The organism is Citrobacter sp. U14242 (assembly GCF_046555775.1).
GTDB lineage: Bacteria > Pseudomonadota > Gammaproteobacteria > Enterobacterales > Enterobacteriaceae > Citrobacter.
In genome coordinates, this window is sequence record NZ_JBKGLW010000013.1 from 1 (window position 1) to 57,671 (window position 57,671).

General features: G+C 53.1%; 53 protein-coding genes and 1 pseudogene (1 of these 54 running past the window's edge). 39 read left to right on the forward strand and 15 right to left on the reverse strand.

The annotated features are described in order from the left end of the window. Positions 1–561 precede the first annotated feature (561 nt). From ACLJXE_RS19905 to ACLJXE_RS19925, 5 genes are all read left to right on the forward strand, one after another. Entirely contained in the window at positions 562–2,193 is a 1,632-nt protein-coding gene (locus ACLJXE_RS19905) for a sensor histidine kinase (protein WP_410751870.1), read from the forward strand. Further along, positions 2,190–2,909, forward strand: coding sequence for a two-component system response regulator DcuR (gene dcuR / locus ACLJXE_RS19910; RefSeq protein WP_005132485.1), 720 nt, complete (start codon positions 2,190–2,192; stop codon positions 2,907–2,909). The genes ACLJXE_RS19905 and dcuR overlap by 4 nt, the downstream gene beginning before the upstream one ends. Positions 2,910–3,660: 751 nt before the next feature. Then, positions 3,661–5,001: an anaerobic C4-dicarboxylate transporter DcuB gene (gene dcuB, locus ACLJXE_RS19915; RefSeq protein WP_048213861.1), complete on the forward strand. Its 1,341-nt coding sequence runs from the start codon at positions 3,661–3,663 to the stop codon at positions 4,999–5,001. A 96-nt stretch (positions 5,002–5,097) separates the two neighbouring features. Beyond that, positions 5,098–6,744, forward strand: coding sequence for a class I fumarate hydratase FumA (gene fumA / locus ACLJXE_RS19920; RefSeq protein WP_061067059.1), 1,647 nt, complete (start codon positions 5,098–5,100; stop codon positions 6,742–6,744). 147 nt (positions 6,745–6,891) lie between these two features. Continuing rightward, entirely contained in the window at positions 6,892–7,524 is a 633-nt protein-coding gene (locus ACLJXE_RS19925) for a DUF2238 domain-containing protein (RefSeq protein WP_286627948.1), read from the forward strand. A 54-nt stretch (positions 7,525–7,578) separates the two neighbouring features. Here ACLJXE_RS19925 and ACLJXE_RS19930 read toward each other — a convergent pair whose 3' ends face one another. Next, a complete protein-coding gene (locus ACLJXE_RS19930) occupies positions 7,579–8,934 on the reverse strand; it encodes an alpha-glucosidase/alpha-galactosidase (protein WP_410751801.1) in 1,356 nt (451 codons plus the stop codon). Positions 8,935–9,202: 268 nt separating this feature from the next. Here ACLJXE_RS19930 and melR point away from each other — a divergent pair, with 268 nt between their 5' ends. The 7 genes from melR to pmrB all read left to right on the forward strand — a co-directional run bounded on the left by melR (position 9,203) and on the right by pmrB (position 18,756). Next, entirely contained in the window at positions 9,203–10,135 is a 933-nt protein-coding gene (gene melR / locus ACLJXE_RS19935; RefSeq protein WP_410751802.1) for a transcriptional regulator MelR, read from the forward strand. A gap of 275 nt (positions 10,136–10,410) precedes the next feature. Beyond that, positions 10,411–12,678 (forward strand): arginine decarboxylase, encoded by a 2,268-nt coding sequence (adiA, locus tag ACLJXE_RS19940; RefSeq protein WP_286627953.1) that lies wholly within the window; start codon positions 10,411–10,413, stop codon positions 12,676–12,678. A gap of 314 nt (positions 12,679–12,992) precedes the next feature. Further along, positions 12,993–13,754: an AraC family transcriptional regulator gene (locus tag ACLJXE_RS19945; protein WP_286627945.1), complete on the forward strand. Its 762-nt coding sequence runs from the start codon at positions 12,993–12,995 to the stop codon at positions 13,752–13,754. Between the two features lie 127 nt (positions 13,755–13,881). Further along, positions 13,882–15,219, forward strand: coding sequence for an arginine/agmatine antiporter (gene adiC / locus ACLJXE_RS19950; RefSeq protein WP_286627944.1), 1,338 nt, complete (start codon positions 13,882–13,884; stop codon positions 15,217–15,219). A gap of 143 nt (positions 15,220–15,362) precedes the next feature. After that, positions 15,363–17,000 carry a phosphoethanolamine transferase EptA gene (gene eptA, locus ACLJXE_RS19955; protein ID WP_410751803.1) on the forward strand — a complete coding sequence of 546 codons (1,638 nt, stop codon included), beginning with the start codon at positions 15,363–15,365 and terminating at the stop codon, positions 16,998–17,000. A 4-nt stretch (positions 17,001–17,004) separates the two neighbouring features. Then, a complete protein-coding gene (pmrA, locus tag ACLJXE_RS19960) occupies positions 17,005–17,673 on the forward strand; it encodes a two-component system response regulator PmrA (RefSeq protein ID WP_048213870.1) in 669 nt (222 codons plus the stop codon). Beyond that, positions 17,674–18,756, forward strand: coding sequence for a two-component system sensor histidine kinase PmrB (gene pmrB / locus ACLJXE_RS19965; RefSeq protein WP_410751804.1), 1,083 nt, complete (start codon positions 17,674–17,676; stop codon positions 18,754–18,756). On the opposite strand, the gene pmrR is transcribed toward pmrB, so the two are convergent. Together pmrR and proP are read right to left on the reverse strand one after the other, a co-directional pair. Further along, positions 18,750–18,839, reverse strand: coding sequence for an LpxT activity modulator PmrR (gene pmrR, locus ACLJXE_RS19970; protein WP_003826741.1), 90 nt, complete (start codon positions 18,837–18,839; stop codon positions 18,750–18,752). The genes pmrB and pmrR overlap by 7 nt on opposite strands. 127 nt (positions 18,840–18,966) lie before the next feature. After that, positions 18,967–20,469 (reverse strand): glycine betaine/L-proline transporter ProP, encoded by a 1,503-nt coding sequence (proP, locus tag ACLJXE_RS19975; protein ID WP_410751805.1) that lies wholly within the window; start codon positions 20,467–20,469, stop codon positions 18,967–18,969. Positions 20,470–21,170: 701 nt separating this feature from the next. Here proP and kdgT point away from each other — a divergent pair. Further along, complete coding sequence (gene kdgT, locus ACLJXE_RS19980) at positions 21,171–22,169, forward strand: 2-keto-3-deoxygluconate transporter (RefSeq protein WP_286627940.1); 999 nt, start codon at positions 21,171–21,173, stop codon at positions 22,167–22,169. 38 nt (positions 22,170–22,207) lie between these two features. Here kdgT and ACLJXE_RS19985 read toward each other — a convergent pair whose 3' ends face one another. Next, a complete protein-coding gene (locus ACLJXE_RS19985; RefSeq protein ID WP_410751806.1) occupies positions 22,208–23,092 on the reverse strand; it encodes a diguanylate cyclase regulator RdcB family protein in 885 nt (294 codons plus the stop codon). Then, complete coding sequence (crfC, locus tag ACLJXE_RS19990; RefSeq protein ID WP_410751807.1) at positions 23,089–25,446, reverse strand: clamp-binding protein CrfC; 2,358 nt, start codon at positions 25,444–25,446, stop codon at positions 23,089–23,091. The genes ACLJXE_RS19985 and crfC overlap by 4 nt, the downstream gene beginning before the upstream one ends. Before the next feature lie 542 nt (positions 25,447–25,988). Between crfC and ACLJXE_RS19995 the strand changes: the two genes are divergently transcribed. From ACLJXE_RS19995 to ACLJXE_RS20080, 18 genes are all read left to right on the forward strand, one after another. Continuing rightward, positions 25,989–26,324, forward strand: a complete 336-nt coding sequence (locus tag ACLJXE_RS19995; protein ID WP_003031835.1) for a zinc ribbon domain-containing protein YjdM — start codon at positions 25,989–25,991, stop codon at positions 26,322–26,324. Between the two features lie 92 nt (positions 26,325–26,416). Further along, entirely contained in the window at positions 26,417–26,866 is a 450-nt protein-coding gene (yjdN, locus tag ACLJXE_RS20000) for a VOC family metalloprotein YjdN (RefSeq protein ID WP_286627937.1), read from the forward strand. Between the two features lie 132 nt (positions 26,867–26,998). Then, positions 26,999–27,787, forward strand: coding sequence for a phosphonate ABC transporter ATP-binding protein (phnC, locus tag ACLJXE_RS20005; RefSeq protein WP_410751808.1), 789 nt, complete (start codon positions 26,999–27,001; stop codon positions 27,785–27,787). A 65-nt stretch (positions 27,788–27,852) separates the two neighbouring features. Further along, positions 27,853–28,869, forward strand: coding sequence for a phosphonate ABC transporter substrate-binding protein (gene phnD, locus ACLJXE_RS20010; RefSeq protein WP_286627935.1), 1,017 nt, complete (start codon positions 27,853–27,855; stop codon positions 28,867–28,869). 95 nt (positions 28,870–28,964) lie between these two features. Beyond that, the gene (phnE, locus tag ACLJXE_RS20015) at positions 28,965–29,744 is read left to right on the forward strand and encodes a phosphonate ABC transporter, permease protein PhnE (RefSeq protein WP_016155398.1); all 780 of its coding nucleotides are present in this window, start codon (positions 28,965–28,967) and stop codon (positions 29,742–29,744) included. Positions 29,745–29,764: 20 nt separating this feature from the next. Continuing rightward, positions 29,765–30,490: a phosphonate metabolism transcriptional regulator PhnF gene (gene phnF / locus ACLJXE_RS20020; RefSeq protein WP_410751809.1), complete on the forward strand. Its 726-nt coding sequence runs from the start codon at positions 29,765–29,767 to the stop codon at positions 30,488–30,490. Continuing rightward, positions 30,491–30,943, forward strand: a complete 453-nt coding sequence (gene phnG / locus ACLJXE_RS20025; protein WP_286627933.1) for a phosphonate C-P lyase system protein PhnG — start codon at positions 30,491–30,493, stop codon at positions 30,941–30,943. Next, positions 30,940–31,524, forward strand: a complete 585-nt coding sequence (phnH, locus tag ACLJXE_RS20030) for a phosphonate C-P lyase system protein PhnH (RefSeq protein ID WP_410751810.1) — start codon at positions 30,940–30,942, stop codon at positions 31,522–31,524. Before phnG ends, phnH begins: the two co-directional genes overlap by 4 nt. After that, positions 31,524–32,591, forward strand: coding sequence for a carbon-phosphorus lyase complex subunit PhnI (locus ACLJXE_RS20035; protein ID WP_286627931.1), 1,068 nt, complete (start codon positions 31,524–31,526; stop codon positions 32,589–32,591). The genes phnH and ACLJXE_RS20035 overlap by 1 nt, the downstream gene beginning before the upstream one ends. 46 nt (positions 32,592–32,637) lie before the next feature. Further along, on the forward strand, positions 32,638–33,429 hold the full coding sequence (gene phnJ / locus ACLJXE_RS20040) for an alpha-D-ribose 1-methylphosphonate 5-phosphate C-P-lyase PhnJ (RefSeq protein ID WP_410751871.1): 792 nt from the start codon (positions 32,638–32,640) through the stop codon (positions 33,427–33,429). Further along, on the forward strand, positions 33,426–34,184 hold the full coding sequence (gene phnK / locus ACLJXE_RS20045; RefSeq protein ID WP_410751811.1) for a phosphonate C-P lyase system protein PhnK: 759 nt from the start codon (positions 33,426–33,428) through the stop codon (positions 34,182–34,184). The genes phnJ and phnK overlap by 4 nt, the downstream gene beginning before the upstream one ends. Before the next feature lie 9 nt (positions 34,185–34,193). Next, positions 34,194–34,874: a phosphonate C-P lyase system protein PhnL gene (gene phnL / locus ACLJXE_RS20050; protein ID WP_410751812.1), complete on the forward strand. Its 681-nt coding sequence runs from the start codon at positions 34,194–34,196 to the stop codon at positions 34,872–34,874. Continuing rightward, the gene (phnM, locus tag ACLJXE_RS20055; RefSeq protein ID WP_410751813.1) at positions 34,871–36,007 is read left to right on the forward strand and encodes an alpha-D-ribose 1-methylphosphonate 5-triphosphate diphosphatase; all 1,137 of its coding nucleotides are present in this window, start codon (positions 34,871–34,873) and stop codon (positions 36,005–36,007) included. Before phnL ends, phnM begins: the two co-directional genes overlap by 4 nt. A 2-nt stretch (positions 36,008–36,009) precedes the next feature. Continuing rightward, positions 36,010–36,564, forward strand: coding sequence for a ribose 1,5-bisphosphokinase (phnN, locus tag ACLJXE_RS20060; RefSeq protein ID WP_410751814.1), 555 nt, complete (start codon positions 36,010–36,012; stop codon positions 36,562–36,564). Next, complete coding sequence (gene phnO / locus ACLJXE_RS20065) at positions 36,551–36,985, forward strand: aminoalkylphosphonate N-acetyltransferase (protein WP_137382893.1); 435 nt, start codon at positions 36,551–36,553, stop codon at positions 36,983–36,985. The genes phnN and phnO overlap by 14 nt, the downstream gene beginning before the upstream one ends. A gap of 9 nt (positions 36,986–36,994) precedes the next feature. Next, positions 36,995–37,753 (forward strand): phosphonate metabolism protein PhnP, encoded by a 759-nt coding sequence (gene phnP, locus ACLJXE_RS20070; protein WP_410751815.1) that lies wholly within the window; start codon positions 36,995–36,997, stop codon positions 37,751–37,753. 82 nt (positions 37,754–37,835) lie between these two features. Then, positions 37,836–38,087 (forward strand): type II toxin-antitoxin system Phd/YefM family antitoxin, encoded by a 252-nt coding sequence (locus ACLJXE_RS20075; protein WP_410751816.1) that lies wholly within the window; start codon positions 37,836–37,838, stop codon positions 38,085–38,087. Then, positions 38,084–38,371, forward strand: a complete 288-nt coding sequence (locus tag ACLJXE_RS20080) for a type II toxin-antitoxin system RelE family toxin (protein WP_410751817.1) — start codon at positions 38,084–38,086, stop codon at positions 38,369–38,371. The genes ACLJXE_RS20075 and ACLJXE_RS20080 overlap by 4 nt, the downstream gene beginning before the upstream one ends. Here ACLJXE_RS20080 and yjdP read toward each other — a convergent pair. Together yjdP and ACLJXE_RS20090 are read right to left on the reverse strand one after the other, a co-directional pair. After that, positions 38,368–38,697: a DDRRRQL repeat protein YjdP gene (gene yjdP, locus ACLJXE_RS20085; RefSeq protein ID WP_410751818.1), complete on the reverse strand. Its 330-nt coding sequence runs from the start codon at positions 38,695–38,697 to the stop codon at positions 38,368–38,370. The two genes, ACLJXE_RS20080 and yjdP, sit on opposite strands and share 4 nt — an antisense overlap. Positions 38,698–38,766: 69 nt before the next feature. Then, a complete protein-coding gene (locus ACLJXE_RS20090; RefSeq protein WP_410751819.1) occupies positions 38,767–41,031 on the reverse strand; it encodes an ATP-binding protein in 2,265 nt (754 codons plus the stop codon). 114 nt (positions 41,032–41,145) lie between these two features. Here ACLJXE_RS20090 and ACLJXE_RS20095 point away from each other — a divergent pair, with 114 nt between their 5' ends. From ACLJXE_RS20095 to ACLJXE_RS20120, 6 genes are all read left to right on the forward strand, one after another. Next, positions 41,146–42,669 (forward strand): sugar ABC transporter ATP-binding protein, encoded by a 1,524-nt coding sequence (locus tag ACLJXE_RS20095; RefSeq protein ID WP_410751820.1) that lies wholly within the window; start codon positions 41,146–41,148, stop codon positions 42,667–42,669. Then, the gene (locus ACLJXE_RS20100; protein ID WP_286627912.1) at positions 42,662–43,657 is read left to right on the forward strand and encodes an ABC transporter permease subunit; all 996 of its coding nucleotides are present in this window, start codon (positions 42,662–42,664) and stop codon (positions 43,655–43,657) included. The genes ACLJXE_RS20095 and ACLJXE_RS20100 overlap by 8 nt, the downstream gene beginning before the upstream one ends. A 32-nt stretch (positions 43,658–43,689) precedes the next feature. Next, on the forward strand, positions 43,690–44,631 hold the full coding sequence (locus ACLJXE_RS20105) for an ABC transporter substrate-binding protein (protein ID WP_410751821.1): 942 nt from the start codon (positions 43,690–43,692) through the stop codon (positions 44,629–44,631). Positions 44,632–44,699: 68 nt separating this feature from the next. Next, the gene (locus ACLJXE_RS20110; protein WP_410751822.1) at positions 44,700–45,383 is read left to right on the forward strand and encodes a D-lyxose/D-mannose family sugar isomerase; all 684 of its coding nucleotides are present in this window, start codon (positions 44,700–44,702) and stop codon (positions 45,381–45,383) included. A 14-nt stretch (positions 45,384–45,397) separates the two neighbouring features. Then, on the forward strand, positions 45,398–46,258 hold the full coding sequence (locus tag ACLJXE_RS20115) for a ketose 1,6-bisphosphate aldolase (RefSeq protein ID WP_410751823.1): 861 nt from the start codon (positions 45,398–45,400) through the stop codon (positions 46,256–46,258). Next, the gene (locus tag ACLJXE_RS20120; protein WP_410751872.1) at positions 46,255–47,259 is read left to right on the forward strand and encodes a carbohydrate kinase family protein; all 1,005 of its coding nucleotides are present in this window, start codon (positions 46,255–46,257) and stop codon (positions 47,257–47,259) included. Before ACLJXE_RS20115 ends, ACLJXE_RS20120 begins: the two co-directional genes overlap by 4 nt. Here the strand turns inward: ACLJXE_RS20120 and ACLJXE_RS20125 are convergent, their stop codons facing one another. Beyond that, a complete protein-coding gene (locus ACLJXE_RS20125) occupies positions 47,260–47,991 on the reverse strand; it encodes a response regulator (protein WP_410751824.1) in 732 nt (243 codons plus the stop codon). A 288-nt stretch (positions 47,992–48,279) separates the two neighbouring features. Between ACLJXE_RS20125 and fdhF the strand changes: the two genes are divergently transcribed. Beyond that, positions 48,280–50,427: a formate dehydrogenase subunit alpha gene (gene fdhF, locus ACLJXE_RS20130; RefSeq protein ID WP_286627907.1), complete on the forward strand. Its 2,148-nt coding sequence runs from the start codon at positions 48,280–48,282 to the stop codon at positions 50,425–50,427. 91 nt (positions 50,428–50,518) lie between these two features. Further along, positions 50,519–51,202, forward strand: a complete 684-nt coding sequence (gene yjcO / locus ACLJXE_RS20135) for a Sel1 family TPR-like repeat protein YjcO (RefSeq protein WP_410751825.1) — start codon at positions 50,519–50,521, stop codon at positions 51,200–51,202. A gap of 51 nt (positions 51,203–51,253) precedes the next feature. Here the strand turns inward: yjcO and gltP are convergent, their stop codons facing one another. From gltP to nrfB, 7 genes and pseudogenes are all read right to left on the reverse strand, one after another. Further along, complete coding sequence (gene gltP / locus ACLJXE_RS20140; RefSeq protein WP_286627905.1) at positions 51,254–52,564, reverse strand: glutamate/aspartate:proton symporter GltP; 1,311 nt, start codon at positions 52,562–52,564, stop codon at positions 51,254–51,256. 345 nt (positions 52,565–52,909) lie between these two features. Further along, the gene (nrfG, locus tag ACLJXE_RS20145) at positions 52,910–53,530 is read right to left on the reverse strand and encodes a heme lyase NrfEFG subunit NrfG (RefSeq protein WP_410751826.1); all 621 of its coding nucleotides are present in this window, start codon (positions 53,528–53,530) and stop codon (positions 52,910–52,912) included. Then, positions 53,527–53,901, reverse strand: a pseudogene (nrfF, locus tag ACLJXE_RS20150) (heme lyase NrfEFG subunit NrfF); the annotation flags it as partial. The pseudogene nrfF and the gene nrfG, both read right to left, overlap by 4 nt. Before the next feature lie 25 nt (positions 53,902–53,926). After that, on the reverse strand, positions 53,927–55,654 hold the full coding sequence (locus ACLJXE_RS20155; RefSeq protein WP_410751873.1) for a heme lyase CcmF/NrfE family subunit: 1,728 nt from the start codon (positions 55,652–55,654) through the stop codon (positions 53,927–53,929). 8 nt (positions 55,655–55,662) lie between these two features. Continuing rightward, entirely contained in the window at positions 55,663–56,619 is a 957-nt protein-coding gene (gene nrfD / locus ACLJXE_RS20160; RefSeq protein ID WP_410751827.1) for a cytochrome c nitrite reductase subunit NrfD, read from the reverse strand. Next, entirely contained in the window at positions 56,616–57,287 is a 672-nt protein-coding gene (nrfC, locus tag ACLJXE_RS20165) for a cytochrome c nitrite reductase Fe-S protein (protein WP_202037163.1), read from the reverse strand. The genes nrfD and nrfC overlap by 4 nt, the downstream gene beginning before the upstream one ends. After that, positions 57,284–57,671: the 3' portion of a cytochrome c nitrite reductase pentaheme subunit gene (gene nrfB, locus ACLJXE_RS20170; RefSeq protein ID WP_410751828.1), read on the reverse strand. It continues 179 nt past the right edge of the window; the window shows 388 of its 567 coding nt (coding positions 180–567); its start codon lies beyond the right edge, outside the window; it ends in the stop codon at positions 57,284–57,286. The genes nrfC and nrfB overlap by 4 nt, the downstream gene beginning before the upstream one ends.

Sequence of the window (57,671 nt, forward strand, 5' to 3'; positions counted from 1 at the left end):
AGACTTGGTATTCATTTTTCGTCTTGCGACGTTAAGAATCCGTATCTTCGAGTGCCCACACAGATTGTCTGATAAATTGTTAAAGAGCAGTTGCGACGCGCTTTAGCGCTCTGTCGCGAGGTGGCGTATATTACGCTTTCCTCTTTCAGAGTCAACCCTGAATTTCAGGATTTTTCTCTTCAACCGGACCGGCTGTTTGCGTGAAGTGATTCACATCCGCCGTGTCGATGGAGGCGCATTATAGGGAGTTTCCCTCAGCCCGCAACCCTTAAATGACAGAAAAATGACTGACTGCTGCATTCCACAGCAAAAGCCCGCTTTATACCCATTTACACACAGAGTTATCCACAAAGTCGCCAATATTTCCTGCATCACATCCCGGAAAAAGAAGAAACCAACATTGAATTCTCTTTTCTATATAGAAAGAAAATAACGGATGGCCGTTTTCTACTACATATATAAGAAGGGATGGCGGCGGGAACACCCGGATCCCCTACTACCTTTGAATTACGTACCTCATCAGGCGATAATACCCGTACAAATAGTGATTCCAGGACTGCGATGAGACACCCTCTGCAACGAACTGCTATACGCAAACGCCCGATGAAACTCGGCACAACCGTGATCCTCATGGTCAGCGCTGTCCTCTTCTCTGTGCTGCTCGTCGTTCATTTGATTTACTTCTCGCAAATCAGCAACACGACACGTGATGCATTAGCAGACAAAGCACTTGCGGTAGCGCGAACGTTGGCAAACTCTCCTGAAATCCGCGAGGGGCTCAAGAAAAAGCCTGAGGACAGTGGTATCCAGGCAATTGCTCAGGCGGTCAATAAGCGCAACGATTTTTTATTCATCGTTGTCACGGATATGAAAAGCATTCGTTATTCACACCCTGAAGCACAACGTATCGGCCAACCGTTTAAAGGCGACGACATCCTGTTGGCGTTACAGGGCAAAGAGAACGTTGCAATTAATCGCGGCTTTCTGGCTAAAGCGCTACGCGTTTTCACCCCCATTTATAACGAACATCACCAGCAGATTGGTGTTGTGTCGATTGGTCTCGAGTTAAGCAGGGTCACCGAACAGATCAATAACAGCCGCGGCAGTATCTTTTGGTCCATCTTATTTGGCGTTCTGGTTGGGTTACTAGGTACCTGGGTATTGGTGAAGGTTCTCAAACGCATTCTGTTTGGTCTGGAGCCTTATGAAATATCCAACCTGTTCGAACAGCGCCAGGCGATGCTGCACTCTATAAAGGAGGGGGTCATTGCCGTTGATGATAGTGGTGAAGTCACACTGATAAACCAGGCCGCTCAGGAGCTGCTGGATTACCGTAAGTCGCAAGATGATGCCCAGCTCTCCACACTCAGCCATGCGTGGTCTCAGGTAGTTGATCTTTCGCAGGTGCTACGTGATGGAACGCCACGCCGTGATGAGGAGATCACAGTGAAGGACCGACTGCTTTTAATCAACACCGTTCCAGTACTGAGCAATGGCAAAATCATCGGGGCAATTTCAACGTTCCGAGACAAGACAGAAGTCCGTAAACTCATGCAACGTCTGGATGGTATGGTCAACTATGCCGATGCACTTCGTGAACGATCCCACGAATTCATGAACAAGTTACACGTGATTCTGGGATTGTTGCACCTGAAAAGTTATAAGCAGTTGGAAACTTACATCATTAAGACGGCCAACAATTATCAGGAAGAGATTGGCTCACTGTTAGGCAAAATAAAATCACCGGTGATCGCAGGCTTTTTACTCAGTAAGATTAATCGCACATCTGATTTAGGTCATAGCCTGATCATTAGTAATGAAAGCCAGTTGCCGGAAAACAGTAATGAAGATCAGGTGGCGGTGTTGATCACCGTACTGGGTAATTTGATTGAGAACGCCCTGGAGGCGCTAGGTCAAGAACCGGGGGGAGAGATCAGCGTATCCTTACATTATCGACACGGCTGGTTGCATTGCGAAGTGAATGACGATGGTCCGGGGATCGCCCCCGAACACATCGACCACATCTTTGAGAAGGGCGTCTCGTCAAAAGGAACCGAACGAGGCGTCGGTTTAGCACTTGTGAAACAACAGGTTGAAAACGTTGGCGGCAATATATCCGTCGAATCCGAACCTGGGGTCTTCACCCAATTTTTTGTACAATTACCGTGGAATGGTGAGAGGGCCAGCAGATGATCAATGTCTTAATTGTCGATGACGATGCAATGGTAGCGGAGTTAAACCGCCGTTATGTCGCGCAGCTGTCTGGTTTTCATTGCTGCGGAACGGCCTCTACTCTCGAAAAAGCCAAAGAGATCATCTTTCATGGCGAACATCATATTGACCTAATTCTACTGGATATTTATATGCAGAAAGAAAATGGTCTGGACCTGCTACCCATTCTGCACAGTGAAGGCTGTAAATGTGATGTCATCGTCATCTCCTCCGCCGCCGATGCGACAACCATCAAAGACTCACTCCACTACGGTGTCGTTGACTATCTGATCAAACCGTTTCAGGCCTCACGCTTTGAAGAAGCCTTAACCAACTGGCTCCAAAAGAAAACGGATATGGAGAAGCACCAGTACTATGAACAGTCAGAGCTTGACCAACTGATTCATGGCAGCTCTTCCAGCGAGCAGGAAACGCGGCGCTTACCCAAAGGGTTGACACCACAGACGTTACGTACGCTGTGCCAGTGGATTGACGAGCACCAGGACCAGGAGTTCTCCACGGATGAGCTGGCTAACGAGGTTAATATCTCCCGGGTCTCATGCCGTAAATACCTTATCTGGCTCGTCAACTGCCATATCTTATTTACCAGCATCCACTATGGCGTTACTGGCCGACCGGTTTACCGCTACCGCGTTCAGGCAGAGCATTACTCATTACTTAAACAATACTGCCAATAAAATTCTCCCGGGGATTATTCGTTATATAAAAGTAACAATTATTAAAATAATGAAAAATCCCTTTTTCGCTCACAAAAACAGATAAACAATGAATTTGCGTTAGATCAAATATATTTGTATCGGACATGTTAAATTTATTATTTTATTATTGATAAATATCACACTGTTTTTAATTTCAAAATCGCTAACAAAAGTTAATTAAGTATTAACTAACTCACAGAGTGTGTATTTTTACTCCTAAAGGATTAGTCTGAATTTAATCAGACATAAAAATCTAGACTGGTAGCAATGGAGACCATGCTACGTACTATGGACACCGTACATTTTTGTGAGCAAATAAACGTATCCGTACGCCAGACTCATTACCACATGACATGGCGTGACCGCGATCACATAAAGAATACTCTCACCTGGTATACCGGTGTTTCACGTAATAGCGGACAACGTAGAACCGACGGTCAGCACCCGGAAAAATGGTGTAAGCCAGCCAAACTACAGCGTCAGCTGCAGCGCTTCATAACCAGCCCGACTTCCCATCGCCTGAGGATTCTCTCCTCTGATCAATGCCATAGAAAAAAGCTAAATATTTCCAAAAATTTATAAAAACATTCTAGCCAGACATTTAAACATTAATCGCAAATACGGACATATCGAATACTGACCATTTTTTGATGCTTATTCCGGCAAAAAAGAATGTGCCACAGATCCATTTTTCAAAAAATTGACTGGGTTTTTCGCGAGGGTAAATAAAATGTTATTTAGTATACAACTTCTCATAATATTAATATGTTTGTTTTATGGCGCCAGAAAGGGCGGTATCGCGCTGGGTTTGTTAGGCGGTATCGGCCTGGTTATTCTGGTTTTCGTGTTCCATCTCCAGCCGGGTAAACCCCCTGTCGATGTAATGCTGGTTATTATTGCCGTGGTAGCCGCATCTGCAACCTTGCAAGCTTCCGGCGGTCTTGACGTTATGCTGCAAATTGCTGAAAAGCTACTGCGTCGTAACCCAAAATACGTTTCTATCGTAGCTCCATTTGTTACCTGTACCCTGACTATCCTGTGCGGTACCGGCCACGTGGTGTATACCATTCTGCCGATCATTTATGACGTCGCCATTAAGAACAATATTCGCCCGGAACGCCCAATGGCGGCGAGTTCTATCGGTGCACAGATGGGGATTATCGCCAGCCCGGTTTCCGTAGCCGTTGTCTCGCTGGTTGCGATGCTGGGTAACGTGACATTTGAAGGCAAGCACCTCGAATTCCTCGACCTGCTCGGCATCACCATTCCATCTACCCTGCTGGGTATCCTGGCTATCGGTATTTTCAGCTGGTTCCGTGGTAAAGATCTGGATAAAGACGAAGAGTTCCAGAAGTTTATTTCCGTACCTGAAAACCATCACTATGTGTATGGCGACACGGCAACGCTGTTAGACAAAAAACTGCCGAAAAGTAACTGGTTGGCAATGTGGATCTTCCTCGCGGCCATCGCCGTTGTTGCCGTGCTCGGTGCAGTATCTGAACTGCGCCCTTCTTTTGGTGGCAAACCGCTGTCAATGGTACTGGTTATCCAGATGTTCATGCTGCTGACTGGCGCATTGATTATCATCTTAACCAAAACTAATCCCGCATCTATCTCAAAAAATGAAGTCTTCCGTTCAGGTATGATCGCGATTGTTGCGGTGTACGGTATTGCCTGGATGGCCGAAACCATGTTCGGTGCGCATATGTCTGAAATTCAGGGCGTACTGGGCGAGATGGTGAAAGAACATCCGTGGGCCTATGCGATCGTCCTGCTGTTAGTCTCCAAGTTTGTAAACTCTCAGGCTGCAGCGCTGGCCGCTATCGTTCCGGTCGCACTGGCTATCGGGGTTGATCCAGCGTACATCGTTGCTTCTGCTCCGGCATGTTACGGTTACTACATTCTGCCGACCTACCCGAGCGATCTGGCTGCTATTCAGTTTGACCGTTCAGGTACCACCCACATTGGTCGTTTCGTTATCAACCACAGCTTCATTCTGCCTGGTTTGATCGGCGTAAGCGTATCCTGTGTCTTTGGTTGGGTCTTCGCCGCAATGTACGGTTTCCTGTAAGCACACTTCGCGTGCCGTCCGCTATGGTGCGGCACGCCACCTTTAAGACGCAGAGAATTTTTAAATTCCTGATAAAAATGAAAAGGCTGGAAGCAAATGTCAAAAGTTGAATTCACTTACCAGGCGGCTTTCCCACTGGGGGAAGACAAAACTGAGTACTACCTGCTGACATCCGATCATGTCAGCGTCGGCGAGTTTGAAGGCGAGTCAATCCTGAAAGTAGCACCTGAAGCACTTACGCTACTGGCCCAGCAAGCCTTCCACGATGCCTCCTTCATGCTTCGCCCTGAACACCAGCAGCAAGTCGCCTCCATACTCCATGATCCTGAAGCCAGCGAAAACGATAAATATGTTGCGCTGCAATTCCTGAGAAACTCCGAGATTGCCGCCAAAGGCGTATTGCCAACCTGCCAGGATACCGGCACGGCCATTATCATGGGCAAAAAAGGCCAACGTGTCTGGACCGGTGGCGGTGACGAAGCGGCGCTCTCCAGAGGCGTATTTAATACCTATATTGAAGATAACCTGCGCTACTCGCAAAACGCGGCGCTGGATATGTACAAAGAAGTGAATACCGGCACTAACCTGCCTGCGCAAATCGACCTGTACAGCGTGGACGGCGACGAATATAAATTCTTGTGCGTGGCAAAAGGCGGCGGTTCTGCCAACAAAACCTATCTGTATCAGGAAACGAAAGCACTGCTGACTCCCGGCAAACTGAAAAATTTCCTGGTCGAGAAAATGCGTACGCTGGGGACCGCAGCTTGCCCGCCGTACCATATCGCATTTGTGATTGGGGGTACGTCAGCAGAAAGCACCCTCAAAACGGTGAAACTGGCCAGCACACACTACTATGATGCGCTGCCGACTGAAGGTAACGCTCACGGTCAGGCATTCCGCGATCTGCAACTGGAACAAGAACTGCTGGAAGAAGCCCAGAAACTCGGCCTCGGCGCCCAGTTTGGCGGGAAATATTTCGCTCACGACATCCGCGTGATTCGACTACCTCGCCACGGCGCATCCTGCCCGGTAGGCATGGGCGTTTCCTGCTCCGCAGACCGTAATATTAAGGCCAAAATTAACCGCGAAGGTATCTGGATTGAAAAACTGGAGCATAACCCAGGCCAGTACATCCCGGAATCTCTGCGCCAGGCCGGCGAAGGCGAAGTGGTTAAAGTTGACCTTAACCGTCCGATGAAAGAGATCCTTGCCCAGCTTTCTCAGTACCCGGTATCCACCCGTCTGTCGCTGAGCGGTACCATCATTGTGGGTCGCGACATCGCCCACGCGAAGCTGAAAGAACGTATCGAGTCCGGCGAAGGTCTGCCGCAGTACGTGAAAGATCACCCGATCTACTACGCAGGCCCGGCGAAAACACCGGCAGGTTACCCATCCGGTTCTTTGGGTCCAACCACTGCGGGTCGTATGGACTCCTATGTTGACCTGCTGCAGTCCCATGGCGGCAGCATGATCATGTTGGCGAAAGGTAACCGCAGCCAGCAAGTGACCGACGCCTGCCATAAACACGGCGGTTTCTACTTAGGTAGCATCGGTGGTCCGGCAGCTGTACTGGCGCAGCAGAGCATTAAGCATCTGGAATGCGTGGAATACCCGGAGCTGGGAATGGAAGCTATCTGGAAAATCGAAGTTGAAGATTTCCCTGCCTTCATCCTGGTCGATGACAAAGGCAACGATTTCTTCCAGCAAATCGTGAGCAAACAATGCGCTAACTGCGCGAAGTAACCTATTCGGCCCGGCGCTGGACTGACACCAAATTGTGGGGGCCAGCCCAGCGATCCCCCCGGGCCAACTTTACCCCCTCATTAACTGGCGTTGAATTTTTGCCGTTCACAGTGAATAGTAATATTTTCCATTACTTGTGAATTCACCATGCTCCGCACACTGAATCCTGTAATACTGAACACTGGCGCTATAGTGCTGGCGCTGATCCTTATCTACACCGGCATCTGTGCCACCGAGAAATTGACCTGGTTGATGGAAGTGACGCCGGTCATTATTGTTGTGCCATTGCTGCTCGCCACCATGAAGCGTTATCCGCTGACCCCCATGCTCTACACGCTCATCTTCTTTCATGCCATCATTTTGATGGTTGGCGGCATGTATACCTACGCCAAAGTCCCCATTGGTTTTGAAGTGCAGACGTGGTTGGATCTCAGTCGCAACCCCTATGACAAACTGGGTCATTTTTTCCAGGGACTGGTGCCAGCTCTGACGGCAAGAGAGATTTTAGTCCGCGGCAATGTTGTCCGCGGCCGCAAGATGTTAGCGTTTTTAGTCTGCTGTGTAGCACTGGCAATCAGCGCCACTTATGAGCTCATTGAATGGTGGGCGGCACTGGCGATGGGACAAGGCGCGGATGACTTCCTTGGTACGCAGGGCGATCCATGGGACACCCAGTCGGATATGTTCTGCGCCCTGCTCGGCGCGCTAACGACGGTGCTTGTACTGGCGCGAGTTCACTGCGTACAGCTGCATCGCTACGGGTTGGTAAGCGCTAACTAAATATACATACTGCCGGATGTCGATAACGTTCATCCGGCAGACGCGAGACGGACCTTATCGATGCAACCAGGCCGGCAACCACTCGCCGTGTGCGTCAATCAGATCATCCACCAACGCATAAATCTCCTCAATCCCTAATACCGCAGCCGTATGCGGATCCATCATCGCCGCGTGATAAACACGATCGCGATTCTCCGTCAGAATCGCTTCCGTCAGCAGGGTTTGAACATTGATATTCGTTTGCATCATCGCCGCCAGATGAGACGGAAGAGCACCCACTTTTGTCGGCTGAATACCATTGGCATCAACCAAACAAGCCACCTCGACACAACAGCCCTGCGGCAGGTTATCGATCAGGTTATCGTTACGAACATTGCCATACACCACGCTGGGTTCTCCGGTCCAGATAGCGTTCATGATTGTGCTGGCATATTCCCGTGACGGTTTGATATCAATGCGCGCCGTCGTTTTGTACTCTTCCAGCTCTTTATGCCAGTTCGCTAGCTGCTCGACACAGCGCTTCGGATATTCATCCAGCGGAATCTTATAGCGTTCAATCAGATCGTCACGACCCGGTTTGATAAACCACGGCGTGTATTCAGCAAAGTGTTCCGACGACTCGGTGACGAAATACCCCAATTTTTTGAACATTTCATAACGCACAATGTTCTGGCAGCGAGTATTGCCGTGGATATTCGGTTTCGGGACCAGGCCTGTTTCATAAGCTGCCAGCAGTTCCGGATAGAGATCGACATAGGTCCCATCAGCCGTTTTACGCTCCAGTTGCAGATAAAACGCCATATGGTTGATTCCGGCGCTGCGATAGCGCAAAGAAGTAGGGTCGATATCCAAATCACGGGCCAGCTCCTCCGCCGTTCCCTGCACCGAATGACATAACCCAACCTGTTTAATATGCGGATAGCGTGCATACATTGCCCAGGTGTTCATCGCCATGGGGTTAACATAATTAAGCATGGTGGCATGCGGGCAGACGTCGGTCATATCCTCGCAAATCTGCCATAAATGCGGAATAGTACGCAGTGCGCGCATAATGCCACCAGGCCCCAACGTGTCGGCTATCGTTTGTTCCAGACCGTGGCGTTTACACACGGAAAAATCGGTCACGGTACACGGCTCGTAACCGCCGATCTGGAAGGCGACAATCACAAAATCGGCATCCTGCAATGCCGCTTTTTGATCGGTATAACACGTGATCTGGCCGCAAGCGCCAGCCGAGTCCATCAGCTTACGCACCACAATATGCGACTCTTCCAGGCGGACGGCATCGATATCCATTAAAGCAATATGCGCGGATTTCAGCGCATCGCGGTGAAAGACATCTCCGAGAATATTCTTCACGAAAATCGTCGATCCCGCGCCGATAAAAGTAATTTTGGGTGCAGACATCATGACTCTCCAGAGCGTGGGGTGATGAACGTCATGGTGGCATGAGGATGTGAGAAAAACGTCCGGCTTCTGCGCCGAATACTCCCAAAAACTCAGTTCGCCTTTTCGTCCGAATGAAAACTGAGTTTCTGGGATAATTTTTACCAAAAAGCAGAGAATCCGGGTTCAAAAAAGCACACTACAGGTAATGGTGACCTGATTTGCGCGCCAATTCGCAGTCTTATCCGCTGAAAAATGGCATGATTCTGAACAATCAGGAACTGGAGCTCCCATGACCACGCCGCCAATCTCAGCGCTTCCCCCCGATCCGCACATGTGCAACAGCGATGAAAAACAAACCCGTAGCCCACTGTCGCTGTACTCGGAATATCAACGTCTCGATATCGAACTACGCGCACCACACGCCATGACCACCAGCCACTGGCATGGGCAGGTGGAGGTTAACGTACCGTTCGACGGCGATGTGGAATACCTGATCAATAACGAAGTGGTGCAGATAAAACAGGGCCATATCACCCTATTTTGGGCCTGTACGCCGCACCAGTTAATACGACCTGGCGCCTGCCAGAACATGGCTATCTTTAATTTACCCATGCACCTGTTTCTCTCCTGGCCGCTGGACCGTGAACTGATCAACCACGTCACGCATGGCATGGTCATCAAATCACAAGCCTCTCAGCAGTTGAGCACCTTTGAAGTTCAGCGCTGGCAGCAGGAGCTGAGTAGCCCGAACGAACAAATTCGCCAGCTTGCCATCGATGAAATTAGCCTGATGCTCAAGCGGTTTAGCCTCTCCGGCTGGCAGCCAATCCTGGTCAATAAAACCTCGGGCACGCACAAAAACAGCGTGTCACGTCACGCACAGTTTTACGTGAGTCAAATGCTCAGTTTTATTGCCGACAACTACGATCAGGCGCTCACCATCAACGATCTTGCGGAGCACGTGAAGCTCAACCCCAACTATGCGATGGGGATTTTCCAGCGCGTGATGCAACTCACCATGAAGCAGTACATTACCGCGATGCGTATCAACCACGTTCGCGCATTGCTGAGCGACACCGATAAAACCATTCTGGACGTCGCCCTTACCGCCGGGTTTCGCTCCAGCAGTCGTTTTTACGATACTTTCAGCAAATTTGTCGGCATGTCACCACAGCAGTACCGCAAACTGAGCCAACAACATCGACAATCGATGGCCGGATGAGCGCCGGATGGCGCAAACACATGTCCACTGACAGCACCTCCCATTCGGCAATATCAGTATCAGCCAAAAAAATAATCCCCCTGTCGATAAACAGTGCCGAAAAATGGCCTTCAATGAATATTAATTATTTGTTTATAAAGGAATAAAAACAAAATGAGCTCATTTATTAGCCACTTTACAGCCCAATTCGTCAGGATAATACTTGCCTGCGTCACATTCATACGGTGTGTCTGCAATCCATAAATTGCAACCTCTCCACTACCGGGTAAAAGATGATGAAAGTATTAATTGTTGAAAGTGAGTTTCTGCATCAGGACACCTGGGTTGGTAGCGCTGTCGAGCGTCTGGCTGATGCCTTAAGCCGCCAAAATGTTACCGTCATTAAGTCCACCTCATTCGACGATGGTTATGCCATCCTCGCGGCAAATGAAGCCATTGATTGCCTGATGTTCAGCTATCAAATGGAACAACAAGATGAACACCTGAATGTCAGGCAATTGATCGGCAAGCTCCACGAACGCCAGCAAAACGTCCCCGTTTTTCTGCTGGGCGATCGGGAAAAAGCCACTGCATCGCTGGATCGCGATCTGCTGGAGCTTGTCGATGAATTCGCCTGGATTCTCGAAGATACCGCTGACTTTATTGCCGGACGCGCCGTTGCTGCGATGACCCGCTACCGCCAACAACTGTTACCGCCGCTGTTCAGCGCGCTGATGAAATACAGTGACATCCACGAATATTCCTGGGCAGCCCCAGGTCACCAGGGCGGCGTGGGATTTACTAAAACGCCGGCTGGTCGTTTCTATCATGACTACTACGGTGAAAACCTGTTCCGTAGCGACATGGGTATTGAACGCGCGTCACTGGGTTCACTGCTTGACCATACTGGCGCGTTTGGTGAAAGCGAAAAATATGCCGCGCGTGTCTTCGGCGCTGACCGTTCATGGTCCGTGGTGGTCGGTACTTCTGGCTCTAACCGCACTATCATGCAGGCATGCATGACTGATAACGATGTGGTGGTGCTGGACCGTAACTGCCATAAATCCATTGAACAAGGGCTCATTCTTACCGGGGCAAAACCGGTGTACATGGTGCCAAGCCGCAACCGCTACGGCATTATCGGGCCTATCTACCCGCAGGAAATGCAACCTGAAACATTGCAGAAAAAAATCAGCGAAAGCCCGCTGACGAAAGACAAAACCGGACAGAAACCGTCATATAGCGTTGTAACCAACTGCACCTATGACGGTGTCTGCTACAACGCTAAAGAGGCGCAGGATCTGTTAGCCCAGACCAGCGATCGCATTCATTTCGATGAAGCCTGGTACGGTTATGCGCGTTTCAACCCGATTTATGCCGATCACTACGCTATGCGTGGTGCACCTGGCGACCATAGCGGCCCAACCGTTTTTGCCACCCACTCGACCCATAAGTTGCTGAATGCGCTCTCTCAGGCATCTTACATTCATGTCCGTGAAGGTCGTGGAGCGGTAAATTTCTCCCGCTTTAACCAGGCGTACATGATGCACGCCACCACTTCTCCGCTGTATGCCATCTGTGCATCAAACGACGTGGCCGTTTCCATGATGGACGGTAACAGTGGCCTGTCGCTCACCCAGGAAGTGATCGATGAAGCCGTCGATTTCCGTCAGGCGATGGCACGGTTGTACAAAGAATTCACCGCTGAGGGCGACTGGTTCTTCAAACCGTGGAACAAAGAGGTGGTTACCGATCCGCAAACCGGAAAAACCTATGACTTTGCGGATGCCCCCACTCAACTCCTGACGACCGATCAGAACTGCTGGGTGATGCGTCCGGGTGAATCCTGGCATGGGTTTAAGGACCTGCCAGATAACTGGAGCATGCTGGACCCCATTAAAGTCAGTATTCTGGCTCCAGGTATGGGTGATGATGGTGAGCTGGAACAGACCGGTGTTCCGGCGGCGCTGGTTACCGCCTGGCTTGGCCGCCACGGCATCGTACCGACCCGTACCACCGATTTCCAGATTATGTTCTTGTTCTCTATGGGGATCACCCGTGGTAAATGGGGTACGCTGATTAACACGCTGTGCTCTTTCAAACACCACTACGATGCCAATACCCCGCTCTCACAGGTGATGCCGGAACTGGTAGAGGAACATCCTGACACTTACGCCAATATGGGTATTCACGATCTGGGCGACACCATGTTCGCCTGGCTGAAAGAAAATAACCCAGGTAGCCGACTCAATGCGGCCTACTCCGGCCTGCCCGTTGCTGAAATTACCCCGCGTGAAGCCTATAACGCGATAGTCAGCGATAACGTTGAGATGGTGGCTATTGAAAATCTGCCTGGCCGTATCGCAGCCAACTCCGTCATTCCTTACCCACCGGGAATTCCAATGCTGCTGTCCGGGGAAAACTTTGGCGATGCCAACAGCCCGCAGATTAGTTATCTACGTTCGTTGCAATCCTGGGATCATCATTTCCCTGGTTTTGAACATGAAACCGAAGGAACGGAAATTATTGACGGTGTGTATCACGTCATGTGCGTGAAAGCCTAATGTCGCTTTTTAGATAGTCTATTTTTTATAAGGTTGACGTGTGATGGTTGAGTAATTCCTGAGTATTGCTGCAAAACAATAACATTGTCATACCTTTTGCGCGGGACCACCCCGCGCTTTTTTTATACGCAAATAGTACGTTGCCACTTGCGTAAAAAATTATGTACAGGCCAAGAATCCCTACAGATATTGTAATTACTAAAAATCACGCTATTTTATCGCGTGTCTTGATTCATCATACAATTCTTTTAGCCGCTATTTCTCAGCAGGTGTTGAGTTACGGTATTTGATGTTCATATTCCGGGAGTTTGGGTATGAGGCTTTGCAGCAAAGAAGCTTGTGTTGTTGTATTAACGGAGAAAGATGTTTGGTTAAGGATTAACGGTAAAGAAGCCATCAGTTTAAAAGCTAACCACATGGCTCTGGTGGCGTGTGATAATAATATTATCGACTTCTCTTCAATTAATAACGCACTGGTCGTACATATCAGCCGCGATGTCATTAAAGACTATCTACGATTTTTAAATAAAGATCTTTCACAGATCCCTCTCTGGCAACGTAGCGCTAACCCAGTGATGACCGCCGTCTGCCTGACGCCGGATGTCTTCCGGGTTGCGGCTCAACACAGCGTGATGGAAACGCAAAACGAAGGCGAGAATGAGCGTACCCGCTCACTACTGTTCACCGTATTATCGCGTTTTCTCGACAGCAAAAAGTTTATCTCCCTGCTGATGCATATGTTACGCAATCGCATCAGCGACAGCGTTTACCACATCATTGAGAGCGATATTCATAAAGACTGGAATTTAAGCATGGTCGCCAGCTGCTTATGCCTGAGTCCCAGTTTGTTAAAGAAAAAGCTCAAAAATGAAAATACAAGTTACAGTCAAATAATCACCACGTGTCGTATGCGTTATGCCGTCAATCAATTAATGATGGACGGGAAAAACATTTCACAGGTATCTCAGTTGTGCGGATATAACAGTACTTCATACTTTATCTCCGTATTCAAAGAATTCTATGGAATGACGCCACTGCATTATGTCAGCCAACATCGGGAACCATCCGCTGCCTGATTTTTACTCATTTAGCGATAAGCCATAATAATATCAGCATTGGCGATACCCCTGTTTCGCCATCATAAAATAGTCTTCTGAAGAGGTATGATGTGACGTCATTTATCCTTATCAGGAGTAAAAAAATATGTCGACGGATGCTGATGCTCACAAAGTGGGCTTAATCCCCGTCACCCTTATGGTGTCGGGGAATATTATGGGTTCCGGTGTATTCCTGTTACCCGCAAACCTGGCGTCAACTGGCGGGATTGCAATCTACGGATGGTTGGTCACTATTATTGGTGCTCTGGCACTGTCGATGGTGTACGCCAAAATGTCGTCCTTAGACTCCAGTCCCGGTGGTTCTTACGCTTATGCACGCCGCTGCTTCGGTCCCTTTTTAGGCTACCAGACTAACGTCCTGTACTGGTTGGCCTGCTGGATTGGTAACATCGCCATGGTCGTTATTGGTGTGGGTTACCTGAGCTATTTCTTCCCAATTTTAAAAGATCCGCTGGTCCTGACGCTCACCTGTGTCGTTGTACTGTGGATCTTCGTCTTGCTGAATATTGTCGGTCCAAAAATGATCACTCGCGTGCAGGCCGTTGCGACGGTACTGGCGCTGGTACCGATCGTCGGGATTGCCGTCTTCGGCTGGTTCTGGTTCCGCGGTGAAACCTATATGGCAGCCTGGAACGTCAGCGGGATGAATACCTTCGGTGCAATCCAAAGCACCTTAAACGTAACGTTATGGTCGTTCATTGGGGTTGAAAGCGCCTCCGTTGCCGCCGGTGTGGTTAAAAACCCGAAACGTAACGTCCCTATCGCCACCATTGGCGGGGTGCTGATTGCCGCCGTCTGCTACGTTCTCTCAACCACGGCGATTATGGGTATGATCCCTAACGCTGCGCTGCGTGTGTCAGCCTCACCGTTTGGTGATGCTGCACGAATGGCACTGGGTGATACCGCTGGGGCCATTGTCTCCTTCTGTGCAGCGGCTGGGTGCCTTGGCTCACTGGGTGGTTGGACACTGTTGGCCGGCCAGACCGCAAAAGCGGCTGCCGATGACGGCCTGTTCCCACCGATTTTCGCGCGCGTCAACAAAGCGGGAACACCGGTTGCCGGGCTAATCATCGTCGGGATCCTGATGACCATCTTCCAGTTCAGCAGCATGTCACCAAACGCTGCAAAAGAATTTGGTCTGGTCTCTTCCGTCTCAGTCATCTTCACGCTGGTGCCTTATCTGTATACCTGTGCCGCTTTGCTGCTGCTGGGCCACGGTCACTTTGGTAAAGCGCGTCCGATGTACTTACTGGTGACCTTCGTGGCATTTGTCTACTGCATCTGGGCAGTGGTGGGTTCTGGCGCCAAAGAAGTGATGTGGTCGTTCGTGATGTTGATGGTCATCACCGCGCTGTATGCGCTCAATTACAACCGGATCCATAAAAACCCGTATCCTCTGGATGCCCCGACCAACAATAATTAATGCCTGTAAGCGTCGTTGCCCGATGACATAAACGCATCGGGCCTACGCATCCCCCCACCAGTACCTGCTAACATTAAGAACTTAATGTTGGCTTAATTTTACTTTGAGAGGATCCGCTCCACTTAGTCGATGGAACCCCCTTAATGTTAAAGCTCCTGTTTAAAAGACCGACTCTCGGGCAAATCAGCTGGCTATTGCTGATCTCATTTTATCTTGCGACCTTCCTGAACATCGCGTTCTACAAACAGGTACTGCAAGACCTTCCGCTGGATTCCCTGCGCAACATCCTGGTGTTCTTATCGATGCCGGTTGTCGCTTTCAGCGTCATGAATATCGTGCTCACACTGGCCTCTTTTCTGTGGCTTAATCGCCTGGTCGCGTGCATTTTCATTTTGGTCGGGGCGTCCGCCCAGTATTTCATCATGACCTACGGCATCATCATCGACCGTTCGATGATCGCCAACATGATGGATACCACACCTGCTGAAACCTTCGCCCTCATGACGCCGCAAATGCTCCTGACGCTGGGAGTGAGCGGCATTCTGGCCGCCATCGTTGCTTGCTGGGTAAGAATCAAACCCATTACGCCTGCGCTGCGCAGCGTGTTGTATCGCGCTGCGAATATCCTGATATCGGCACTGCTTATCGTGCTGGTCGCCGCCTTTTTCTATAAAGATTACGCGTCGCTGTTTCGTAATAATAAAGAGCTGGTTAAGTCCCTCAACCCGTCCAACAGCATCGTGGCAACGTCATCCTGGTATTCACACCAGAGGCTGGCCAACCTGCCGCTGGTGCGTATTGGCGAAGATGCGCACCGTAATCCAGAAATGGTGAAAGGAAAACGTAAGAACCTCACTATTGTGGTGCTTGGTGAAACGTCGCGCGGCGACAACTTCTCGCTGTCGGGGTATTCACGTCAGACCAATCCGTTGCTGGAAAAAGATGATGTCGTTTATTTCCCGCGTACAACGTCCTGCGGTACAGCGACAGCCGTTTCCGTACCCTGCATGTTCTCCGACATGCCACGTGCGCACTACGATGAAGAGCTGGCTCACCACCAGGAAGGCGTACTCGATATCATCCAGCGGGCGGGAATTAACGTTCTGTGGAATGATAACGACGGCGGCTGTAAAGGTGCCTGTGACCGCGTACCGCATCAGGATATGACTGCGCTGAACCTACCGGGACAGTGTATTAACGGTGAATGCTACGATGAAGTCCTGTTCCACGGGCTGGAAGAGTACATTAATAACCTGCAGGGCGACGGCGTGATCGTGCTGCACACCATCGGCAGCCATGGTCCAACCTATTACAACCGTTATCCGCCACAGTTTAAGAAATTTACCCCAACCTGCGATACCAACGAAATTCAAACGTGTTCGCAGCAGCAACTGGTGAATACCTACGACAATACCATCCTGTACATTGACTATATTGTTGATAAAGCGATCAATATACTGAAAGCGCATCAGGACAATTTCACCACCAGTCTGGTGTATCTTTCCGATCACGGTGAATCCTTAGGAGAAAACGGCGTCTACTTGCACGGTCTGCCGTATTCGATTGCACCAGACACACAAAAACATGTACCGATGCTGTTGTGGCTTTCAGAGGACTATCAGCAACGCTACCAGATTTCTCAAACATGTTTGCAGAAACGGGCCAGCTCAGAAGATTTCTCGCAGGATAATCTGTTCTCAACCCTGCTGGGATTAACGGGCGTACAAACCAGGTATTACCAGTCAGCAGATGATATTCTGCACCCATGCAAGGGAGGCTAACCGAATGAAAATTCTGATTGTTGAAGACGATACGCTGTTACTACAGGGGCTGATACTTGCCGCACAAACGGAAGGCTACGCCTGCGATGGCGTGTCAACGGCCCGTGCCGCCGAACATTGCCTTGAAACGGGTCATTACAGTCTTGTCGTTCTGGATTTAGGTTTGCCGGATGAGGATGGCCTGCATTTTCTGACCCGCATCAGGCAGAAAAAATATACCGTTCCGGTCCTGATCCTGACTGCCCGCGACACCGTGAAAGACCGCATCACCGGGCTGGATGTCGGCGCTGATGACTATCTGGTCAAACCGTTCGCGCTGGAAGAACTGCATGCCCGCATTCGGGCGCTGTTGCGTCGGCATAACAATCAGGGTGAAAGTGAGATTATCATTGGCAACCTGACATTGAATATCGGCCGCCGCCAGGTGTGGATGGATGGACAAGAAATTGTCTTAACGCCAAAAGAGTATGCGCTATTGTCGCGGCTGATGCTCAAAGCGGGGAGCCCGGTACACCGGGAAATTTTGTATAACGACATCTACAGCTGGGATAACGAGCCGTCGACCAATACGCTGGAAGTCCACATCCATAACCTGCGCGATAAAGTGGGAAAATCACGCATTCGCACGGTTCGAGGTTTTGGCTACATGCTGGCCGCTACTGAGGAAAGTTAAGTGAATTTGATGCGTTTTCTAAAACAACCGCTCCCGCTTCGCCAGCGTTTAATGCTGACGATCGGCCTGATTCTGCTGGTCTTCCAGCTGATTAGCACCTTCTGGTTGTGGCACGAAAGCACCGAGCAAATACAGCTGTTCGAACAGGCGTTACGCGAAAACCGTAACAACGATCGCCATATCATGCATGAGATCCGTGAGGCTATCGCCAGCCTGATCGTCCCCGGCATTTTTATGGTCAGCCTGACGCTCATTATTTGCTATCAGGCGGTGCGGCGCATTACCCGTCCTCTTGCCGATCTCCAACAGGAGTTAGAAACTCGCACAGCGGATAATCTGGCTCCCATTAATATCCGTAGCTCCACCATTGAGATACAGGCGGTAGTGACGGCGCTCAATCACCTGGTTACGCGGCTAACAACCACTATCGACAACGAGCGTCTGTTTACTGCCGACGTTGCCCATGAGCTACGAACGCCACTATCCGGCGTTCGTCTGCATCTGGAATTGCTGTCAAAAACCCACAATGTTGACGTTACGCCGCTAATCACCCGTCTCGACCAAATGATGGACAGCGTATCGCAGCTGTTGCAACTCGCCCGTGTGGGTCAGTCGTTTTCGGCCGGAAATTACCAGCATGTCAAACTGCTGGAGGACGTCATTCTGCCCTCCTACGATGAGCTCAGCACCATGCTGGACCAGCGACAACAAACGTTGCTCCTACCGGCAAGCGCAGAGGATGTCATCGTACGCGGTGACGCCACGCTGTTGCGGATGCTGTTGCGAAATCTGGTAGAAAACGCCCACCGTTACAGCCCGGAAGGTACCAACATTACGATTAACCTTAACGCGGAACAAAATGCAATTATGGCCGTCGAGGATGAGGGGCCAGGCATTGATGAAAGTAAGTGCGGGGAGTTAAGCAAAGCGTTTGTACGCATGGACAGCCGTTTCGGCGGCATTGGGCTGGGATTGAGCATTGTCAGTCGAATTACCCAACTTCATCACGGGCAGTTCTTTTTACAAAACCGCCCAGGAGCCAGCGGTACTCGCGCCTGGGTGGTGCTGGAGAAAGATCAGTAAGAGCTCACCCACACGTACAAAAAGCTGCTCACAATCAGTACGCTGCACACGGTGGTCAAACTTTCATAAATACGGGTTTTCATGACACTCTCCTCCGATAATCTGGAGGAGAGTTTGCCTTACGGAGATTAAGCCAACCTTAAGTTGATATGATGGTTCGGCATAATCTCCGTAGGCCTGAAAGCTGCGTACTATCAGGCAATGACATCATTACTCATCAATACGCGGATGCTGCTGGACCAGGCGCGAACGCTTAACCTGTAGCTCAGCAATTTCCTGATCGATGTCTTCGATTTTCTGCTCAATGTTATCGTAGTGCTCACCGAGAATTTCTTTCGCTTCCTGAATATCCGAAGCCGCAGGTGTCGCCCCTTTCAGCGGCTGATTGGCAGTCTCTTTCATGCTCACACCGGTAATTAAACCCACGACCGCAATCACCATCAGATAGTAAGCAGGCATCATCAGATTCTGCGAACTTTCCACCAGCCAGGCAGCCAGCGTCGGCGTCAAGCCTGCAACCAGTACCGAAATGTTAAACGCGGCGGCCAGCGCACTGTAACGAATATGTGTCGGGAACATCGCGGGTAACGTTGATGCCATGACCCCGGTGAAGCAGTTGAGGATCACCGCCAGCATCAGCAACCCGGCGAAAATCAGGCCGATGACATTGCTGTTAATCAGAATAAATGCCGGGATTGCCAGCACAAACAGCGCAATACTGCCCATGATCACAAACGGACGACGCCCGAAGCGGTCACTCAGCAGGCCCATCACCGGCTGCACAAACAGCATACCAATCATAATGGCGATAATAATCAGCACACCGTGATCTTCAGAGTAGTGCAGGTTATGCGACAGGTAGCTCGGCATATAGGTGAGCAGCATGTAGTAGGTGACGTTGGTCGCAATCACCAGACCGGTGCACGCCAGCAGGCTACGCCAGTATTTAGTCGCAATTTCTTTAAACGAAATCTTCGGTCCTTCCTGCAGACCCTGACGATCGCCCTGCTCCAGCTTGTCGACATGCTGCTGAAACGCAGGGGTTTCTTCCAGAGCATGGCGCAGATACAGACCAATCAGCCCTAACGGTAGTGCCAGGAAGAACGGAATACGCCAACCCCATTCAAGGAAGTTGTCTTCACCGACAACGGTCGAGATCAAGACGACGACACCGGCCCCCAGCACAAACCCGGCAATAGAGCCGAAGTCCAGCCAACTGCCCATAAATCCACGCTTACGGTCCGGGGAATACTCTGCGACAAAAATCGACGCGCCGGTATACTCTCCGCCGACCGAAAAGCCCTGTGCCATCTTACACAACAGCAGCAGGATCGGTGCCCAGATACCAATAGACGCATACGACGGGATCAACCCAATACAGAAGGTACTGATCGACATAATCACAATCGTGATAGCCAGGATCTTTTGGCGACCGTATTTATCGCCGAGCATACCGAAGAACAATCCACCAAGCGGTCGAATCAGAAAGGGAACGGAGAAGGTCGCGAGTGCAGCAACCATCTGCACGCTGGGGTCAGCCCCCGGGAAGAACACTTTACCTAATGCGTAAGCAACAAACCCATAAACACCAAAATCAAACCACTCCATTGCATTACCTAGCGACGCTGCGGTAATGGCTTTTCGCAGTTTTCCGTCATCAATAATGGTGACGTCGCGAAGCGTAATTGGCTTTATTTTTTTCCTTTTTAGCATACCAGTCCTCATAGACTTAGCCCTGTCGCGCTACAGATCGAGTCTCCCAACGCCGTATGCGCTAAGGTCATCGCCGAGCGGGGATTGCACAGGCGCAATCCCTGTAACAAGCGTAGCAGGTTTACTTACACTGACTGATCATGAGCAGTACAACCGAACCTGTTGACGCCTGATTGGGCGGTTAATGACCTCTTTACCCTAACAGTGTTTAAATGTGTGATCAACTTCACACATAGTTTTTCATTTCGTCAACCTGAGTAAATAAGGTCATTTTCAGTCAGATTTTTTACATGAAATGCTTGCGATTTATAGAAGATTAATTACAAGAATAAATCGCTTGGTTTCCTCAACAATCACAGAAGTCACTATTAATCTGCTAGCAAAAAACCCACCTAATCCCTTCACAAAAAGATCACAGGTTTTTTAATAATCTGAACCTGTAATGATCTTTGCTCGGAATATGTGATGAAGATAACTAAAACATCGTTTTATTTTGATTGAATCAACGTTCCTATGAATGCAAACTAATTCCAGACGCAATATCCCTGGGAGCAGTAGCACGCTCAACGTATGCCGCGTTAGATTTTATAAAACAAAGAGATAGCCGTTTTCTCTGTTAAAACTCACAAGTAACATTTTGAATTTAAATAATTTTTAATTTCTTGCGCGTTTATAACCTGCGACAAGACATGAGGACGTTTATGAAAATTAAAGCCACGATTGAACGCATCCCCGGCGGAATGATGTTGATTCCTCTGTTATTAGGCGCAGTGTTAAATACGTTAGCTCCCGATACGGGCGCGTATTTCGGTTCGTTTACCAAAGGTATGATCAGCGGGACAGTTCCGATTCTGGCGGTATGGTTTTTTTGTATCGGTGCATCAATTGATTTGCGAGCAACCGGTACAGTATTACGCAAGTCAGGTACATTGGTATTAACCAAAATAGCCGTAGCCTGGGCAGTGGCAATGATTGCCGCTTCATTTATTCCTGATACAGGCATTCAAACCGGGTTCTTTGCAGGTCTTTCCGTACTGGCAATTGTCTCAGCAATGGACATGACCAACGGGGGATTGTACGCCAGTCTGATGAATCAGTACGGTACGAAAGAAGAGTCTGGCGCATTTGTTTTGATGTCTCTGGAGTCTGGTCCGTTAATGACCATGGTCATTCTGGGCTCTGCCGGCCTGGCCTCTTTTGAGCCACACCATTTCATCGGCGCGGTCCTGCCGTTCCTGATTGGCTTTACACTGGGCAACCTGGATCACGACCTGCGAGCCTTCTTTAGCAAAGCGACACCAGTACTGATTCCGTTCTTCGGCTTCGCACTGGGTAACACCATTAACCTGAGCGTCATCGTTGATACCGGTCTGCTGGGTATCCTGCTGGGTGTGGCCGTCATCGTTATCACCGGTATCCCGCTGATTATTGCTGACCGCGTCATTGGTGGCGGGAACGGTACGGCAGGTGTCGCCGCCTCTTCTGCAGCTGGCGCTGCAGTGGCGAACCCAGTCATCATCGCCCAGATTAACCCGGCATTTGAACCGGTTGCCGCTTCGGCAACTGCTCTGGTCGCTGCCAGCGTGATAGTGACTGCGATTCTGGTGCCAATTATCACGGCACTGTACGCCAAACGGTTTAACAAAGCGCCGGTCGCCGCAGAAACGGCAACCACACCGGCAGACTCGCTGCACCACTAAGTCGGGCTACACATCACTCGCCGTCCCTTCTCAGTGATTCAGAGGAGGGACGGTGCAAAAATCTCTTCAACCATCGCATCAACCAGTCGCTTTGCCGAACACAGCCTCGGCATCCCCAACGCCACATTCTGCCAACGCTGCGTCACCGACCAGCTCACCGGATGGCGCTGTGCATCACACCAGTCACCCAGCCAACTCAGCAGATCGTTATGTTCGCTCGCCCCCCCAACTGCAGGTGAACTCAGCCATTGATGATAATAATGGCGCGTAGTAGGTGCCGCATTCACGCTGTGTGCCAGCGTCTGGGCAGCCATTGTGCGTAAATTGTCTTTTAGCATCGATACAACATCGGCATTCGCCAGCCGACAGGCATCACCAAAGGCACCCCAGCGCAGTTCCTCCAGCGCAACAAAGCAGCGTCCAGGTAATGACCAGCCGTCATACGCTCCAGCCCGCCAGCGAGTAAAAATCTGTTCACTGTGTTCGCCAGCCTGCACGGTCAGCCCACGTTGCGTCAGCGCTTTCTCTTTATATGCGCTACGTTGGGCAAACCCGTCCGCCAGTGACATTAATTGCTGCGTCACGCCGGGAGTTGATTGGCCGCGTGGCTGTTCAGTTTGTTGTAAAAACACCAGTCGCTCGGCAATACGTACCAGCGCCAGGTGGCCAGGATCGATAGTGCCCGCCAGCTTTTCCACCAGCTTAAGGCGCATCACCAGGTGTTCGCTGGATACCCCCGCCATCACCCACGCCCGCAGTTGCGTCTGGGATAACACTTCCTGCGTCAGGCGCGCACGCAACCGCTGCTGCTGCAGAAAACCGCCGGAACGTTTGGTTTCATCTCCCTGAACCAGATCGACCATAAACTTCGGGTAGACGCACTCCAGCGTCCGCCCTGGGCCTTCCAGTAACACGTTAGTCATGTATGCTCGGTTGCAAAAAGGGTGTGGATATCGTCACGCAGCAAGCGGGAATCTTCATAAATCCATGCCGCCGTCGTAATACGATGCTGCAATTGTTCATTCATTGCGTTCACCGCCGATTCATTTTGCTGGCGCAGGGTCAGGCTCTCGCGCAGGCTCGCCTGCAATTGTGTCAGACACAGTGAAAAATCAGCAAAAAACGTGGCCATGCCTGCCGTAACGGAAATATCGACCTGAGCAACTAAAGCTTTACGAATTTGTTGGCAAAACTGAGTGACATAATGGACAAGGTTCTTGTGCAACGCACCCATATCAATGAGATAACGCGTTTTTGTTTCGACGTAATCATTCCATCCCCAGTTTGGCTGATTCAACCAACGTGAGAACGTGTCACGTACAACACCGCCGGTGGACGAGGCATTATCCGCCGGGATATCCTGTTCAATAGCCTCGTTAAACAACTGACGTGTATTGAAATTAAACATCGACGCATGAAAGGCTGGAAAACGGATCCGTGCCCGAAATCCGGCATGGTTCAGATCCTCTTTCACCCGTTGCTCAATAGGCCGCATAGCGTCATTCAGCGCCCGGGATAGCGTCGATTCAAGTTCCTCAAAACGCAGCGCCAGGTCCCGGCTGATACTCTCCTGCGCCGCCAGCAGGACAACCTCGCAGGAGGAACGAATTTTATCTAACACAATTTTCGCTTGCCCCTCGTCATGCAACACCAGCATATCACCGGCCATTTCCGCCGTTGCAATGGCTGCTCCCATGCCATGTTGTGACATCATCAGCACGTTTTCTTTAACAAAGAACGTATTAATACCGCACAGAATCTCGGTCTGCTGCTGATTGAGATAGCCGGCAGCAGCCTCCAGTGCCAGCTCAACCTCGTGACTGACTTCGTCACCCACCCGCGCCTGGCTTATCTGCAACTGTTGCATGTCATCTTCAATATGCGCGATGTTCATCCGCAACTGCTCATAGGCTACGGTTAAACCGTGGGCGCGAAATTCCAGATATTCGTGTGCGCTTTGCGAATAGTTCAATAGCTTGTGTGATGCCGAGCGGAGCGCATACAGTGAGGCATTAGCGTAGGCAGCATGGATCACTTTCTGAATCGGTTGTTCAAACAGTGAGTCTTCCCAAAGCAGATCGGCGGCATGTCGAATATGTTCTTTATCATCAAGATCGGTGGTACGCCAGCGCCTGCCAAGTGCCGCTTCGGCAAAGTCCTGGACCCAGCGCTGCTCCTGATGATCCGGCAAGCGCCCATTGTTCACTAGTTCATGACGTGCCCTGTTGGCCAGATATCCCCACATTGAGGAGACCGGATAAATACGTTCAGGCGTAATACCGCCTTTCATCAACGTGCCGGAAATTAACGCCCGTACCTGCTCTTCATCATCGCTGTTGCGGTCTTTCTGATCGAATTTGTTAACCAGTGCATACAGCGGTACTGATTTTCCAACCGCCATAATGGCCTGACGGACTTCCTCATCCGAAATCGACTTCAGTTGGGTATAATCCATCACCGCCAGTACCGCTGAAGCCCGGGCCAGCTGTTCATTGAGCATCTGTTGTAAGTGTGGTTGTCCGGCCTCATTCGGCCCGGGAGTATCCAGCAGCGTCAATTGTCCAGGATAACTGGCCAGCCCGGCCAGATGCACGAACTCAACCTCAATAACCGGAATATGCTCAATTGCAGCATAGGCGGCAAACGGAAAATCTACCTCCAGCGCTTTAGACAAACGCACCAGATCGTTCAGGCTCTTAAGAAAATGGAAAATAGGTTGTGCACCAAGATAATACCGTTCAAATGCCACGCCATTTTCAATATGCTGAAGCAGGGCATTCATATCCTTATCTATTTCCAGCGCCTGAGCCAGACGCTGACGATCGCATTCCCGCACGCGCTGCTGTAATACTTTCATTAAGGCGTCAATTGGCGCGACATGCGAAAAATACAGCACCGGCTCTTTCTGTCCCGGTGTATGGCGGATAAGGGTCGGTAACGCCGTCATAGGGCGATTACGATTAGGTAAAACCTCGGTTCCGACAATCGCGTTAATCGTCGTCGACTTTCCCGCCTTCATCGTACCGACGATAGCCAGAACCATTTCCAGACGGGTAATCTTTCGCAGTTCATTGTTGAGCGTTGCCTGCTGGACATCCATGCCACGAGCGCTGAAATGCAAGGGCTGAACAACCTGTCCGCTATGCTCTCCTTTTTTCACCATGACATCATTCGCCGAGGTCATTGGCAATTTCTGCAATTGCCGGAGATGTTCAAGAGAGAGCATCAGTAAGCGTTCAGCTTCCTGACTTAATTCATAAATTGTCTGTGTGTACATGGAAAATCTTTCCTTAACGCAAATAGCATTACTTTTATTTAGCCAAATCGTTTTATTTATAGATCTTCGGCTTTTATAATTACGTGTGGAAATAATTAAAATTAAAACAACCAGCTGATATTATTAAAATAAAATTTATCGTATAACTGCTGGCCTGATGCCTCTCACTGACTATATTAAGTAAGAAAGATAAACAGAGTAGTTCAGTTTTAAAGAATGCCAGCTTAATTCCCCTACCAAAATTAAGGGGTCGCAAAGTATTCACTCACAATGACTTAGCTATCATGTAAGCCATGTTACCTATGAATATCGGGTGTTTCGCCTCACCTTATCTTAAATAACTAAACGTAGCAATTTCCCTTAAAAAATATTCCTTCTGGTTTTCATAGACGTGAAAGCAACCCGACGCCACAACAGATAGTTGCGCATAATTGGCCTGTAGCCCCGACAAAAGCAGGGATTTTATGTATAATTGCGGCCTTTTTCGGCAATCTGCCAACTTTTGGGCGCTTTTGCCCCTGCTGACTTTTGAGGAAATCCACATGTCATTACCACACTGCCCACAATGCAACTCCGAATACACTTACGAAGATAACGGCATGTTCATCTGCCCGGAATGCGCTCACGAATGGAACGACGCTGAACCCGCTCAGGACAGCGACGAACTGATCGTTAAAGATGCTAACGGTAACCTGCTCGCCGATGGCGACAGCGTTACCGTAGTAAAAGATCTGAAGGTAAAAGGTAGCTCTTCCATGCTGAAGATCGGTACCAAAGTAAAAAACATCCGTCTGGTTGAAGGCGACCACAACATCGATTGCAAAATTGATGGCTTTGGTCCAATGAAGCTGAAATCTGAGTTTGTGAAAAAGAACTGATTTGTCAGGCGGGGAGCTCATACTTCCCGCCTGGTTTATTTTTGTACACGGCATCTACACTTAACTGGCTTCTCTTACCCGAGGTAAAGATCATGCCGTTAAGTCCCTACATCTCATTCGCAGGCAACTGCGCTGACGCCATTGCGTACTACCAAAAAACATTAGGCGCTGAACTTCTCTACAAAATCAACTTCGGTGAAATGCCCAAATCGGCGCAGGACAGCGAAGAAGGTTGCCCTTCCGGAATGAAATTCCCCGATACCGCCATCGCCCATGCCAACCTACGTATTGCGGGCAGCGACATTATGATGAGCGATAGCGTCGCCACCGGAAAAGCCCACTACTCCGGCTTCACGCTGGTTCTCGACACGCAAAATGTCGATGAAGGGAAGCGCTGGTTTGATAACCTGGCCGCACAAGGACAAATTGAAATGGACTGGCAGGAGACCTTCTGGGCACATGGTTTCGGTAAAGTGACCGACCAGTACGGCGTGCCGTGGATGATCAACGTCGTCAAGCAACAGCAACCCCCTACCGAGTGATGTAACGGGAGGCTCGTCCTCCCGGACTGTCATCAAATATCGCTCAACTCTTCATCGCTAAGTAACTTTCCTTTAACGAAAACGTCACATTAATCCGCCACGATGGGGCCACTTTTTTAGGGAGGCCGCATCATGCAAACGGTTATTCGCGTCGAGAAACTCTCCAAATCCTTCAATCAACATCAGGCGCTTAATGCGGTTGATCTGAATATCTGTGCCGGTGAGATGGTGGCTCTGCTTGGGCCATCTGGCTCCGGCAAATCCACCCTTTTACGTCATTTAAGCGGCTTGATTACCGGTGATAAATCACCGGGCAGTCACGTCGAGCTATTAGGCCGTACCGTTCAACGTGAAGGCCGACTGGCGCGCGACATCCGCAAAAGCCGTGCCCACACCGGCTACATCTTCCAACAGTTCAATCTGGTGAACCGCCTGACCGTGCTGGAGAACGTGCTGATTGGCGCGCTCGGTAGCACACCGTTCTGGCGCACCTGCTTTAGCTGGTTTAGCCAGGAACAGAAGCAGCGCGCGTTACAGGCGCTGACCCGCGTTGGCATGGCTCACTTTGCCTATCAGCGCGTTTCCACGCTCTCCGGCGGACAGCAGCAGCGCGTCGCCATCGCCCGCGCGCTAATGCAGCAGGCCAAAGTGATCCTCGCCGACGAGCCCATTGCCTCGCTGGACCCGGAATCGGCGCGCATCGTGATGGACACCCTGCGCGACATCAACCAGACCGACGGCATCACCGTGGTCGTCACGCTGCATCAGGTGGATTACGCCCTGCGCTACTGCGAACGCATTGTCGCGCTGCGTCAGGGAAACGTCTTCTTTGATGGCAGCAGCCAGCACTTCGATAACGATCGTTTTGATCATCTCTACTGCAGCATGAACCGCGTCGAACAGAACGCGCAGGCTGCTTAATTGAACTGAAAAGACCAGGCTGACAAGTGAAATAGCCTGGAACAATGACTCGTTGAGGAAAAAACATGAGCTATAAGGCCGTTGCCGCGCTGGCGTTCACCAGCATGTTCAGCATCAGTACCTTGTTAAGCCCGGCGCATGCCGAAGAACAAGAAAAAGCGCTGAACTTTGGCATTATTTCAACTGAATCACAGCAAAACCTGAAGCCACAGTGGGAACCGTTCCTGAAGGACATGGAAAAATCGCTGGGTGTCAAAGTGAACGCCTTCTTTGCTCCGGACTACGCCGGGATCATCCAGGGAATGCGCTTTAACAAAGTCGATATCGCCTGGTACGGCAACCTCTCAGCAATGGAAGCGGTGGATCGCGCCAACGGACAGGTCTTTGCCCAGACCGTCGCTGCCGACGGCTCTCCAGGGTACTGGAGCGTACTGATCGTTAACAAGGACAGCCCGATCAACAACCTGAACGATCTGATCGCCAAACGTAAGGATCTGACCTTCGGCAACGGCGATCCCAACTCCACTTCAGGCTACCTCGTCCCTGGTTACTACGTCTTCGCGAAAAACAACATCTCCGCCACCGACTTCAAACGCACCGTCAATGCCGGACACGAAACCAACGCCCTGGCCGTCGCCAACAAACAGGTGGATGTGGCTACCAACAACACCGAAAACCTCGACAAGCTGAAAACCTCCGCACCAGACAAGCTGAAAGAACTGAAGGTTATCTGGAAGTCACCGCTGATCCCAGGCGATCCGATCGTCTGGCGTAAGAACCTCTCTGAAGCCACCAAGGACAAGGTGTACGACTTCTTCATGAACTACGGCAAAACGCCGGAGCAGAAAACCGTGCTGGAACGCCTGGGTTGGGCACCGTTCCGCGCCTCCAGCGATTTGCAACTGGTCCCGATTCGCCAACTCGCACTGTTTAAAGAGATGCAGGGCGTGAAGGACAACAAAGGCCTGAATGCAGAAGAAAAAACCAGCAAAACGTCGGCTCTGAAAGCACAGCTTGATGATCTCGACCGCCTGACTGCAGCGCTGGGTGCAATGACCAGCGTGACCAAAGCGGTGCAATAACGGATTGCCCGGTGGCGCGATGCTTACCGGGCCTACGAACGTAGGCCGGATAAGGCAAAGCCGCCATCCGGCAATACAGAATAATGGAGCTAAATATGCAAACCATCACCGTCGCCCCGCCCAAGCGTAGCTGGTTCTCGCTGCTGAGCTGGGCCATTCTTCTCGCCGTGCTGGTGGTCTCGTGGAAAGGCGCCGAAATGGCCCCGCTCACGCTGATCCAGGATTCCGGCAATATGGCAACCTTCGCTGCCGACTTCTTCCCACCGGACTTCAGCCAGTGGCAGGACTATCTCGGTGAAATGGCCGTCACGCTGCAAATCGCCGTCTGGGGGACCGCCCTCGCCGTGGTGTTGTCGATTCCGTTCGGCCTGATGTGCGCCGATAACCTCGTGCCGTGGTGGATTTACCAGCCGATGCGTCGCCTGATGGATGCCTGTCGCGCCATCAACGAAATGGTCTTCGCCATGCTGTTTGTCGTTGCCGTTGGTTTGGGTCCGTTCGCCGGGGTGATGGCGCTGTTTATCCACACCACCGGGGTGCTCTCCAAGCTGCTTTCCGAAGCGGTAGAAGCCATTGAACCCGGTCCGGTAGAAGGCATTCGCGCCACCGGAGCCAACAAGATTGAAGAGATTCTTTACGGCGTTCTGCCACAGGTCATGCCGCTGCTCATCTCCTACTCGCTGTATCGCTTTGAGTCCAACGTTCGTTCAGCCACGGTAGTTGGGATGGTCGGCGCAGGCGGCATTGGCGTGACCTTATGGGAAGCGATTCGCGGTTTCCAGTTCCAGCAAACCTGTGCCCTGATGGTGTTAATCATCGTCACCGTCAGTCTGCTGGATTTCCTCTCCCAGCGTTTGCGTAAGCACTTTATCTGACTAGCGAGGCATTGATTGCTATGCACTTGTCTACACATCTGACCAGTTATCCGACGCGTTATCAGGAGATTGCCGCGAGACTTGAGCAGGAGCTTCGTCAACATTATCGCTGCGGTGATTACCTGCCCGCCGAGCATCAACTGGCCGCGCGTTACGAGGTAAACCGCCATACTCTGCGCCGCGCTATCGATCAACTGGTTGAGCGCGGCTGGGTGCAGCGTCGTCAGGGCGTGGGGGTTCTGGTGCTGATGCGCCCGTTCGACTACCCATTGAATGCCCAGGCACGCTTCAGCCAGAACCTGCTGGATCAGGGCAGCCACCCCACCAGCGAAAAACTGCTGGCGGTGCTGCGTCCGGCTTCCAGCCCCATTGCGGATGCGCTGAGCATTAACGAGGGCGATAACGTCATCCATTTGCGCACCCTGCGCCGGGTCAACGGCATCGCCCTGTGCCAAATCGACCACTATTTTTCCGACCTCACTCTCTGGCCGCTATTGCAGGGCTTTAACCACGGCTCGCTGCACGACTACCTGCGCGAACAGTCGGGCCTGACGCTGCTACGCACGCAAACGCGTATCAGCGCCCGCCGCGCACAGGCCAAAGAGAGCAAAGTGCTGGAAATCCCCAACATGGCGCCGCTGCTGTGCGTGCGCACCCTGAACCACCGTGAAGGCGAAGAACAGGCCGCGGAATATTCCGTCAGCCTGACCCGCGCCGACATGATCGAATTCACCATGGAGCACTGAATGCATTTCGATACCGCCACTCGCCAGCGTTGGATGCGCGCGCTGGCTTACAGCAATGCCGATGCCCTGAATGCGCGTATCAAGGCGCTCAAACTGACGCCGGACTATGCGCTTATTCGCGCCCCGGAAAGCGGGCTGATGCAGATACAGGCCCGCATGGGCGGCACCGGTAATCGTTTCTTTGCTGGCGACACCACGCTCACCCGCGCGGTTATTCGCCTGAAAAGCGGCACGCTGGGCTACAGCTACCTGCTGGGTCGCAATAAACAACATGCCGAGCAGTGCGCGGTAATTGACGCATTGCTTCAGGAACAAACGCATTTCCAGAACCTAATGGAAACCTTAATTGCCCCGCTGGAAGCGGAACGCGAGGCGCTGATTCGCGCACGCCGTGCCGAAGTCAATGCCAGCCGGGTCGACTTCTTCACGCTGGTACGCGGAGATAACGCATGACCTTACAAACCGCCTTTAATTTACCTGTTCAGGATGCCCAACAGAGCTTTCGTCGCCTGCTGAAGGCCATGAGTGAACCCGGCGTCATTGTCGCCCTGCATCAACTGAAACATGGCTGGCAGCCACTGGGTCTGGCCACTACCAGCGTGCTGTTGACGCTGGTCGATGGCGACACGCCGGTCTGGCTGGCACCCTCGATAGATAACGATATCGCCCGACAGAATCTGCGTTTTCACACCAACGCACCGCTGGTGGACCAGCCGCAACAGGCCGCCTTTGCAGTCGCCGACGAGCGCATCAGCAGCGAACAGCTTAACGCCCTCTCCGCCGGTTCCGCCGTCGCGCCAGAGACCGGCGCCACGCTGATTGTGCAGGTATCTGGCTTAAGCGGTGGACGCATGCTGCGTCTGACCGGCGCGGGTATCGCCGAAGAACGCATGATCGCGCCACAGCTACCGGAATGTCTGATTCACGAACTTACCGAACGCCCACATCCGTTCCCGCTGGGGGTCGATCTGATCCTCACCTGTGGTGAACGACTGCTGGCTATTCCGCGAACCACCCATGTGGAGGTGTGCTGATGTACGTCGCCGTCAAAGGGGGCGAAAAGGCGATAGCCAACGCCCATGCACTGCAGGAAAGCCGACGCCGGGGCGATGAGAGCATTGCTGAACTGAGCGTGGCACAAATCGAACAACAGATGAACCTGGCCGTCGACCGGGTGATGACCGAAGGCGGCATTGCCGACCGCGAGCTGGCGGCACTGGCGCTAAAACAGGCCAGCGGCGATAACGTCGAAGCCATCTTTCTGCTACGCGCCTATCGCACCACACTGCCAAAACTGGCCGTCAGCGAACCGGTTAACAGCGCCGAGATGCGCCTGGAACGCCGAATTTCTGCCGTCTACAAGGACATTCCCGGCGGGCAATTGTTAGGACCCACCTACGATTACACCCATCGCCTGCTGGATTTTACCCTGCTGGCCAATGGTGAAACGCCACCGCTGCGCAGCGCTGAAAATACGCAGGACACCTCTCCGCACGTCTTTTCTCTGCTGGCAAATCAAGGACTGGCAAAGCGCGAAGAGGACGACGGCGCTCAGCCTGATGACATCACCCGCACACCACCCGTTTATCCCTGCTCACGCGCTTCGCGACTGCAACAGCTGATGCGTGGTGACGAAGGCTACCTGCTGGCACTGGCCTACTCCACCCAGCGGGGCTACGGGCGCAACCATCCGTTCGCCGCAGAGATCCGCAGCGGTTATGTTGAACTGGAAACCGTGCCGGAAGAGCTGGGGTTTGCGGTAAACGTCGGCGAACTGCTGATGACTGAATGTGAAATGGTTAACGGCTTTGTCGCGCCGGAAAACGACGCGCCCCATTTTACCCGCGGTTACGGGCTGGTGTTCGGCATGAGCGAACGTAAAGCGATGGCGATGGCACTGGTTGACCGCGCCCTACAGGCACCCGACTACGATGAAACGGTTACGGGACCGGCGCAGGACGAAGAGTTCGTACTGGCGCATGCGGATAACGTCGAGGCGGCGGGTTTTGTTTCGCACCTCAAACTCCCCCATTACGTCGATTTCCAGGCCGAACTGGAACTGCTTAAACGCCTGCAACAGGAGGCCGACCGTGACCGCTAACCTCTCCGGCTACAACTTTGCTTATCTTGATGAGCAGACCAAACGCATGATCCGTCGCGCAATTTTGAAAGCGGTGGCCATCCCCGGTTATCAGGTGCCATTTGGCGGACGCGAAATGCCAATGCCGTACGGCTGGGGTACGGGCGGTATCCAGCTTACTGCCAGCGTAATTGGTGAAGCTGACGTGCTGAAGGTGATTGACCAGGGCGCGGATGACACCACCAACGCCGTGTCGATCCGCAACTTCTTCAGGCGCGTAACCGGCGTTAACACCACCGAACGTACAGAAGACGCCACGCTAATTCAGACCCGCCACCGCATCCCGGAAACACCGCTAACGGAAGATCAGATAATCATCTTCCAGGTGCCGATCCCCGAGCCGCTGCGCTTTATCGAACCGCGCGAAACGGAAACCCGCACCATGCACGCGCTGGAAGAGTACGGCATCATGCAGGTAAAACTGTATGAAGATATCGCCCGCTTCGGCCATATCGCCACCACCTACGCCTATCCGGTGAAGGTTAACGGCCGCTACGTGATGGACCCGTCGCCCATCCCGAAATTCGACAACCCGAAGATGGACAGGATGCCAGCCCTGCAATTGTTCGGTGCAGGCCGCGAAAAACGTATCTATGCCGTCCCACCGTATACGCGGGTGGAAAGCCTCGATTTCGACGATCACCCGTTTAGCGTCCAGAGCTGGGATGAACCCTGCGCCATCTGCGGCTCAACCCACAGCTATCTCGACGAAGTGGTGCTCGATGACAGCGGCAAACGCATGTTTGTCTGCTCCGACACCGACTATTGCCGCCAACAGAGCGAGGCCCTCAACAAATGATGCAACCGCTGCTTTCAGTCAACAACCTGACCCATCTCTACGCGCCGGGCAAAGGCTTCAGCGATGTCTCTTTTGACCTGTGGCCTGGCGAAGTGCTGGGCATCGTTGGGGAATCCGGTTCCGGTAAAACTACGCTGCTGAAATCTATCTCTTCACGGCTGACGCCACAAAACGGTGAGATCTTATATCAGAACCGCTCGCTGTACGGCATGAGCGAAGCCGACCGCCGCCGCCTGCTGCGCACGGAATGGGGCGTGGTACATCAGCACCCGATGGACGGCCTGCGCCGCCAGGTTTCGGCGGGCGGTAATATCGGTGAACGCCTGATGGCCACCGGCGCACGCCACTACGGCGGCATCCGCGCCACCGCCCAGCGCTGGCTGGAACAGGTGGAAATCCCCGCCTCGCGTATCGACGATCTGCCGACCACCTTTTCCGGCGGCATGCAGCAGCGTTTGCAGATCGCCCGCAACCTCGTCACCCATCCCAAACTGGTATTTATGGATGAACCGACCGGCGGCCTGGACGTCTCGGTACAAGCCAGGTTGCTGGACCTGTTGCGTGGCCTGGTGGTGGAACTGGATCTGGCAGTGGTAATTGTCACCCATGATTTGGGTGTGGCGCGTCTGCTGGCGGACCGTTTGCTGGTCATGAAGCAAGGTCAGGTGGTGGAAAGTGGGTTGACCGACCGCGTGCTCGACGATCCGCATCACCCGTACACCCAGTTGCTGGTGTCGTCCGTACTGCAGAACTAAGAGGCTCAAATGATTCGCGTAGAAAACGTCAGTAAAACCTTTGTGCTGCACCAGCAAAACGGCGTGCGTCTGCCGGTGCTCCACAACGCCACCCTGGAAGTAAAAAACGGCGAGTGCGTCGTGCTGCACGGCCATTCCGGCAGCGGAAAATCCACGCTGCTGCGTTCGCTGTACGCCAATTACCTGCCAGATGAAGGACATATCCATATTCGCCATCGCGGTGAATGGGTGGATCTGGTGCAGGCTCCGGCCCGTAAAGTGCTGGAGATCCGTCGTTCAACTATCGGTTGGGTAAGTCAGTTCCTGCGCGTGATCCCACGGATTTCCGCGCTGGATGTGGTGATGCAGCCACTGCTGGATCTGGGCGTATCTCGTGAGGAATGTGCAGCCAAAGCCGCGAGCCTGCTCACCCACCTGAATGTTCCTGAGCGCTTATGGCATCTCGCGCCATCAACCTTTTCCGGTGGTGAACAGCAGCGCGTTAACATTGCCCGGGGCTTTATTGTCGATTACCCCATTCTGCTGCTCGATGAGCCTACCGCGTCACTGGACAGCAAAAACAGCGATGCCGTGGTGGCACTGATTGAAGAAGCCAAAGCCCGCGGCGCGGCCATTGTCGGTATTTTTCACGATGAGACCGTACGCGAGCGCGTGGCGGATCGTCTGCATCTGATGGGAATAACAGCATGATTATCAACAATGTAAAGCTGGTGCTGGAAGATGACGTGGTGCAAGGATCGCTGGAGATTGAAGGCGGGGTTATTCGCACTTTTGCCGAAAGCCAGAGCAGCTTACCTGACGCGCTGGACGGTGAAGGCGGCTGGCTGCTGCCGGGGCTTATTGAACTGCATACCGATAACCTCGACAAGTTCTTTACCCCACGCCCAAAAGTAGACTGGCCTGCCCACTCGGCGATGAGCAGCCACGATGCTTTAATGGTTGCCAGCGGTATTACCACCGTGCTGGACGCGGTAGCGATTGGCGATGTGCGAGACGGTGGCGACCGTCTGGAAAACCTGGAAAAAATGATCAATGCGGTGGAAGAGACACAAAAGCGCGGGGTCAACCGTGCCGAACACCGTCTGCATCTGCGCTGCGAGCTGCCACACCACACCACCCTGCCGCTGTTTGAAAAACTGGTCGGTCGCGAACCGGTGACGCTGGTGTCACTGATGGATCATTCACCGGGCCAGCGTCAGTTCGCCAACCGTGAGAAGTACCGCGAGTACTATCAGGGCAAGTATTCGCTGACCGACGAGCAGATGGCCCGCTATGAAGAAGAGCAACTCGCCCTGGCGGCCCGCTGGTCACACCCCAACCGCACCGCCATCGCACAGATGTGCCGTGAACGGCAGATTGCACTGGCGAGCCACGATGACGCCACGCATGATCATGTCCTTGAATCGCATCAACTTGGCAGCGTGATCGCCGAATTTCCCACGACTTTCGAAGCCGCCGAAGCCTCACGCCAGCATGGCATGAACGTGCTGATGGGCGCGCCGAATATCGTGCGAGGCGGTTCGCACTCCGGCAACGTAGCAGCCCATAAGCTCGCCGAACTGGGGCTACTGGATATCCTCTCTTCCGATTACTACCCCGCCAGCCTGCTCGACGCAGCATTTCGTGTCGCGGATGACGATACCAACCGTTTTACACTTCCACAGGCTATTCGTCTGGTGACCCGTAATCCAGCGCGGGCGTTGAATCTTGACGACCGTGGCGTGGTTGCCGAAGGAAAACGCGCGGATCTGGTGCTGGCACACCGCAAAGGCGGCAACATTCATATCGATCACGTCTGGCGTCAGGGCAAAAGGGTATTCTGACTATGGGTAAACTGATCTGGCTGATGGGGCCATCCGGCTCAGGAAAGGACAGTCTGCTGGCGGAACTCCGCCTACAGGAACCGGCACAATTGCTGGTAGCACATCGTTACATCACCCGGGCGGCCAATGCCGGGAATGAAAACCACATCGCCCTCAGTGAACAGGAGTTTTTTACCCGCGCCGGGCAAAACCTGCTGGCGCTAAGCTGGCATGCAAACGGTTTGTACTACGGCGTCGGCGTGGAGATTGACCTCTGGCTGCATGCCGGTTTTGATGTGGTGGTCAACGGTTCACGCGCCCATCTGCCACAGGCGCAATCACGCTATGGCACGGCTTTAATACCCATCTGCTTACAGGTTTCTCCGGCAATTTTACGCCAACGTTTGCAGGCGCGCGGGCGGGAAAGCGAAACAGAAATCGCCGCCCGCCTTGAACGCGCGGCTCGCTACGCGCCTTACGACTGCCACGTCCTGAATAACGATGGAAGTTTGCTACAGTCAGTCGATACACTGCTCACCCTGATGGGACGCAAGGAGAAGAAACATGTCTGTCTGTGAATTACGCCGCGCTACGCTGTACGACACCGATGCGGTTTACGCGCTTGTCTGCGAACTGAAGCAGGGTAAGTTCGACCACCAGGCCTTTAGCACCGGGTATATAGCAAATCTGCAAGACCCCAATATGCATTACCAACTGGCGCTGCTTGACGGACAGGTCATCGGGTTGATCGGTCTGCATTTGCAGTTTCATCTGCACCACGCTAACTGGATCGGTGAGATTCAGGAACTGGTAGTGATGCCACAGGCGCGGGGGTTAAAGGTAGGCAGCCAGTTACTGGCATGGGCCGAAGCCACCGCGCGCGAAGCGGGTGCGGAAATGACTGAGCTTTCTACCAGCACGCAGCGCCTTGATGCGCATCGTTTTTACCGCCGCGAAGGTTATACGCAGAGCCATTTTCGCTTTACCAAGCCGCTGTAGGGGGATGCAATGAGTCTGACCATTACGCTTACAGGAACCGGCGGCGCACAGTTGGTACCGGCTTTTGGCTGCGACTGTGCCGCCTGCCAGCGGGCTCGTTTACAGGCGCAATACCGCCGGCGCCCCTGCAGTGGCGTGGTCAAATTCAACGACGCGGTAACGCTTCTGGATGCAGGGATCCCACATCTGATGGACGACTGGCCGGCAGGCAGCTTCCAGCAGTTCCTGCTCACTCACTATCATATGGATCATGTACAGGGACTGTTTCCGCTGCGCTGGGGGGTGGGGAAAACGATCCCAGTGTACGGCCCACCGGATGAACAGGGCTGCGACGATCTGTTTAAGCACCCCGGTATTCTCGATTTTAGCCAGACCGTCGCGCCGTTTGTGGTGTTCGATTTGCAGGGATTGCAGGTCACGCCACTGCCGCTCAACCACTCTAAGCTGACGTTTGGCTATTTGCTGGAAACAGCGCACAGCCGCGTGGCGTGGCTCTCCGATACCGCCGGGCTTCCCGACAAGACGCTGAAGTTTCTCCACAATAATCAACCCCACGTGATTATCATCGACTGCAGCCACGCCCCACGCGCCGAGCCGCCACGCAATCACAGCGATGTAAATACCGTCATCGCCCTCAACGAGGTGATCCGCTGCCCACGGGTGATCCTGACGCACATCAGCCATCAGTTCGACCTGTGGATGATGGAAAATCCACTACCGGCAGGGTTTGAAGCCGGGTATGACGGCATGGAGATTACGTTAGGTTAGGCTTTTCACCGCACAATAAGACTTGTTAACCGGTCTCTGACATCCTATTCTAAGACCAGTTAAAAGGTCTTTAGGAGGAACTATGCCACATATCATCTTAAGCGACACCACTGCCAGCGTGAGTGAACTGAAAAAGAACCCGATGGCGACTGTCAGCGCCGGGGATGGATTTCCGGTCGCCATACTGAACCGTAACCAGCCTGCTTTTTATTGCGTGCCAGCAGCGCTTTACGAAAAGATGCTTGATGCCCTGGACGATCAGCAACTGGTTAAGTTAGTCAGTGAACGTAGTCAACAGCCACTGGTGGATGTGGATCTGGACAGCTATTTATGAGTTATACGGTAAAGTTCAGGGAAGACGCGCTGAAAGAATGGCAAAAACTGGATAGAACCATTCAACAGCAATTTGCTAAGAAACTTAAGAAATGTTGTGAAAATCCCCATATCCCCTCAGCAAAGCTTAGGGGAGTAAACGATTGCTATAAAATCAAGCTACGTACGTCAGGGTTTCGTCTTGTTTATCAAGTTATTGACGACACCCTGGTCATCGCGGTTGTTGCAGTCGGTAAACGCGAACGCAGCGAGGTATATCACCTCGCCAGCGAAAGGCTGCGTTAACGATCGTAATCGTATTCCATTCTGCGCTCTTCATCTTCCAGTTGACGCCGTTCCTGATCGAGCTGCCGCTGGCGATCGTCTAACTGACGGCGGCGGTCTTCGAACTGGCGCCGGCGATCATTATATTGCCTGCGGCGATCGTCACTCATCTGACGCTGCCAGCTTTCATCACGCGAGTCATCGTAATCCCGATTGTTATCCGGGTTATAAGCATCGCTGACGGCACGTTGAATATTGCCAATGGCGTCATCAATAATGTCTGCATGCGCCGAAATCGTCGTCAACATCAGCAAACTGAATAAAAAGAGCGTCGGGGTGCGTTTCATCAAACCAGCCTCATAAAGAAACTGGCTCCACGGTAATCAAAGTGCTTTGATGCGAGTAGCGGAGGAATCTCAATTACGCGAGTGGCGCAGCGCCTGCGCCAGCTCCCCCCGGGTAAAGGGCTTACGCAATAACGCTACATCCGGTAATGCCGGGTTGTGCGCCGGGCGTAAATCCTGGCCGCTGATCAGCAGGATGGTCAGCTGCGGGTGATGTTTCAACGCATAGTTAACCACATCCACGCCGCTTAACCCGCCAGGTAGCATGAGGTCGCTGACCAGAATATCTATCTCTGAGGACGCGGTGAGCATATGCATTGCCTGCTCGCCGTTGGCGGCCTCCAGCGTCAGATACCCCAGCAGATGCAACTGCTCACACAGCGTCTGACGCACGTCGGCCTCATCTTCGAGCACCAACACCAATTTTTCGCCGCTGTTCGCCGCATGTTGCGCTGTCGGTTCTGCCTGAATCTGTACCGGTACTATAGCGCGGGGAAGCTGTAACCGGACGGTTGTTCCCTGCCCCGGCGCGCTCTCAATTTCCACCCGACCACCAGACTGGCGGACAAAACCGTACACCATCGACAGCCCCAATCCGCTGCCGCTACCGGTCTGTTTGGTGGTGAAAAACGGCTCAAAAACCTGGGCTTTAATCTCCTGCGACATTCCACAGCCCTGGTCAGCTACCTCCAGCATCACCATGTCCTGCTTGCGTCCGTCACTGCGCGTGACCCGCTGATTCCAGCTACGAATTTTAATTGTGCCCGTCTGCCCGTCCATCGCATCACGAGCGTTCATCACCAGATTGATAATGGCGTTTTCCAGTTGGCTAACGTCAATCCACGCCGGCCAGGCGGGCGATTGGGCCTCGATTTCCAGCGTCAACGTGTTAGGTAGCGAATGGCGCATCAGTTCGCCCAGGTTTTCCAGCAATGTTTTCAGCTCCACCGCATGCGGATGCAAAGACTGTTTGCGTGAAAAGGCCAGCAGTCGCTGGGTCAGCATCGCCCCACGTTCAGCCGCTTTTAGCGCCCGGTTGATCCGTGGCGCATCGGGCGAATCCGGATTCACCAGATCCAGACTGCCGATAATCACCGCCAGCAGATTATTGAAATCATGCGCCAGCCCCCCCGTCAGTTGCCCTACCGCTTTCAGCTTTTGGCTGTGTAGCAGTGCTTCTTCCAGCCCCTGGCGTTCGGTGCGGTCGATTTCCATCTGGGTGGTTTTTTCTTTCAGCAACCGGGTGGTGTGCTCGAGCGACGCCGTATTGCGGGCAAACACGCTAAAGGCGCGGGCCAGTTCGCCCAGTTCATCACGCCGCTGCAGGGCCGGGACGCTGACATCTGATTCCCCATGCGCCAGGCGGGTCATCGCGCGCGAAATAGCCGTCAGGTTGGAGCCAAGATTGCGGTAGATATACCAGCCGGCAAAACCGGTGATCACCACGGCCAGCAGCGCAAAAATCATAATAAACAGCGCACCAGACTGTAACTCCTGGTGGCTTTGCGCCACCCGCTGTTCGGAGATTAACGCCACCTGCGAAGCATACTGGTTGATATCACTGTTGAGGATCGCTACCAGCGCTTTGATATGAAACATATACCAGTTGATCGCCAGGTCGCTTTGTTCCAGTGCGGCAGAAAGCGGCTCCAGCTTATGCAGTTCCTGATTGAAATCGTTGAGAATGCGGCTAATCAGCAGGTTACTGGCTTGCAGAGGCAGCGCGGGCATCACGCCGTCCAGTTGTTTGATTACCGAGCGCGGTGCGGGCGTCTCAATGGCAGCGACGATCAGGCGGTCCATCTGCGTAAGCAACGTGTCATCCTGCGCGCCGGTGAGTTTTTGCAGATGGCGTAAGTAGCTTTGATTCTGGTACAGCGAACTGAGCAGCGCGTTACGCTCCAGATGCCGCCGCTGTCCGCGCTGCAACATACCTTCCACACTGCTTTGCAGTTCATTGCTGCGTTGAATAATACGCTCGACCAGCCCCGGCTCCTGCTGTGCCAGCGGCGCAGCGGCCAGTTGTTCCAGCGAATGCTTCAGCGCCCGCTGGGTCTCCTGCAGACGTTCCGCTTCACCTTTGTATTCCAGCGCCCCCACCACCTGCGACAGTCGCACCGCCGCCGTTGCTACATTTGCCGTATCGCGCGCCAGATTCATGCTGCCGGTCATATCATCAACCGTTTGCTGTTGCACCTGCTCCTGAATCTGACTGGCATGCTGAAAACCCAGCACCGCTACGCCGCTGACCATCAACGTAACCGCCACCACCAGCAGGTTGAAAAACAGTAATCGCCCGCGCGCACTGGCGAAAAAGTGATGTCCTGGTTGCGGCATATCACGCCCCATGAAGAAAAATCGCAATATGACAAATATGAACGGCTTCTGACATTTTGCATTTACATTCCTGTGATGGACTGCTGATATCGGCCACCCCGCAGGAGATCCGCTATGAGCAGGACACCGGTTCTGGAAATGCGCAACATTGCCAAAGCGTTTGGCAAATTTTACGCGCTGAAAGGGGTCGATTTAACGGTCTGGCCGGGTGAGATCCATGCCCTGATGGGCGAAAACGGCGCGGGGAAAAGCACCCTGATGAAGATCCTCGCGGGGGCCTATACCGCCACCAGCGGCGAGATCCTGATTGACGGACAACCTTTTCATATTCGTGGACCCAAGGATGCGTTAAGTGCAGGCATTACCCTGATTTATCAGGAGATGCAGCTCGCACCAAATCTGACGGTGGCGGAGAATATCTTCCTCGGCAGTGAATTGTCGCGCGGTGGTCTGGTCCAGCGCAAAGAGATGGTGACGCAGTCGCAGAAGGTTATCGACCGACTCGGTGCCCAGTTTAAGGCCAGCGACCGGGTCATGACGCTGACCATCGCCGAGCAGCAGCAGGTCGAAATCGCCCGCGCCCTACACCGTAACAGCCGTATCCTGGTCATGGATGAACCCACCGCTGCCCTCTCCTCGCGTGAGACGCACCGCCTGTTTGAACTGATCATGCGCCTGCGCGATGAAGGGATGGCGATTATCTACATCAGCCACCGCATGGCAGAAGTGTATGAACTCTCCGATCGCGTCAGCGTACTGCGCGATGGGCAGTATGTCGGTAGCCTGACCCGCGACAAGCTTAATGCTTCGGAACTGGTGCGCATGATGGTTGGCCGCCCGTTAAGCGATCTGTTCAACAAAGAGCGCGATATCCCGCTCGGCAAAGCGCGCCTGAACGTGCATCACCTGACTGACGGCAACAAAGTACAGCCGTGCAGTTTATTAGTGCGTTCCGGGGAAATTGTCGGCCTTGCGGGTCTGGTGGGCGCCGGGCGATCCGAACTGGCGCAGCTGATTTTTGGCGTACGCAAAGCGATCGGCGGCATGATTGAAGTCGACGGCGAGCCAGTGGTTATCCACTCCCCGCGTGAAGCCATTGACCACGGCATTGGCTTTCTGACCGAGAACCGCAAAGAACAGGGGCTGTTTTTGGAACTGGCGGCGGCAGAGAACATCACCATGGCGACGCTGGAGCGTGACGCCAACTGGGGCATGCTCGATCGCAAAAAAGCGCAGGCCATTTCCGATGACGCCATCCAGTTGCTCAACATTCGCGTGCCGCATGCGCAAGTCCGCGCGGGCGGCTTGTCCGGCGGCAATCAGCAAAAATTACTCATCTCACGCTGGGTGGCAATTGGCCCCCGCATTTTAATCCTCGATGAACCCACGCGCGGCGTGGACGTCGGTGCCAAAAGCGAGATCTACCGGATCATGAACGATATGGCACGCAAAGGCGTGGCGATCCTGATGATCTCCAGTGAATTGCCGGAAGTGGTCGGCATGAGCGATCGGGTATATGTCATGCGGGAAGGCAGTATTGCCGGCGAGCTGGACGGGAAAAGCATTACCCAGGAAAACATTATGACGCTTGCAACCGGCGTGAACGACTCCCATCATCAGGCGGTGCCCCATGAATAATTCAACCCCTCCCCGGCAGGTGGCGAAATCCGCCTCCGCGAAAAAAATGTTGATGAGCGATCTGATGCAAACGGTCGGCATCTTACCCATTCTGATCCTGATCGTGGCGGTATTTGGCTTTATCGCGCCAAACTTTTTTACGGAGAGCAACCTGCTGAATATTACCCGTCAGGCATCGATCAACATTGTGCTGGCGGCGGGCATGACGTTCATCATTCTCACCGGTGGGATCGATCTCTCCGTCGGTTCAATTCTCGGCACCACTGCCGTTGCGGCGATGGTCGTTTCTCTTATTCCTGAGCTGGCCATGCTGTCGATTCCGGCAGCGCTGATGCTCGGCCTGGTGCTGGGGCTGTTTAATGGCGCACTGGTCGCCTTCGCCGGACTGCCGCCGTTTATCGTCACGCTAGGGACTTATACCGCGTTACGCGGCGCGGCCTACCTGCTGGCGGATGGCACAACGGTGATCAACTCCAACATCAGCTTTGAGTGGATCGGCAACAACTATCTCGGTCCGGTACCGTGGCTGGTGGTGATTGCACTGGCGGTGGTGGTGGTGTGCTGGTTCATTCTGCGCCGCACCACGCTGGGCGTCCATATCTACGCGGTTGGCGGCAATATGCAGGCCGCACGCTTAACCGGCATCAAAGTGTGGCTGGTGCTGTTATTCGTCTACGGCATGAGCGGTTTGCTCTCAGGTCTTGGCGGGGTGATGAGTGCCTCGCGACTGTACAGCGCCAACGGCAACTTAGGCATGGGCTATGAGCTGGACGCCATCGCGGCGGTGATCCTCGGCGGCACCAGTTTTGTCGGCGGGATCGGCACCATCACTGGCACGCTGGTGGGGGCGTTGATTATCGCCACGCTCAATAACGGCATGACGCTGATGGGCGTGTCTTATTTCTGGCAACTGGTGATCAAAGGGGCGGTGATCATCATAGCGGTGCTGATCGACAAATACCGTACCCGGCATCATCAAAGTGCATAACAACAAAACCCTACAGCTACGAGGAATACAACATGCGTTTGAAGCCATTAGTTACCGCGCTCTGTGCTGGCGCACTGCTTGCCGCGACGCCATATGTGCAGGCAAAAGAACTGAAATCAATCGGCGTCACGGTGGGCGATCTTGCCAACCCGTTCTTCGTGCAGATAACCAAAGGCGCGGAGCTGGAAGCACGCAAGCTGGCAGGCGATAGCGTTAAAGTGACGCTGGTCTCCAGCGGCTACGATCTGGGACAGCAGGTCTCGCAGATCGACAACTTTATTGCCGCCAAAGTGGACATGATCATTCTTAACGCGGCGGACTCCAAAGGCATCGGCCCGGCGGTCAAACGTGCGAAAGATGCGGGCATTGTAGTGGTCGCCGTTGACGTGGCAGCGGAAGGCGCAGACGCCACCATCACCTCCGATAACACCCAGGCCGGTGAAATGGCCTGTAAATACATTACCGACCGCCTGAAAGGGAAAGGTAACGTGGTCATCATCAACGGGCCACCGGTTTCCGCCGTGCAGAACCGCGTGGAAGGCTGCCAGACCGAGTTCAAACGCCACCCGGACATCAAGGTGCTGTCACATAATCAGAACGCCAAGGGCAGTCGTGAAGGTGGTCTGGAGATCATGACCGCCCTGCTGGCGGCCAATCCGAAGATCGACGGCGTGTTTGCCATTAACGATCCTACCGCGATCGGTGCCGATCTGGCGGCAAAACAGGCACAGCGTAATGAGTTCTTTATTGTTGGCGTAGACGGATCGCCGGACGGTGAAGAAGCGCTGAAGCGCGAAAACTCATTATTTGTGGCGACCCCGGCACAAGATCCGCAGGTCATGGCTGCCAAAGCGGTCGAAATCGGCTATGACATATTACAGGGGAAACCCGCACCGAAAGAGCCCGTGCTGATCCCGGTGACGATGATCGATAAAAACAACGTCGGCAGCTATAAGGGTTGGACGGTGAAATAACCCGCCACAACAACGCCGGATGGCGGCAAAAATGCCCTGTCCGGCATGATATAAGGAGAATTCTGCCCATGAAACGCTCCGCAATAAACGAAATTCTTGGCCACACACGCCAGTTTTTTTCCCAGCACGACGTGCATCTCCCCGCTTTCGCCAGTTTCCCGCCCACGCAATGGCGAAAACTTGATGCTTCCGCCTGGAGCGAAGTCTTTGACCTTAAATTGGGTTGGGATGTCACCGCATTTGGCGGCAACAATTTCGCCGCTCAGGGCTTAACGCTGTTTACCCTGCGTAATGGCTCGCCAAAAGGTATGCCATACGAGAAATGCTACGCAGAGAAAATCATGCATGTTCGCGATGCCCAGGTGACGCCGATGCATTTTCACTGGCGCAAGCGTGAAGACATCATCAATCGTGGCGGCGGCAATCTGATTATCGAACTGTGGAACGCCGGTATCAGAGAACAAACGGAGGACAGCGACGTCAATGTGGTCATTGATGGTTGCCGACAAACCCATGCTGCAGGTAGCCAGTTACGCCTGGCACCAGGGGAAAGCATCTGTCTGACGCCCGGTCTGTATCACAGCTTCTGGGCTGAAGAAGGGTTTGGTGACGTGCTGGTCGGTGAAGTTTCTTCCGTCAATGACGACGACCACGATAACCATTTTCTGCAACCAATAGCCCGCTATAACGACATTGAAGAAGACGAACCGGCGCATCTGGTGCTGTGTAACGAGTACCGCCTGTTCCGTTAACCAAGGAGCGTATTATGCCGTTAATTTCCCTCGCCGATGGGCTTGCCCATGCCCGCGAGCACCGCTATGCCTTAGGGGCATTTAACGTACTGGACTCACACTTCCTGCGTGCGCTGTTTGCTGCCGCAAAACAGGAACGTTCGCCTTTCATTATCAACATTGCCGAAGTGCATTTTAAATATATCTCGCTGGATTCCCTTGTCGAAGCGGTCAAGTTCGAAGCCGCCAGGCATGACATTCCGGTGGTGCTAAACCTTGATCACGGTCTGCACTTTGAGTCAGTGGTTCGGGCGCTGCGCTTAGGCTTCAGTTCGGTCATGTTTGATGGTTCCACGCTGGAATACGAAGAAAATATCCGTCAAACCCGCGAAGTCGTGAAGATGTGTCATGCGGTGGGTGTATCGGTGGAAGCTGAGCTCGGCGCGGTGGGTGGCGATGAAGGCGGCGCGTTGTACGGTCATGCTGATGAATCATTGTTTACCGACCCCATGCTGGCACGGGACTTCGTCGACAGAACCGGTATTGATGCGCTGGCTGTTGCTATTGGCAATGCACACGGCAAATACAAAGGCGACCCCAAACTCGACTTCCCGCGTCTGGACGCCATTCGTCAGCAGGCAGCGATCCCGCTGGTGCTACACGGCGGCTCCGGCATTAGCGACGACGATTTCCGTCGGGCAATCGAGCTTGGCATTCACAAAATCAACTTCTACACCGGTATGTCGCAGGCGGCACTGGCTGCGGTAGAGTCGCGTATGGCGAATCGCCAGCCGCTGTACGACGAATTCGCCGAACTGCTGCTGAGTATTGAGGAAGCCATTACCGATACCGTTTCTGAACAGATGCGTATTTTTGGTAGCGCGGGGCAGATCTGATGGAACGTAAAGGCATTATCGCCGCAGGAAATATGCTGGTCGATCATGTACATCAGATTGTGCAGTGGCCAGAACGCGGCTGGCTGGCGGAGATCACCCGTAGCGAACGTGCAACAGGGGGGGCTCCGCTGAACGTGTTGCTCACGCTGGCAAAAATGCACACCGGGCTACCGTTGCAGGCAGTAGGCTTAATTGGCAAGGACAGCGATGGCGACTACATCATGGCGATGCTGGAACAGTATCACGTTAATCGCCAGCATGTTCAGCGTACGACATCAGCCCCCACGTCGATGTCGCAGGTGATGACCGATCCCAGCGGCCAGCGCACCTTTTTTCACTCACCGGGCGCCAATCGGCTACTCGATCTGCCTGCGTTTGAGCTGCTGGATACCTCGATGAAAATCTTCCATCTCGGCTATCTGCTGCTGCTCGATAGTCTGGATATGCCGGATGTGGAATTTGGCACTCGTAGCGCACGGCTGCTGGCGCAAATGCGCGACAACGGCTTTGAAACATCGCTGGATCTGGTCTCACGCAAAGGCGATCCACGCTACCAGCCACTGGTGATGCCAGCGCTGCGCCATCTCGACTATCTGGTGATCAATGAACTGGAGGCCGGGGAATTCAGCGGACTGGAGATCCGCCAGCCCAACGGCGAGTTGCATATTCTGCACATCGCGACAGCCGCCCGTGAACTCCTGGACGCAGGCGTGCGCCAGCGGGTGGTGATCCACTGTCCGGAAGGCGCATGGGGTGAAGCTCCTGATCAGGCTGGCACCTGGATACCCTCACAATTACTGGCCCAGGAAGAGATCGTCGGCAGTGTCGGCGCGGGGGATGCGTTTTGCGCCGGTTTTCTGTATGGCTGCCACGAACGCTGGTCACTGACGGATAGCGTGAGACTGGCGCACGCCTGCGCACGGGCCAGTTTGCTGTGCGCCAACGCGATTGACGGCGCCAAAACGCTGGCAGAGTTAAAAACCGCAATGACTGATGCCTGATTACGCCGCCTTATCGTGATGCTGCACGTCGGCGGCAAAAACATAACCCAGCCCGCGCAGGGTTTTAATCAACATCGGCTGATGCGGGTTAGCCTCTATCTTTCGCCGTAGCCGCATGATTAACACATCAATAGTGCGGTCAAACACCTCAACGCTGTCACTGCGCGTGAGTTCTAACAGTTGTTCGCGACTCAGCACCCGACGGGCGTTCTGTGCCAGCGCCAGCAGCAGACTGTATTCGCCCTGCGTCAGGTCCACCTTCAACTGCTGAGGATTACGTAACTGACAACCTGCGGTGTCCAGATGCCAGCCATTAAAGGATAACCCCGTGGTGTGTGGACCGCTGCTTTCGGGTGTTAAAACACCGACACGCCTGAGCACGGCTTTTACCCGCGCCACCAGTACCCGCGCATTGAACGGTTTGCCGATATAATCATCCGCCCCCATTTCCAGCCCCACGACCACATCCGATTCGCTACCTAACCCTGTCAGCATCACCACCGGTAATCCCGGCCTTATTTTTTGCACCTGCTGAAGCACCATCAGGCCATTAATATCGGGCAACATCATGTCCAGCAATACCAGCGCGATATCCGGCTGAGTATCAATGCAACGCAGCGCATCCTGTCCGGTATGACAGGCAGTCACCGCAAAGACGTGTTCACTCAGCACATCCTGGAGCAATGTGCAGATTGCCTCGTCATCATCCACAACCAGTATGGCTGGCTTCATCGTTCCTCCCCATTTCTGGCCAACTTAAATGAGTGTGATTGATTCTGCACAGAGTGACAGCGATAAGGCACAAGGACATGTGGGAAACATAACCGCGGTCACACTGCCGGGGCGTCACGTATTGAAGATTCGTCACGTCAAATATGACGACAGCCTGTTTTTCGTCAGGGTTTTGCGCAAAATTCGCCCGTATTATCGGCGAATGTCCCTGATAAAAACATGGCATAAAAGATGCATAACGAAAGCGACAAGCGCGTATGCGCGATTTGATTAACTGGAGCGAGACCGATGAAAAAAGTCGTCACGGTTTGCCCATATTGCGCATCAGGTTGCAAAATCAACCTGGTGGTCGATAACGGCAAAATCGTCCGGGCTGAAGCGGCGCAGGGGAAAACCAACCAGGGTACCCTGTGTCTGAAGGGCTACTATGGCTGGGATTTTATCAATGATACCCAGATCCTGACCCCTCGTCTGAAAACCCCAATGATCCGTCGCCAGCGTGGCGGCAAACTGGAATCCGTTTCCTGGGATGAAGCGCTTAATTACGTCGCCGATCGCCTGAGCGCCATCAAAGCGAAGTATGGCCCGGACGCCATTCAGACGACCGGTTCATCTCGCGGTACGGGTAACGAAACCAACTATGTAATGCAAAAATTCGCGCGCGCCGTTATTGGTACCAATAACGTTGACTGCTGCGCTCGCGTCTGACACGGCCCTTCGGTTGCAGGTCTGCACCAATCGGTCGGTAACGGCGCAATGAGTAATGCTATCAATGAAATTGATAACACAGATTTAGTGTTCATCTTCGGGTATAACCCGGCGGATTCCCACCCTATCGTGGCGAATCACGTGATCAACGCTAAACGCAACGGGGCGAAAATTATCGTCTGCGATCCGCGCAAAATTGAAACTGCGCGTATTGCCGACATGCACATCGCGTTGAGAAACGGCTCGAATATCGCGCTGCTTAACGCTATGGGTCATGTCATCATCGAAGAAAAACTGTACGACCAGGCATTCGTCGCCTCGCGTACGGAAGGATTCGAAGAGTACAGCAAGATTGTCGAAGGCTACACGCCGGAGTCCGTCGAAGATATTACTGGCGTTAGCGCTCAGGATATCCGTCAGGCTGCACGTATGTATGCTTCGGCGAAAAGCGCAGCCATCCTGTGGGGCATGGGTGTTACCCAGTTCTATCAGGGCGTGGAAACCGTGCGCTCACTGACCAGCCTCGCAATGCTGACCGGTAACCTCGGTAAGCCAAGCGTCGGTGTTAACCCGGTTCGTGGCCAGAACAACGTTCAGGGCGCATGTGACATGGGGGCGCTGCCGGATACCTATCCGGGCTATCAGTACGTGAAAGATCCGGCTAACCGCGAGAAATTCGCCAAAGCCTGGGGCGTGGAAAGCCTGCCTGCACATACCGGCTATCGCATCAGCGAGCTGCCGCACCGTGCGGCCCATGGCGAAGTGCGTGCGGCCTACATTATGGGTGAAGATCCATTACAGACCGATGCTGAACTCTCCGCAGTGCGCAAAGGCTTTGAAGATCTGGAACTGGTCATCGTGCAGGATATCTTCATGACCAAAACCGCCGCTGCCGCAGACGTTATTTTACCGTCTACGTCATGGGGCGAACATGAAGGTGTATTCTCCGCGGCTGACCGTGGCTTCCAGCGCTTCTTTAAAGCTGTTGAACCGAAGTGGGATCTGAAAACGGACTGGCAGATTATCAGTGAAATTGCCACCCGTATGGGTTACCCGATGCACTACAACAACACCCAGGAAATCTGGGACGAGTTGCGTCATCTGTGCCCGGATTTCTACGGTGCCACTTACGAGAAGATGGGCGAACTGGGTTATATCCAGTGGCCTTGCCGCGACACCTCAGATGCCGACCAGGGTACGTCTTACCTCTTCAAAGAGAAGTTCGACACCCCGAACGGCCTGGCGCAGTTCTTCACTTGTGACTGGGTAGCGCCAATCGACAAACTCACCCCAGAGTACCCAATGGTACTGTCAACGGTGCGTGAAGTCGGCCACTACTCTTGCCGTTCTATGACCGGTAACTGTGCGGCACTGGCAGCGTTGGCAGATGAGCCGGGCTATGCCCAGATCAACACAGCTGACGCTGAACGCCTGGGTATTCAGGATGAAGATCTGGTGTGGGTTAACTCGCGTAAAGGTAGAGTTATCACCCGTGCGGCAGTGAGCGATCGTCCAAACAAAGGCGCGATTTACATGACCTATCAATGGTGGATTGGGGCATGTAATGAACTGGTAACCGAGAACTTAAGCCCGATTACCAAAACGCCGGAGTACAAATACTGTGCCGTTAATGTTGAACGCATTGCCGATCAGCGTGCTGCCGAACAGTATGTGATTGATGAGTACACCAAGCTGAAAGCCAGCCTGCGCGAAAGCGCAATGGGTTAAGCTTGTCTCTACGGCCTCCATTCGGAGGCCGTTTTTTTATGCCAATAATCTCTCTATACTGTCCATTCCCTACTCTAAATCTAAATATAAGATGAAACGACTTTTCGCCTTGATGTTGCTAATAGCAGGCTTTGTTCATGCCGAAGAGCCTGGCAGTCAGTTTCTGAAGGCAGCCGAATCTGGAGACCGACGCGCACAATACTTTCTCGCTGATACCTGGTTTAGTTCAGGCGATTTGAGCAAAGCCGAATACTGGGCGCAAAAAGCCGCCGACAGCGGTGATGCGGATGCCTGGGCTTTACTGGCACAAATTAAGATAACCAACCCGGTCAGTCTGGATTATCCACAAGCCAAAACGCTGGCCGAAAAAGCGACCCAGGCTGGCAGTAAGGCGGGGGAAATTACGCTGGCAAGAATTCTGGTGAACACACAGGCCGGGCGCACAGATTACCCCAAAGCGATTACATTGCTGCAAAACGCCTCGGAAAACCTGGAGAACGACTCCGCTGTCGATGCGCAAATGTTGCTCGGGCTGATTTACGCCAATGGCGTAGGCATTCCCGCTGACGATGACAAAGCGACGTGGTATTTCAAACGCAGCTCCGCCATTTCTCGCACCGGGTATTCCGAATACTGGGCCGGGATGATGTTCTTAAACGGTGAGCAGGGTTTTATTGAGAAGAATAAACAGAAGGCGCTGCACTGGTTAAATCTGAGCTGTACGGAAGGGTTTGATACCGGCTGCGAGGAGTTTGAAAAGTTAACGAATGGCTAGTACTGGCAGATTGCCGGATGGCGCTACGCTTACCCGGCAATCTGTTAATCGTTACTGAGCGGTCTTTTCAAATTTGCCCAGCACGTCGCGCTCATAAGCCAGCGCTTTCTTACGGTCAAACTTGTGTTCCCACTTGGCAATCACCAGCACCGCCAGCGCGTTACCCACCACGTTCAGCGCGGTACGTGCCATATCGAGGATACGGTCAACACCGGCGATAAATGCCAGACCTTCCAACGGGATCCCCACACTGCCCAGCGTCGCCAGCAGCACCACAAACGATACGCCCGGCACGCCTGCAATCCCTTTCGAGGTTACCATCAGCGTCAGTACCAGCACGATTTCCTGCCACAATGACAGGTCAATACCGTACAGCTGGGCAATAAAGATAGCCGCGATACTCTGGTACAGCGTCGAACCATCCAGGTTGAATGAATACCCGGTCGGCACCACAAAACTGGTGATTGATGCCGGTGCGCCATAGGCCTCCATCTTCTCAATAATACGCGGCAGCACGCTCTCAGAGCTGGCGGTTGAATACGCCAGAATCAGCTCATCTTTCAGGATACGAATCAGGATCCAGATACTCAGACCACAGACACGCGCCACGATACCCAGCACCACCAGGGCAAAGAACAGGATGGCAAAATGCACCAACAGCACCAGCTTCGCCAGCGGCCACAAGGAGGCAAAGCCAAAGTTTGCGACCGTGACGGCGATCAGCGCAAAGACACCGACCGGCGCATAACGCATGACCATGTGGGTCACTTTAAACATGGTTTCGGAGATAGAGCGGAACACAGTCACCAGCGGTTCACGGTGCGTGGCAGGCAGAGAAGACAGACCTAAACCGAACAGCACCGAGAAGAAGATAATTGGCAGCATGTCGCCTTTCGCCATTGACGCAACGATGTTGGTCGGCACCAGTGACAAAATTGTGCCCATCAGGCCATGTGCATGACTCTGCACTTCTGCCGTTGTGCTTTGATATTTCGAAATATCCACGGTCGCCAGCTGCGACATATCAACGCCGGTACCTGGCTGGAATACGTTCGCCAGCGTAATACCGAGGATAATCGCCACGGTGGTGATCACTTCGAAATAGATAATGGTTTTAGCGCCAATACGGCCCAGCTGTTTTGCATCCCCCACCCCGGCGATACCCACAATCAGCGTGGAAATCACAATGGGCACGACGATCATTTTAATCAGGTGGATAAAGATATCACCCGCCGGTTGCAACAGGTTTAACACCAGCCATTCGCGGCTGTCACTATGGTAGTGCAGGTAACTCCCTAGCAAAATGCCCAGCACCATGGCGATTAAGATCTGCCATGCCAGGCTGACTTTCAAATTTTTCATAACAACGGACTTCCTCGATGGAGCGCTATTCCGCATATAAAAATGCAAGAACAGTACATACTGAAAGGGTATGATTTGTGTTGCGTTCGTTTATAGAGTTTTTTAACGCTTATTATCATTATCATTTGCACGCTATCTCGCGCAAGCCTTTCAGAACAGGGGGTTTAGCTGAAATTATGCATAAAAACGCGAGTTTATGTCGGTAATCATGAATAACTTTTTGTTATAAAAGAATTTTTATTTGATAAAAAATGAAGAAGTTCTACCATGAGTTTTTTTTGTCCACTTGTTCAACTGCCTGTTTTTTAAACAGGCAAAATGATGCAAATCACAAAAAAAACAAATTTATTTTTGCCGATTCTGCAACAACTTCGCCATATTAATGGAGTCGATCAACTGCGCACGATTCACCCTTGGCGAGTTTAAATCCATTACTTTTTGCCACATTGAAATCGCCTGTATGTAATCAGCCTGCATAAACGCATCGGAAGCCAGCAGCATCAGCGCGGTGACTTCGTTGCCGTCCATCGCCAGGGATTTATCGATCATTTCGCGCGTTTGCGGCGTCATATGCTGCCCGGCCTGGTAATACAATACCGTCGCCAACGCCGAGTAGATTTCGGCGTTTTCCCCCCGAAAACGCAGCGCCTGCTCATAGGCCAGCAGTGCATTGTGATACGCATTTTGCCAAAGATAATATTCCCCCAGTTGCGCCCATTGTGTGCTGTCTTGCGGATTAGCGCGAATTTTTGCTTGCAGCGAAAGCAGCTGTTTTTCCTGAACATTTTCATCAGAGAACGCATGTAATGGATCGGCCAGTCGTGTTTGCTCCTGGCGGACAGCCTGCCATTTTGGCGTCATCAGATAAGCCCCAATGCAGGCAGTAACCATCAGTACAGCCGCTGCGGCCAGCCGTTTCACTGGCATCGGGCGGAACGGTGTCACGGCACGTTCAGACTGACTCATCGCTCGTCCTCCTCGGTACGCTGGTGCGATATCACCCGCCAAATCGCCACGCCCACCAGCAGCAATAACACGCACGGTAGCGCCCATAGCAGCAGCGTTTGCTCATTCAGAGGGGGGTTATAACGAACGAAATCACCGTAACGCGCGGTCATCCAGGCAGTGATCTCTGCTTCGTTTTTACCCTCTTCAACCATGCTGTAAACCTGATGACGCATACTGACCGCCACCGGCGCATTGGATTCCAGTAAGTTTTGGTTTTGGCACTGCGGACACCGCAGTTGGCTGGCAATAGACAGGGCTTTTTCCTGCTGTTGCGGGTTATCAAAGCGCCAGGTGTCCACAACCTGGGCATGCGTCGAGAAAGTGATGAAAAACAGGATGATAAAACCGCAGATACTACGCATCGCGCGTCCTCCCCCGCCAACCACTGAGCAGTGCGCCGAGCACCATCAGCAGTCCTCCTCCCCAAATCCAGCGCACACCGCTTTGCACGTACAGGCGCATCGCATAACGGTCCTGCCCGGTTTTTTCGCCCATGACCGCATACCAGTCATGCAGCAGGTTCCAGCGAATACCCGGCTCCATCATTTGCTGGCGGCGCGCGGCATAGAAGCGTCGTTCGGGTTGAAGACTGCCAATACGTTTCTCATCCTGCCACAGCGTAATCAGTGCTTTTTCACTGGTGTAATTTCCTTTTGCTTCCAGATCGAGGCGCTCAAAACGGAAGAGATAACCAGCCAGCTCAACCTGCTGGCCCGGACTCAGATTCAGGCTAATCTCCTGGCGGCTGCCGCTGGAAAATACGATCCCCGCCGCGAAAACCAGTACCCCACTATGCGCTAACAGGGCCGGAATCTGGCTTCGTAGCGATCCTTTCCAACTTCTGATGGTTGCGATAACGATGACCGCCAGCATCAATAACCCAAACGGCAATGTGGCACGGTTAAAGTACGGCGCGCCAACCGAAAGTCGCCCCCAGCCAAACAGACCGTAAATCATGGGATATAGCGTGCCGATCAGTACGATCAGTAGCACCGCGCAAAAAAGCAGTAACGCAACCAGAATTAACATCTCGCGCGACCAGCCGCCGAAACGCGCAGTCTGGCGACCATCCTGTGCCCGCCAGGCGTACAGCCCGAGCGACGCCAGACTTAACACGGTAAACAGCGCAAACAGCGGCGCGGCACGGACGTTATCCAGCGCGAAAGCATGCACAGACACCAGGATGCCGGAACGCACAATCAGCGTACCCAGCAGCGATAAAATCAGCGTGACGATTGCCAGCAGCAGCGACCAGTGACGGAAGAGCCCACGCTGGCGCGAGACATACAGGCTATGCAGTAGCGCGCTGGCGGACAGCCAGGGTAATAAGGAGGCGTTTTCTACCGGGTCCCAGAACCACCAGCCGCCCCAGCCCAGTTCGCAGTACGCCCACCAGGAACCAAGGATAATTCCCAGCGTCAGGGCGCACCAGCCGGGCAGCGCCCAACGCCAGCACACCCAGGCGGTCTGTGCGTTAAACCCGCCACGCAACAACGAAGCCAGCGCCACCCCAGCCGCCACCATCAGACCACCGTAGCCCAGATACAGCAGCGGGGGATGCAGGATCAGCCCCAGGTGTTGCAGCATCGGGTTCAGGTCGCGCCCTTCAATAGCTGGCGGGAAGATACGCACAAACGGATCGGACCACACCACCACGAACAGCAGCAGTAAGGCCAACATCATTGACAGGACGCTGAGCGTCAGCGGGAACAGTGCATCCGGCTCACGTCGATAACGTAAAGCGAACAGCGCACTCCAGGCGGAAAGAAACAGCACCCACAACAGCAGCGATCCTTCATGACCGCCCCATACCGCCGCCAGCTTTAATCCCCACGGCAACAGGCTGTAGCTGTGCTGAGCCACGTAAACAACGGAGAAGTCACTGGTCATAAAACAGAAGACCAGAATGGCAAAGGCGATCAGCTGTAGCGTAAATTGCGTCCACGTTCCCACGCAGGCCAGCTGCATCACACCCTGCCAGCGCCGGCGGAGCCCCACCAACGCGGCAAGCGGGGTCAACACGTTGACCCCGAGACTTAACAACAGAGCCAGAAAACCGGCTTCAGGAAGGAAGACGTCCAGATATCACCTTACACAACGGTTAGCTGTCCTGCATACAAAATAAAGAAACGCAGCAGCAGCACGCCAGTCAGGCTGGCACCACATACCGCCAGTACGCCATGAAACGTTGAGCTACGATTAGCCCACGGTTTCAGCAGCATCGGCAGGAACAACCCAAGCCCGGCAACACCCAGCCAGAACCACCAGGTCCAGAACCCGCCGCCCAGTGCCGCCGCCAGCGCGCGCATCTTGCCGTCATCACCCAGCGCCAGCCCGACAAAGAACGCCGCCAGCAGGAAGATTTCCAGCCACACCACCGGCGTTTCCATACGGTGGACAAAGTGCGCCTCGGTGCTATGCGGGTTACTGCGATGGCGCAGCGCCATAGCGATCAGCGCCACCGCCGCACCAGAGGATATCCCGGAGAACAGGAACAGCACCGGCAGGATCGGGTTATTCAGGAACGGGTAGGATTTCAACGCCGACAGCAGGAATCCGGTGTAGGCCCCGAGCAGAACCGCCAGCACCAGCATCACCGTTTCAAGCAACCGATGGAACGGCGTGATTAGCGTCAGGAGTTTTTGCACGATCGTCAGTCGCGGCACGAACCGCTGTTGCAGGGCAATCACCTCTTTTTCAAAGATTTTTGCCAACCACAGCACCAGCACCACCATGTACAACTGAAACAGCATGACCCCCATCGACATCACCGAGGTGAAGCTGTAGTGGAACATCAGTTTCCAGAAAGTCCATGGACGCGTCAGGTGGAATACCAGGATCAGCAGACCAAGAATAATGGCTCCCGGTCCCAGTACCAGCGTGGTGCGCAGCAACGTGCTGTCAGCACCGCCCGCTTCCGGGTGCAGCCGTCGTAACAATACCGACAGCGTCACCAGCCCGGCAGATATGCCTATCAGAAACAGATAGATGGCAATGGGCCAGTCCCACACCAGTGATTCAAAATGAAATGCAGAAGCGGGTGTCATTGGCTCACCTCCCCATATTTAAAGGGAACGCGGTAGACCTTCGGTTTCGTGCCCAGCGCCAGCTTGTAACGGTAGGTATTTTTCTGGTGCAACAACCGCGAGATTTCGCTGTTGGGGTCGTCCAGATTACCAAACGTCAGCGCTTTCGTCGGACATGACTCCACGCAGGCGGGCTGCTTGCCCGCTTTCAGGTTGGTTTTGCGGCAAAAATCGCATTTATCCGCCGTCTTGCTGACCGGATGAATAAAGCGCACGCGATAAGGACAGGCGGCGATGCAATACTGGCAACCGACGCACAAATCCGGGTTCACATCCACAATGCCGCTGGCGGCATCGCGATACGATGCCCCCGTCGGACAGACGTCAACACAGGGCGCGTGATCGCAGTGCTGGCACGAGTGACGGAAGAAACGATACTTCACATCGGGAAACGTCCCCAGCGGTTCACTGCGAATGATCGTCAGACGCGAGACGCCTTCCGGTACGCTGTTAACTTCCCGACAGGCATCCATGCACGCGGTACAGCCGATGCATAATGACTCATCATGTACCATGCCGTAACGCACGCCATTAATGTTTAACGTCTTCGCTACGACGCGTCCCGCCGTCCCGCTAACAGCCACCAGCGCGCCGACGCCGGTGATAAACTGGCGACGAGAGCAACTCATGGATGCTCCTTAAGCAAGGGAATCGACGCCGGGTTAAAGTTTGGATTGTTACGCTGATCGCTGTGGCAATCGACGCAAATCTTGATCCGTCCTTTATCGCTTAGCGTCTGCATCGTGTCTTGCTTCGAATGCAGTGAGTGACAGCTGGCGCACGCTACTTTCGTCACGTGAACATCGTGCGGCCAGAACGCTTTTTGCAACTGCTCAGGCAGGTGACAGGACATACAGACGCTGTTCTGCTGCTCCACGTTGTACATCGGCTCGTTAAAGCGCATCACATCCTTCACCCCTTCACGGTGGTTTGGAGATGGCTGGCCGTGACAGTTGGTGCAGGTAACCGGCAGTTTATTATTGGGGTTGATGACTTCTGCATGTTTACCATGC

Coding starts and splice junctions, on each gene's coding strand:
- ACLJXE_RS20095 (WP_410751820.1), top strand. CDS start 41,146: ATGAGCAGGACACCGGTTCTGGAAATGCGCAACATTGCCAAAGCGTTT.
- pmrA (WP_048213870.1), top strand. CDS start 17,005: ATGAAAATTCTGATTGTTGAAGACGATACGCTGTTACTACAGGGGCTG.
- phnK (WP_410751811.1), top strand. CDS start 33,426: ATGATGCAACCGCTGCTTTCAGTCAACAACCTGACCCATCTCTACGCG.
- ACLJXE_RS20115 (WP_410751823.1), top strand. CDS start 45,398: ATGCCGTTAATTTCCCTCGCCGATGGGCTTGCCCATGCCCGCGAGCAC.
- ACLJXE_RS19995 (WP_003031835.1), top strand. CDS start 25,989: ATGTCATTACCACACTGCCCACAATGCAACTCCGAATACACTTACGAA.
- proP (WP_410751805.1), bottom strand. CDS start 20,469: ATGCTAAAAAGGAAAAAAATAAAGCCAATTACGCTTCGCGACGTCACC.
- adiC (WP_286627944.1), top strand. CDS start 13,882: ATGTCGACGGATGCTGATGCTCACAAAGTGGGCTTAATCCCCGTCACC.
- phnP (WP_410751815.1), top strand. CDS start 36,995: ATGAGTCTGACCATTACGCTTACAGGAACCGGCGGCGCACAGTTGGTA.
- ACLJXE_RS20125 (WP_410751824.1), bottom strand. CDS start 47,991: ATGAAGCCAGCCATACTGGTTGTGGATGATGACGAGGCAATCTGCACA.
- ACLJXE_RS20105 (WP_410751821.1), top strand. CDS start 43,690: ATGCGTTTGAAGCCATTAGTTACCGCGCTCTGTGCTGGCGCACTGCTT.
- phnC (WP_410751808.1), top strand. CDS start 26,999: ATGCAAACGGTTATTCGCGTCGAGAAACTCTCCAAATCCTTCAATCAA.
- melR (WP_410751802.1), top strand. CDS start 9,203: ATGACCACGCCGCCAATCTCAGCGCTTCCCCCCGATCCGCACATGTGC.
- gltP (WP_286627905.1), bottom strand. CDS start 52,564: ATGAAAAATTTGAAAGTCAGCCTGGCATGGCAGATCTTAATCGCCATG.
- nrfG (WP_410751826.1), bottom strand. CDS start 53,530: ATGAGTCAGTCTGAACGTGCCGTGACACCGTTCCGCCCGATGCCAGTG.
- nrfD (WP_410751827.1), bottom strand. CDS start 56,619: ATGACACCCGCTTCTGCATTTCATTTTGAATCACTGGTGTGGGACTGG.
- ACLJXE_RS20090 (WP_410751819.1), bottom strand. CDS start 41,031: ATGCCGCAACCAGGACATCACTTTTTCGCCAGTGCGCGCGGGCGATTA.
- ACLJXE_RS20080 (WP_410751817.1), top strand. CDS start 38,084: ATGAGTTATACGGTAAAGTTCAGGGAAGACGCGCTGAAAGAATGGCAA.
- kdgT (WP_286627940.1), top strand. CDS start 21,171: ATGAAAATTAAAGCCACGATTGAACGCATCCCCGGCGGAATGATGTTG.
- phnG (WP_286627933.1), top strand. CDS start 30,491: ATGCATTTCGATACCGCCACTCGCCAGCGTTGGATGCGCGCGCTGGCT.
- phnO (WP_137382893.1), top strand. CDS start 36,551: ATGTCTGTCTGTGAATTACGCCGCGCTACGCTGTACGACACCGATGCG.
- ACLJXE_RS20035 (WP_286627931.1), top strand. CDS start 31,524: ATGTACGTCGCCGTCAAAGGGGGCGAAAAGGCGATAGCCAACGCCCAT.
- dcuB (WP_048213861.1), top strand. CDS start 3,661: ATGTTATTTAGTATACAACTTCTCATAATATTAATATGTTTGTTTTAT.
- yjdP (WP_410751818.1), bottom strand. CDS start 38,697: ATGAAACGCACCCCGACGCTCTTTTTATTCAGTTTGCTGATGTTGACG.
- ACLJXE_RS19925 (WP_286627948.1), top strand. CDS start 6,892: ATGCTCCGCACACTGAATCCTGTAATACTGAACACTGGCGCTATAGTG.
- phnH (WP_410751810.1), top strand. CDS start 30,940: ATGACCTTACAAACCGCCTTTAATTTACCTGTTCAGGATGCCCAACAG.
- ACLJXE_RS20075 (WP_410751816.1), top strand. CDS start 37,836: ATGCCACATATCATCTTAAGCGACACCACTGCCAGCGTGAGTGAACTG.
- ACLJXE_RS20110 (WP_410751822.1), top strand. CDS start 44,700: ATGAAACGCTCCGCAATAAACGAAATTCTTGGCCACACACGCCAGTTT.
- fumA (WP_061067059.1), top strand. CDS start 5,098: ATGTCAAAAGTTGAATTCACTTACCAGGCGGCTTTCCCACTGGGGGAA.
- phnD (WP_286627935.1), top strand. CDS start 27,853: ATGAGCTATAAGGCCGTTGCCGCGCTGGCGTTCACCAGCATGTTCAGC.
- ACLJXE_RS19945 (WP_286627945.1), top strand. CDS start 12,993: ATGAGGCTTTGCAGCAAAGAAGCTTGTGTTGTTGTATTAACGGAGAAA.
- phnN (WP_410751814.1), top strand. CDS start 36,010: ATGGGTAAACTGATCTGGCTGATGGGGCCATCCGGCTCAGGAAAGGAC.
- nrfC (WP_202037163.1), bottom strand. CDS start 57,287: ATGAGTTGCTCTCGTCGCCAGTTTATCACCGGCGTCGGCGCGCTGGTG.
- phnJ (WP_410751871.1), top strand. CDS start 32,638: ATGATCCGTCGCGCAATTTTGAAAGCGGTGGCCATCCCCGGTTATCAG.
- yjdN (WP_286627937.1), top strand. CDS start 26,417: ATGCCGTTAAGTCCCTACATCTCATTCGCAGGCAACTGCGCTGACGCC.
- ACLJXE_RS20100 (WP_286627912.1), top strand. CDS start 42,662: ATGAATAATTCAACCCCTCCCCGGCAGGTGGCGAAATCCGCCTCCGCG.
- adiA (WP_286627953.1), top strand. CDS start 10,411: ATGAAAGTATTAATTGTTGAAAGTGAGTTTCTGCATCAGGACACCTGG.
- phnM (WP_410751813.1), top strand. CDS start 34,871: ATGATTATCAACAATGTAAAGCTGGTGCTGGAAGATGACGTGGTGCAA.
- phnF (WP_410751809.1), top strand. CDS start 29,765: ATGCACTTGTCTACACATCTGACCAGTTATCCGACGCGTTATCAGGAG.
- eptA (WP_410751803.1), top strand. CDS start 15,363: ATGTTAAAGCTCCTGTTTAAAAGACCGACTCTCGGGCAAATCAGCTGG.
- ACLJXE_RS19930 (WP_410751801.1), bottom strand. CDS start 8,934: ATGATGTCTGCACCCAAAATTACTTTTATCGGCGCGGGATCGACGATT.
- crfC (WP_410751807.1), bottom strand. CDS start 25,446: ATGTACACACAGACAATTTATGAATTAAGTCAGGAAGCTGAACGCTTA.
- yjcO (WP_410751825.1), top strand. CDS start 50,519: ATGAAACGACTTTTCGCCTTGATGTTGCTAATAGCAGGCTTTGTTCAT.
- dcuR (WP_005132485.1), top strand. CDS start 2,190: ATGATCAATGTCTTAATTGTCGATGACGATGCAATGGTAGCGGAGTTA.
- phnE (WP_016155398.1), top strand. CDS start 28,965: ATGCAAACCATCACCGTCGCCCCGCCCAAGCGTAGCTGGTTCTCGCTG.
- ACLJXE_RS19905 (WP_410751870.1), top strand. CDS start 562: ATGAGACACCCTCTGCAACGAACTGCTATACGCAAACGCCCGATGAAA.
- ACLJXE_RS19985 (WP_410751806.1), bottom strand. CDS start 23,092: ATGACTAACGTGTTACTGGAAGGCCCAGGGCGGACGCTGGAGTGCGTC.
- phnL (WP_410751812.1), top strand. CDS start 34,194: ATGATTCGCGTAGAAAACGTCAGTAAAACCTTTGTGCTGCACCAGCAA.
- pmrR (WP_003826741.1), bottom strand. CDS start 18,839: ATGAAAACCCGTATTTATGAAAGTTTGACCACCGTGTGCAGCGTACTG.